The following is a 49603-nucleotide window of genomic DNA, read 5'->3' as shown; positions in this document are numbered from 1 at the left end:
GCGCGTTGCGTAGATGGGCGCGTTGGTGGGGTGGCTTCGTCACGAGTCGTGCCAAGAGCGGGCCACATCAGAGGAGGGGTGTCAAACAGACGAAAAGCGTGTCCGTTTGACACCCCTCCTCTGGTGCAGCAAGTGCTGTGGCACGACTCGTGACGAAGCCACCCCACCCGGACCGTTTGGTAAGTACGGCTCGCCTTCGGCTTCGCGGATGAGTTGCGTGCCCATGACCGTGTGCTGCCATGGCCCGTCCGGGACGCCGAAGGCCCCGGTGGTGTGACACCACCGGGGCCTTCGTCCATACCAACCAGGTCTTGGTGACCTGCGGTCTTAGGCGACCGCGATCTCCACCGCGTGCACGCCGGGGCCCGACGCCGACACGTCGGCCTGGCCGTTGCCGGTGCGGTGCAGGGCGCGGACGGTCCAGCTGCCCGGCGCCGCGAAGAAGCGGAAGTCGCCCTCCGGGGAGGTGACCACCTCCGCGGTGAACTCGCCGGTCGAGTCGAGCAGGCGGACGAAGGCGCCGCCTACCGGGGTGCCGTCGGAGACGACCTTGCCCTCGAGCACGGTTTCGGTGGTGCCCGCGTCGATCGTGCCGCCCTGAGCGGGGGCGCCGCAGCCGTTGGACATGATGATCAGGCCTCCTTGCCGGAACCGAGTTCGATCGGCACGCCGATGAGCGAGCCGTACTCCGTCCAAGAACCGTCGTAGTTCTTGACGTCTTCGTGGCCGAGCAGCTCGCGCAGGGCGAACCAGGTGTGCGAGGAGCGCTCGCCGATGCGGCAGTACGCGATGGTCTTGCGGCTGCCGTCGAAGCCCGCTTCGGCGTAGAGCGCGCGGAGTTCGTCGTCGGACTTGAAGGTGCCGTCCTCGTTGGCCGCCTTGGACCACGGGACGTTCACGGCCGAGGGGATGTGGCCGCCGCGCTGGGCCTGCTCCTGCGGGAGGTGGGCCGGGGCGAGCAGCTTGCCGGAGAACTCGTCGGGGGAGCGCACGTCGACGAGGTTCTTGTTGCCGATGGACTCGACGACCTCGTCGCGGAACGCGCGGATCGAGAGGTCCTGCTCCTGGGCCTTGTAGGAGGTGGCCTCGCGGACGACCTCTTCCTTGTCCAGGGGGCGGCCGTCGAGTTCCCACTTCTTGCGGCCGCCGTCGAGGAGCTTGACGTTGGTGTGGCCGTAGAGCTTGAAGTACCAGTACGCGTAGGCCGCGAACCAGTTGTTGTTGCCGCCGTAGAGGACGACGGTGTCGTCGTTGGAGATCCCCTTGGCCGAGAGCAGCTTCTCGAAGCCCTCGCGGTCGACGAAGTCGCGGCGGACCGGGTCCTGGAGGTCGTTCTTCCAGTCGATCTTCACGGCTCCGGGGATGTGTCCGCCGTCGTACGCGGTGGTGTCCTCGTCGACCTCCGCGAACACGACGCCGGGCGCCTGGAGGTTCTCTTCGGACCAGGCGGCCGAGACCAGCACGTTCTCACGGCTCATGGGAAGTTGCTCCTGTAGTAGTGCGTGTCGTCATTGCGGTCGAGCGAAGGCTGGTACGTACCTGCGCAGCACCAGGTACATCTCGCACCCGAGGCACAGGCCGAGCGCCGCGTTGAGCAGTGCTGCCACCAGGGCCATGCCGGTTGCCACCATGCCGAGCGTGGTGAGGCCCGTGGCGTAACCGAGGGTGCCGATCAGTGCGAAGACGAAGCCGACTCCCTGGGCGAACCGCAGCGGGGCGGCTTCCTCGCGTTCGGTGGTCGGGGTCAGGCGCGGCTGAATCGCGTAGCGGTAGACGTGACCCCACGGGTTCAGCTTCAGCGAGATGAACGCGCATATCGCGAAGAGCACCGTCTGGGCGGCGAGGAGCCGCCACCAGCCGGTGAGCAACACGATCGCGAGGATGACGGCGGTCATCCAGGCGGAGAAGCGCGGTCCGCGCGGGTCTACAGGGGAGTCTTTGGGCACGACGACCTCCGGGCAAACGGACGAGAGGAATCAGTCCGGCAGAGGTAGCTGATGGGCGTCAAGCAGCCCAGTTCAGCTCGTCGTGCGACACAGGCTGCTGCGCGTGCGGCACAGGTCAACCGCGCGTCGCTTCGTGAGCAGCAAGGTCATGCCAGCGAGGGTAGCCCTCAATCCCTCGGTGCGGGAGGTATGTCCATCTGGTGGAACAACGCAGGTTCACCCGACCGGATTAGGGCAAATGCGGTCGCAGCGCCGCCAGCAACGAGTCGCGTTTCGGCACGCCACCGACTCGCAACACCTCGGTGCCGTCCGATGTCAGGGCGAGCGTCGTGGGGGTGCGCATGACGCCGAGCTTGGTCGTGACGTCCGGGAGGTTCGTGACGTCGAGCTCGGCGTGGGTGAGGCCGTCCGTGCGGTCGGCGAGGTCGCGCAGGACCACCTTCGCGTGCCGGCACGGCGCGCAGAACGTCGTGGAGAGCTGGACCAGCGTGACCCCCGGCGCGAGCAGGTCGCGCACGGGGGCGGGCAGGTCGATCGAGTCCTTCGCACGGGAGATGCGGCCCTCGCGGACCTTGAGCAGCACACCGATCGCGCCGGCCGCGGCCAGCGCGCCCAGCAGCGCCCACACACCAGTCATCGCTGGACCAACGGTACATCCGCGATCTCACCGGAGAGCTTGAACGCACCGCTCTCCACCTCGACGGCGGTAGGCGTGGCGCTGAACGGCAACGTGCCGGGGTCGATCTTGATCGCGAGCGCCTGACGCAGCTGCGGGATGATCTGCTTCAGCGAGGCGTCGTCCAGCTCGATGTCGTCGATGTTGATCTGAATGGCACCGCTGACCAGCGCGATCTGCCCGTACGCGGTGAGTGTGATGACCTTGCCGGCGACGTTGGTCTGGCCGGAGAGCTTCACCGCGGCGGTCGTCTTGGGGGCTTTCGGGTCGGCCGGGGTCTGCGTGGCGACGCGGTTGTCCGGCTCGATCGAGAGCTTGTCGAACGGCGTCACCTGGTTGGCCAGCCGGTTCAGGTCCATCGCCTTGATCCGGACGCTGCCCTTGACGGTGTCGATGGTCGCCTTGGAGACGTTGCCCGCGAGCAGGTCCGCGAGTTCCACGCGGGTGTGCAGCAGGTCAGCCTCGACGTCGAGGTCGCGCAGGTCGACGCCCTGCTGCTCGTTGCGGATCGGCACGCCGTAGGCGCGGATCTCGACGTGCTGGTAGTCGCCGCGCAACGCCTGCAGGGTGAACGGGAACCCGTTGATGCGCACCGACGGGTCCTCGTTGAGCTGCAGCTTCTCCCGCATCCGCTGCGCGATCTGGTACTCACCGGCCGCCGCCAGCGCGAAGTCGGCGGCGACGAGCAGCACGCCCAGCACGATCACCGTGATGATGAGGAACTTCCCGCGACGGGACTTCTTCTTTCGCGGCCGTGCGGGGGTCTGCGCAGTCATTCCTCGTCCTCGACGTTAACGGCGATCCATGCCGCCATCCGGTCTACCAGGTCTGGAGTCGCGGCCGATTCGGCGTGCCGCATGCCGGGTTCGATCCACAACTCGGCATGTCCGGAGGACGCGCGGTGCAAGGACCTGGCGTGGTCCACGGAGAAATAGTGGTCCAGGTCACCGTGCACGATCAGCAGTGGGGTCGGTGTGATGCGTCCGACCACCTCGAGCGGACTCTCCGGCGCTTGTACCCAGCTGCCGCCGAGCCGAACCCCGAGCGCGCGTGCCGCGAGCTTGCCGTGCGGCTGCTCCAGCAACCAGTGCACCCGGCGCATGGGAGCGGTCTCGCGCGACCACCACCGGGCGGGGCCGCTCACCGAGACCACGGCGTCCGGTCTGGTCTCCCCCAGCGCCGCGTGCCGCAGGACGATCGAGGCGCCCATCGAGAACCCGACGGTCGCGATCTTCGAGTACCCGAGCTCGCGCGCCTTGAGAACGGCGGCCTCGATGTCGTGGACCTCGTCCGCGCCGACCGTGCAGCGTCCTTCGGAGCGTCCGTGCCCGCGGAAGTCGAACGCCACGACGCCGGCCTTCCTGGCCATCCGGGCGAGCACGCGGGAGACGTACGGCCTGCGCACGTGGTTCGTGAACCCGTGTCCCACAACGAAAGCGAGGTCGCTTTCGCTCTTGTGGTGGACGCCGTGCAGACGCACCCCATCGTGTGACATGGATGTAACAGGCGTGACGCTTGTGGAAACAAGTGTGAGCACGGCTTCTTGACCTGGGACTTTCTCGGGGTGCACCGGTATTGTCTCCGTCATCCGCAGGCAACGGGGCCCGGTCACCGTACGCCGCTGGTCTGGTCATGGTGACCGTCCACGGCCGATTTGGAGGGCGCCGCGATGAGCATCGACGTGCTTCTGCTTACGACAGACCCGGACCCGGAGGCTGTTCTTCCGGCACTGGCTCTGCTTCCCCACGCCGTGCGCCCCTTGCGCCCCGAGGTCTCCGCGCTTCTCGAAGCCGGTCCTCACGACATCGTGCTGATCGACGCCCGCACGGACCTGGTCGGCGCGCGCTCGCTGTGCCGCCTGCTCGACTCGTCCGGTGTGGACGTGCCCGTGGTGGCCGTCGTCACCGAGGGCGGCCTGGTCGCGGTCAACTCCGACTGGTCCGTCGACGAGATCCTGCTGCCGAACTCCGGCCCCGCCGAGGTCGACGCCCGCCTGCGGCTGGTCCGCTCGCGGCGCGGCACCACCGCGCCCGGTGGCGACGGCGCGATCCAGCTCGGCGACCTCGTGATCGACGAGGCCACCTACACCGCCCGCCTCAAGGGCCGCCCGCTCGACCTCACCTACAAGGAGTTCGAGCTGCTCAAGTACCTCGCGCAGCACGCGGGCCGGGTCTTCACCCGCGCTCAGCTGCTGCAGGAGGTCTGGGGCTACGACTTCTTCGGCGGCACCCGCACGGTCGACGTCCACGTGCGACGGCTGCGCGCCAAGCTCGGCCCCGAGCACGAGGCTCTCATCGGCACGGTCCGCAACGTGGGCTACAAGTTCGTCCGCCCGCCGCGTCCCGGCTCGTCGCGCCGTCCGGCCGAGGTGACCGAGATGGAGATCGACGACTCCGCCCACGTCCTGGATGAGCGTTTGATCGCGCGGTAGGTTCGCCTTTGTGGCGCAACTGAGCTGGTTCGAGGAGCTGACGGCCGACCAGGCCGCCGAGGTGACGGGTCTGCTGGAGGCGGCCCAGGGCACCGATGGCGTGGCCCCGGTCGGCGAGGCCGTGCGGCTGCGGATGCGCCCCGGCGCGACAGGCGGCAGGCACCTCCTCGCGCACCTGAACGGCGAGCTCGCCGGGTACGCGCACGTCGACCTGATCGGTGACTCCGGTGGCAACAAGGTCGCCGAGCTCGCCGTGCACCCGAAGCACCGCCATCAGGGCGTGGGCGAGGCACTGGTCAAGGCACTCCCGCAGGAGTCCCTGCGGATCTGGGCGCACGGCGGCCACCCGGACGCCGAGAAGCTCGCGGAGAAGCTCGGCTTCCGCAAGGTGCGCGAGCTGCTGCGGATGCGGCTGCGCGTCGACAACGACCTGCCGGAGCCCAAGCTGCCCGAGGGCGTCAGGATCCGGCCGTTCGTCCCGGGCAAGGACGAGGCCGCGGTCGTCTACGTGAACCACCGCGCGTTCGACTGGCACCCCGAGCAGGGCGCGATGTCCATCGAGGACGTCCGCGCCAAGGAGGACGAGCCCTGGTTCGACCCCGAGGGCTTCCTGCTCGCGTTCGACGCCGACGACAGGCTGGCGGGCTTCCACTGGACGAAGGTCCACACGCCCGAGCTGGGTGAGGTCTACGTCGTGGGCGTCGACCCGGACCGTCAGGGCGGCGGCCTGGGCAAGGCGCTCACCCTCGCGGGGCTGCGTCACCTGCGCGAACAGGGCGTCAAGGAAGTGATGCTCTACGTCGAGTCGGACAACACCGCGGCGGTCAGGGTGTACACGAAGCTCGGCTTCACCCTTTGGGACGCCGACGTCCAGTACGCCCGGTAGTCAACGTACCGTCACAAAACGCATACGCGCTGGTCACGCCGTCACTCTTTTGGCCGTGTGACCCGTCACTTCCCGTTCGGTGTTCACCTCCCGTTCACCCTGACTAGGCGGTCTGTCCATTCTGGCTACCTACCTTCCGTAGCGAGCGGCGGCGTCCGTCGCGAACCGCTAATGCTTTCCGCAAGGTGGAGGACCAAGGTGAAGATCCAGCGGCACGGTGCCGTTCTCGGCCTCGTCGCGGCCAGCGCGCTGCTGCTCAGTGCGTGCGGCAGTGACAACAATGCGCCGACGGGTGGCACGAACCCCTCGTCGAACGCTGCGTCTGTCCCGGTCGAGTGCGGTGGCAAGACCAAGCTCAACGCTGAGGGCTCCTCCGCGCAGAAGAACGCGGTCGACGCGTTCGTGCAGGCCTACCAGGCTGCCTGCCCCGGTGTGGACCTCGCGTACAACCCCTCGGGCTCCGGCGCGGGCGTGAAGAACTTCAACGCCGGTCAGGTCGACTTCGGTGGTTCCGACTCAGCGCTCAAGGAAGGTGCCGAGACCGAGGCCGCCGCCAAGCGCTGCCAGAGCAACCCGGCGTGGAACCTGCCGCTGGTCTTCGGCCCCGTCGCCGTCGGCTACAAGGTCTCCGGTGTGGACAGCCTCGTGCTGGACGCCAAGACCATCGCCGCGATCTTCTCCGGTGAGGTCAAGAAGTGGAACGACCCGGCCATCAAGGCGCTGAACGGCTCCGCGACCCTGCCGGACAAGGACATCTCGGTCATCTACCGCTCGGACGAGTCGGGCACCACCGACAACTTCCAGAAGTACCTCAAGGTCGCCGGTGGCTGGACCAAGGGTGAGGGCAAGCAGTTCAAGGGCGGTGTCGGCGAGGGCAAGGAGAAGTCCGCCGGTGTCGGTCAGGCCGTCGGCTCCATCGACGGTGCGATCACCTACGTCGAGTGGTCCTTCGCCCAGGACAACAAGCTCTCGATCGCCAAGATCGACTCTGGTGCCGGTGCCGTCGAGCTGACCGCCGAGTCGGCCGGCAAGGCCATCGACGGCGCGAAGATCAAGGGCGAGGGCAACGACCTGGTCCTCGACCTCGACTCGATCTACGGCTCCAAGGCCGCCGGTTCGTACCCGCTGCTGCTCGCGACCTACGAGATCGTGTGCTCGAAGGGCTACGACGCCGACACCGCCAAGGCCGTCAAGGCGTTCCTCACGGCTGCCGCCACGACCGGTCAGGCGCAGCTCACCGACGCCGGCTACGTGCCGCTGCCCAAGGCGTTCCAGGACAAGCTCCTGACCGCCGTGAAGGCGATCGCCTGAGGTTGATGCGAGACTTCGGCTGACACACAGACGCGATGAATGATCCCGTCGCGGCCTTGCGCCCCGCCGGCTCCGGTGACACCGGGGCCGAGCGGGGCGTCGCGGCTGCTCCCACCGCCTCGGAGGCTCCGATTCCCCCGACACCGGAAGCTCCAGTAACGACCAAGGCACCTCACGTCCGGCCTGGTGACCGCATCTTCCGCGGCCTGGCGACGGGGTCCGGTGTCTTCATCGTCGTCCTCATCGGCGCGATCGGCCTGTTCCTCATCCTGCAGGCCATCCCGTCGCTCGGGCTGGACAACGTCAACTTCCTGACCAGCCGCGAGTGGAACACCACCGACCCGACGAACCTGCGGTTCGGCATCCTCGACCTGACGCTCGTCACGGTCGTGGTCGCACTGGTCGCCCTGCTGATCGCCATGCCGATCGCGCTGGGCATCGCGCTGTTCCTCACGCAGTACGCGCCGCGCAAACTCGCGCGGCCGTTCGCCTACGTCATCGACCTGCTCGCGGCCGTGCCGTCGATCGTCTTCGGCCTCTGGGGCCTGTTCGTGCTCGGCCCCGTGCTGTTCCCGTTCTCCGAGTGGCTGATCGCGAACCTCGGCTGGATCCCGATCTTCGCCAAGGGCAACGTCAACGTGCAGCTCGGCGGCACCATCTTCACCGCGGGCATCGTCGTCGCCGTGATGATCCTGCCGATCATCACGGCCGTCAGCCGCGAGGTCTTCGAGCGCACGCCCACGATGCACGTCGAGGGCGCCATCGCTCTCGGCGCGACCAAGTGGGAGGTCGTCCGCACGACGGTCCTGCCGTTCGGCAAGGCCGGTTACGTCAGCGCCTCGATGCTCGGCCTCGGCCGCGCGCTGGGTGAGACGATCGCCGTCGCGATCATCCTGAGCACCGCCACCAGCTCGTTCGGCTGGTCTCTCTTCGACGGTGGTTCGACGTTCGCCTCGAAGATCGCGCTGGCCGCGCCGGAGTTCAACGACGCGCGCTCGGCCGGTGCCTACATCGCGGCCGGTCTGGTGCTGTTCGTGCTGACCTTCGTCGTGAACGCCATCGCGCGCTCGATCGTCGCCGGCCACAAGGAGTACGAGTGAGCACCAATCTCGCGGACCCCCAGCGGCTCGCGACGCCCCCGACGTTCCAGTCGGTCAGCGTCAACCGCCGGATCAAGAACGGCATCGCCACCGCTCTCGTGTGGGGCGCGTTCCTGGTCGCGATCATCCCGCTGGTGTGGGTGCTCTACACGGTGATCCAGCGCGGCTTCCCGGTCATCCTCGACGGTGACTGGTGGCAGAAGTCGATGTCGGGCCTCCTGGCCCGCCAGCAGGGCGGCGGCGCGTACCACGCGATCTACGGCACGCTGGTCCAGGGCCTCGTCTGCGCCGTGATCTCCGTGCCGATCGGCATCATGGTCGCCATCTACCTCGTCGAGTACGGCGGCCGCTCCCGGCTGTCGAAGGCGACGACGTTCATGGTCGACATCCTGACCGGTGTCCCGTCGATCGTCGCGGCGCTGTTCGTCTACACGGTCTGGATCACGACCTTCGGCCTGAGCCGCAGTGCCCTGGCCGTGTCGCTCGCGCTGGTGCTGCTGATGGTGCCGGTCATCGTGCGCACGACCGAGGAAATGCTCAAGATCGTCCCGGACGAGCTGCGCGAGGCGTCCTACGCGCTGGGCATCCCGAAGTGGAAGACGATCGCCAAGATCGTCATCCCGACCGCGCTGTCCGGCATCCTGACCGGCATCATGCTGGCGCTCGCCCGCGTCATGGGTGAGACCGCTCCGGTGCTGGTGCTCGCGGCGTACGCCCCGTTCATCAACTACAACCTGTTCGACGGCCCCATGGCCTCGCTGCCGTTGATGATGGTGAACGAGCGCAACAACCCGACGGCGGCGGGCTTCGACCGCATCTGGGGTGCGGCGATCACGCTCGTCGTCCTCATCACCCTGTTCAACCTCCTGGCGACCGTGATCTCGCGGTCGCTGGCGCCGAAGACGAAGTGAGCGGGCGGACATGGCCAAGCGACTCGACATCAAGGACCTGAACCTCTTCTACGGCAAGTTCCACGCCGTGGAGAACGTCTCGCTCGCGGTGCCGCCGAAGAACGTCACCGCGTTCATCGGCCCCTCCGGCTGCGGCAAGTCGACCGTGCTGCGGTCGCTCAACCGCATGCACGAGGTCGCCCCCGGCGCCCGCGTCGAGGGCAAGGTGCTGCTCGACGGCGAGGACATCTACATGTCCACTGTGGACCCGGTCGAGGTGCGCCGCACCATCGGCATGGTGTTCCAGCGCCCGAACCCGTTCCCCACGATGTCCATTCGCGACAACGTGGTGGCCGGCCTCCGCCTCTCGGGCGTGAAGGACAAGAAGAAGCTCGACGAGGTGGCGGAGCGCTCGCTGCGCGGCGCCAACCTCTGGAACGAGGTCAAGGACCGGCTCGACAAGCCGGGCGGCGGCCTCTCCGGTGGTCAGCAGCAGCGTCTGTGCATCGCGCGTGCCATCGCGGTGCAGCCCGACGTGCTGCTCATGGACGAGCCCTGCTCGGCCCTGGACCCGATCTCCACGCTGGCGATCGAGGACCTGATCACGGAGCTGAAGAAGGAGTACACGATCGTCATCGTGACTCACAACATGCAGCAGGCGGCGCGCGTGTCCGACCAGACCGCGTTCTTCAACCTGCTGGGTGTCGGTCAGCCCGGACAGCTGATCGAGGTGGACGACACGGAGAAGATCTTCTCCAACCCCAGCCAGAAGGCGACCGAGGACTACATCTCCGGCCGGTTCGGCTAAATTCGCGGGTTGCACTAAATTGCTGCGGGTGAGCCCGCAGAGCAAGAGCCGCAAGAAGAAGCAAGGCAAGGCACCCGGCCGCAGGCCCGAGCAGCAGTCCCCGTACGGGGCGCTGCTCGAGTCGGCGGCCGCTGTGCGTTCGGAGTCCTGGTTGCTCGCGGACGCCTGGGCGAGCGAGCTCTACGCGACGCTCTGGCTCGCCGGCTCCGGCACCGCTCCGCTGGTCGAGGCGCTGCAGGCGATGGACGACCCCGCGGCGCTCACCGCGTTGCGCGCGCTGGCCGGTGTGGGCTCGGAGGAGAACAGGGCCGCCTCGTTCGCCGCGGCGGAAACCGTTGCGGCACGCGGCATCGCCGAGCCGGACTGGTACGTCCCCGGCACAGTCCCCGACTTCCGCGACGCCTACCTCGTCACGAACCTGCTGGGCGACGTCGAGGTCATCGCGATCACCCAGGAACGCGTCGGCGTCGGCGAGACCGTGCTGTTCATGCGCCAGCCGGTGCTCGGCGTCACCGCGATCGAGCTGTTCTCGACGCCGGACGAGGGCACGGTCGCGCTGCTGGAGGACATGATCGCCTCCACGCCCGACGCGTTCCGCGACGGGATCACCTCCTTGAGCGCCACCGACGTCTACGACCGCGTGTGGCCGGACATCGAGCAGTTCTGGGAGGACGGCCCGGACGAGGAGGCCGAGGAGGGGCTGATGGGCGAGGAGGACGTGCGGCACCCGGTGCAGCTCATCGCCCTCGCTGACGCCCGCGTGAGTGCGTTGGTGCCCGCGGAGTACGAGATCCCAGCCGTTGGTCCTGACAGGACGGACGAGGTCGTCGACGCGTTCCTGGCTTCAGAGCACGGGATCGCCGACGTCGAAGCCGCGCGGGCGTTCGCACGCATCGTCGTTTCCGCTGCGGTGGAACAGAACCGGGATCCCGTCGTCTACGGGCCGGCGTCGCTGACCGCCGTGCTGATCCTCAACGTGGCCGCGAAGCTGCACGTGTCCGACGCGGACCTGGCGCTGCTGCCCGAGATCGTGCGGGCGTGGGCGTACTTCACCGTCGACGCACGGGATCTGCCGCGCGACGAGGCGCGGGCGGTGTGGGACGAAGAACTGCCCACCGTGCTCGCCGAGTTCTCCGAGGCTTACGCCGATCCGGAGCTGGTGGCAGAGCGCGATGGGCAGTTTCGCTGATTTCCGGAAGATCTAGAGGTTGTCGTCGCCACCGTAGCCGGGCATCCGGCCGGTGACGACGAAGACCGTGCGCTTGGCGACCGACACGGCGTGGTCGCCGAAGCGCTCGTAGAAGCGGCCGAGCAGCGTCACGTCGACTGCGGCGGGGACGCCGTGCTGCCACTCCTTGTCCATGATCACGGAGAACAGGTGGCGGTGGATGTCGTCCATCGCGTCGTCCTCGTCCTCGAGGCTGCGCGCACGGTCGACGTCCTTCTCGCGGATGATCGACGCGGCCTCGTTCGCGAGCTTGACCGCGATCTGGCCCATCTCGGTGAAGTAGGGCTGCACGTCCTCCGGCAGCGCCGACGCCGGGTGCCGGCGGCGCGCGGCCTTGGCCACGTGCAGCGCCAGGTCGCCCATGCGCTCGACGCTCTCGGCGGCGTGGATCACCGCGAGCACGGTGCGCAGGTCGGTCGCGACCGGTGCCTGCAGTGCGAGCAGTGCGTACGCCTGCTCCTCGATGCTGGAGCGGACGTCGTCGACCTTCTGGTCGCCGCTGATGACCTGCTCCGCCAGGCCGAGATCGGCCTGCAGCAGGGCTGCGGTCGCGTTCTGCATCGCCTCGGCAACCATGCCGGTCATGTCGGCCAGCTGGTCGGCGAGCTGTTCGAGCTGGTCGTGGTAGGCCTCGCGCATGGCGCTCAGCCTACGTCCCGACCACCGCCGCAGCGACATGCCAGGATGAACCGGAGGTGAACCCCAGACGAATCACTTCGCCGCGCAGGGGTCCTGTGCCGCGTTCACAATGGACAGATCGGTGCCGGGCTGACCTTGCGTTTGTCCCTGCGGAGTGCCCTGCGGGGCCCCCGCCTTCGGTGCCTGGACCTTGTCGTCGAAGTTCTTGCCGATCACCAGCTGGATCGCTCCACCCATCTCGGGCGACTCGACCAGCTCCGCGCTGGGCACCGCGGCCTTGAGCGTCGCGGCCTTGTTCTCGTTGCCCTTCGCGAACTTGATGATCGTCTTCGGCGCCTGCTCCGGCGCGTTGTCGCGCTTGACGACCTTGAAACCCTCTTGCTGCAACGCGTTCGACGTCCTGGCGACAGCGCCGCCGTTCGACGAGTCGCCGTTGAGCACCTGGATGCTGACCTCCTTGGGGTCCACCAGGGTGCCGGGCTGCTGGACAGGAGCGTTGGCGCCGGGATCGGTCACCTTCTCCTGCGGCAAGGGCGTTCCGTCGATGATCGTCTGGAACAGCGCCTTGATGTCGTCGTCCTTGAGGCGCTCGATGTTGTCGTTGTTCGACTTCGTCGGGCCCTCGTCGGTCCAGTGCGGCATCGTCACGAACGACACGCGGCCGGCGTCGAGGCTCTGCAGGGAGTTCGCGAGCTCCAGCAGCGAGGCGACGTCGATGTTGTCGCCGACCGTGGACTTCGTGAGCGCGTTGATGAAGTTGTTGAGCTTGGTCGGGCTCAGCAGCACCTCGTTCGACAGCGCCTGGCGCAGCATCGCCGACAGGAAACCCTGCTGCCGCTTGATCCGGTCGAAGTCGGTACCGCTGTCACCCTGGGCCTGGACCTTGCGGGCGCGCACGTACTGCAGCGCCTGGTCGCCCTTGAGCGTGTGCTTGCCCGGCTTGTCGATCACCACGCCGAGTTCGTCGTCGACGATCTTCGTGGGCGTGCAGATCTCCACACCGCCGATGGCCGTCGACATCTCGCGGAAGCCGATGAAGTCGATGCTCACGAAGTGGTTGATCTTGAGGCCGCTCAGCTGCGTCATCATGTTGGCGACGCACTCGGGTCCGCCGTCGTTGTAGACGGAGTTGGCGAGGACGCCCTTCTCCGGTGCCAGCGGGCCCGCGTACTGCCCGTTGTCCGGGTTCCAGCTGCGGCACGCGGGACGGTCGACCCGCACGTCGCGCGGCAACGACACGATGACCATGCGCTTACGGTCCTTGGGGATGTGCGCAAGCATGATCACGTCCGACCGCGCACCACCCTCCTGGGCCTGCGTGCCGACGTTGTCGCCCGCCTTCGCGCCCGCCCTGGTGTCCGAGCCGACCAGCAGGAAGTTCTCGTCACCGAGCTGCTTCTCGGCCTGTTGCACGGCCTGCGAGTTGCCGCCGAGCGCGTCGATCCGCTGGATCTTGGAGTCGGCCCACTGCATTGCCGCCCAGCCGACGCCCGTCGACGCGAACACCACGGCCGCGGCGGCGATCGCCCCGATCCTGGCGGTGCGCATCAACTTGCGCTGCTGCGGCGTGCGGCCGGTGGGCCGCTGCTCGCCGTTCTCCTCGTCGGGGACGACGGGTTCGGCGAACTGGGTCGCCTCGTCGACGAGGTCTCCCTCTTCGCCGTCCTTGACCCACGGCATGAGCTTGGCGCGCCGCTCCTTGCGCTGGCGCTCCTGCTCAAGTAGTTCGTCGTGCACCGCGGAGAACCGCGCGAGAGTGTGGTCGACCTCGCGACGCTTCTTCACGTCGTCGCCGATGGCCTCCATCTCGGTGGTGAGGCACAACGGGTCCATCTCTTCGCGCTTCTCGACCTTGGCCACACCCGCCGCGGGGGCGATCTGGGTGGCCTCGGGGCCCGGCGCGTCGGCCTGGGGCTCGCCCGCGGGCTCACCGAGCCGGTTGGCGAGGCCGCCGGGAATCGGACGCGGACCGCTCGACTCCGCCCGTGGGGGCATCGGCCGGGGACCGCTCGACTCCGCGCGCGACGGCATCGGCGGCCTGCCCGCCATGTCCCCGTTCGGGGGCATGGGGCGGCGGCCGGTGATCTCCGGCCCCTCGCCGGGGGCGGGAGGACGCGGAATGCCGTTGGACGACGGTGCGTCGCCCGGCAGGAGACGGCGAGGTGCACCGTCCGGTCCTGGCACGGGGGGACGCTTCAGGCCGTTGGGCTGGGAGATCTCGCCGGGAGCAGGCCGCTTCAGGCCGTTCGGCTGCGAGACCTCACCGGGAGCCGGCGGGCGGGGCATGCCGTTCGAGGTGACGTCAGGCGCCGGTGGGCGCGGGATGCCGTTGGACGACGGTGCGTCGCCCGGCAGCAGCCTGCGCGGCGGTGCTCCGCCGGCGTCGGGTGCCGGTCGGCGGACCGCGCCGCCTGCAAGACCTGCCTCAGGCGCACCACCGGGCGCGGGGCGCCGCGGGATGCCGTTCGAGGAAGGCGCGTCGCCGGGAGGCATCCGCCGCGGGTCGCCGGGAGCCGGCGGCCTGGGCATGCCGTTGGAGGTGACGTCGGGTGCCGGTGGGCGCGGGATGCCGTTGGACGACGGGGCATCGCCAGGGGCGAGCCGGCGCGCCGGAGTGCCCGGAGGCATTTCGCCTGGTGCGGGCCGTCGGACGGGACCGCCCGGCTGCTCACCGGGCAACGGACGGCGCTGCATGCCCGTCGCGTCGGGCCTCGGCCGCTGCCCGGTCTGGGCAGGACCCTGGGCCGGGTTCTGGGCAGGCCTCGGCCGCTGGCCGGTCTGCTCACCAGGCACGGGACGCGGGCGCGGACCGGTCTGCTGGACGCCGTTCGGCTCGGCGGGGGCATCGGGCCTGTGCCGCCTGCCGGTCTGGTCGCCGGTGAAGTTCTGCGGGGCGGCCTGCTCCGGCCGCGGGCGCGTGCCCGTCTGCTCACCAGGCCGGTGAGCTGCGGGCGGCTGCTGCCGCGGTGCCGCTGGAGGCTGCTGCGGGAGGGCCGGGGGTTCAGGCAGTGCACGCCTGCCCGTGGCCGCGGGTGGGTCCGGCAGGGCACGCCTGCCTGTAGTGGATGCGTCGGGCGAGCCTGGCGGGACGGGTCGGGGGATGTTCGTCCTGCTGTGCTGCTCGATGAGGTCCGAGACGCTCAGGCCCCCAGAGCCTTCCATCGAGCGACGTCTACGGCCGGTCGGCTGGTCGTGCTGGGGATCCTGATCACCACGGGAAGAGGGGCCGCCACGTCGGGGGTCGTCGGGCACCCAATCTCCCTTCTGGGTCAGAAGCAAAAGCGGTTCGTCATTACGAAGTGACGACGACCGGGACACAAGGGTTGCATCACCGGCGTGTCAGTTGCGCCCGCGATACTACGGATGTAGCCGACTTCTGACGACCACTCCGGGTGATAAGGCTGCGATCTGTACGCGATTACGCGCAGTCCGCTTGCCCTGAACGGGTGAGCCAGCTCACTCAGTAGTAACCGAGAACACGTGTCTCATCGATCGCACGCCTGCCTGAGGCAGCACCCGCGAGGCGAACCCGTCCGTCGGCACGGTACGCCACCGCGTTGCGTCCGGACTGCTTGGCCGTGTACAGGAGGCTGTCGGCGCGCAGCAGTTGCTGCTCGGCGCCGACGGCCGGACGTTCCGGCGCCTCGTCCGCGGCCGGTTCGTAGGCGAGGCCAGCGCTGACGGTCACGCGCAGCCCCGGTGCGACGTCCTGCCACGGGTGACGCTCGACACGTTCGCGGGCCGCCTCGGCGATCTCCACGGCGGTGGCGGCGTCCACGCGGGGCAGCACGAGCACGAACTCCTCGCCGCCGTAGCGGGCGCAGAATGCGCCCTCCGGCAGGCCCTGCTGCAGCAGTTCGACCACCCGCTGCAGCACCCGGTCGCCCAGGAGGTGGCCGAAGGTGTCGTTGACCTGCTTGAACCAGTCCAGGTCGATCAAGGCGATGGCGAGCCCGTGCCGGCACGCTCCGTGCTCGGTCAGCAGGTCCATCAGCCGTTGGTCGAGGTAACGGCGGTTGTAGGAGTCGGTGAGGCTGTCGCGCAGGCTCTGCTCGCGTGCCTCGGCGTGCTCCCGGCGCAGCAGCTCGACCTCGCGGCGCAGCTGCTCCGGAACGTGCGGCTCCTCGACCTGGTCCGCGTGGACGAGGTCGAGCGCGGAACGCAGGTGCTGGTACGCCTGGCGCCACTGGCCGCGGGAGGCGAGCAACGTCGCGATGGACTCGTGCAGCGCCACCAGGCCAGGACCCTGCCTGTCGACTGGGGCGTCGGCCTGCTGGGTCTCTGCGGTTTCGGGTCGCAGTGCGGTCATCGCGGTCACCTCCTTACCTGCCAGGTGTCGTCCCCCGAGGGGCGGCGCTTGAGCTAGAAGGACGTGTGGGGGTGGGATTTCCCCCGTCCGGTTGACCGTCAGCTGCTCCGATCCAGTGAGCTTGGAAGATCAACAACCCGTTCAGCCACCGAGACAGGGCGCGAACCCGTACACCTCGTCGTCGAGGAGCACCACGTGCATCGATCCGATCTGGCTGCCGATCTCCTGGTCTTCCTTGCGCAACGTGATCGTCACAGCGACGACGTAGACGTCACCCCGTGGATGAGCCTTCTCGCCAGGGGGTGCCCAGTCGGCGTCCATCCGAAGCGTCGTCCACGTCGGCTCGACCTTGATCGTCGCGCCGCGCAGGTCGCAGGTCTTCTGCCGGAAGTCCGGGTGCTGCGTGTCCTTGAGCAGCTTCGACTGCTGGGACGCGCCCTCTTCACCCGCCTTGTTGACGCGGGCGTAGTACTCCTTGAACTTGGCGCGGCCGTCGTCGCTGAGCCGCACCGGCCGTGCCGTGCCCGCGACAGGACCGCCGCAGCCCGCCAGCAGCGCGAGCGCGACCAGGAGAACCGCGACGCGTTCAGCCACCGGAGTGCATCACGTCCGCACCGGACGGCACCGTGGCGTCCTCGGGGTCGTCCAGCCAGCCCTCGGGCAGCACGACCTTCGCCGACGAACCCTGCCTGCCGCGCGGTCCCTCGGCGTTCTCGGGGAACGGCACCGTCTTGTCGAGCGTGCCGATGAGGTCGTCCAGCTCCTGCAGGCTCGACACCATCGCGAACGCCCGGCGCGTGTCGCCGCCGACCGGGAAGCCGTGCCAGTACCAGGCCATGTGCTTGCGCAGGTCGCGCAGGCCCTTGTGCTCGCCGTCGTGGGCCGCGAGCAGCTGGGCGTGGCGGCGCAGGACCTCGGCGACCTCACCGAGGTTCGGGCCCCCGGGGATCGGCTCGCCGCGGAACGCCGCCTGCAGGTCGCGGAAGAGCCACGGCCTGCCGAGGCAGCCACGGCCGACGACCACGCCGTCGCAGCCGGTCTCGGCGACCATGTCGAGCGCGTCCTGCGCGCTGAAGATGTCGCCGTTGCCCAGCACAGGAATGCTCGTCACGGCCTCTTTCAGCCGGGCGATGGCCGACCAGTCCGCCTTGCCGGAGTACCGCTGCGACGCCGTGCGCGCGTGCAGTGCCACGGCCTGTGCGCCCTCGTCCTGCGCGATGCGGCCGGCGTCGAGGTACGTCAGGTGGTCCTCGTCGATGCCGATGCGGAACTTGACGGTGACCGGCATGTCCCCGGCGTTGCGGACCGCGGCCCGCACGATCTGCCGGAACAGCTCGCGCTTGTACGGCAGCGCGGCGCCGCCGCCCTTGCGCGTCACCTTGGGCACCGGGCAGCCGAAGTTCATGTCCATGTGGTCGGCGAGGTTCTCGTCCACGATCATCTTCGTGGCCTCGCCGACGTTCTTGGGGTCGACGCCGTAGAGCTGCATCGACCGGGGGCTCTCGCCCTCGTCGAACGTGATCATGTGCATGGTCATCGCGTCGCGCTCGACCAGGGCCCGCGCGGTGATCATCTCGCAGACGTAGAGCCCGGCCCCGTACTGACGGCACAGCTGCCGGAACGCCACGTTGGTGATGCCGGCCATGGGGGCCAGCACAACGGGCGGGTCGACGGCGAACGGGCCGATCTTCAGCGTGGAGGGAACGGACACGCCCTTCAGGTTACGGCACTGACCAGCCGCGATCTCCACCGAGATTCGCGCTGGCAACAGCTCGTTCTTTCGGCGAATGGCAACGATGTTGTCGGTTGCATCCTCACGATCGTGTTCTGGCGTGCAAGTCGTGAGTTCCGCTAAAGCCGCAGTCTCATGTTGCGCCCTGTGGTAGGTAGTTCATATGGCCACGAACGATGAGCTGTATGCGCGCATCATGGAGAGGCTGGGTTCCGAGATGCCGGATTTGGCAACTCAGCTGAAGCAGGAGGTCCGTCATGGACGGGTTGTTTCTGAAAAGGGGCTCAGGCAGGAGGGCCGGTACGAGGAGCGGGCGAGTCGGCTTGCGGTGAGTGACCTTGCACCGCTCGGCAAGACCGACGTTGCAGCAATTCCGTACACGGGCGACGAACGTCTTCGCCTGGTCTGCGCCGCGTTGGTGACTCTCGCAGAGGCCGCGTACTCCTCTCGTCGTGAGCTCCTGCGGATGTCCCAAGAGTTCCAGACGAGGCCTGTGGTCCAGTTCAGCAGCGACGATGATCCCGGCGACACGGCGGTTGTCGACCTGGCTGGGGAGACGGCTGCTGCGGAGCGAACGTTCAACGCTGTGCGCGAGCTCCTGGCGGACTTCGCCGCAGAAGGGGGTCGTCGTGGATAGGGATGATCTTGTCGCTGACATCGAGCGCGCGATCGGGGTTCTAGAAACCACCTATAGAACGTCCGCCGATGAGTCCGACCTGTACGAGATCTCGTTGTTCGTCCTGTGTGTGGATGCGGCCAAGTCGGCCGGTGGGACAGTGATGCTCACGCAGGACGGAAGGAGTCCCGCCTCGGAGCTTCGCTTTCGCCGAAGTCCTGGCAACCTGTGGAGCGTTGGGTTCACGTACGCGCTTGTCAGTTTCCCAGGAACGCAGAAGCAGCTGGAAATCCATGGTGGGGTATATGTTGCATCGGGCACCTCCAGGGTGCCTCACGAGTGTGACGTCGCGATAATTGATCGGCAGGAAGCCGAGCGCAGTCGACTGGGAACTGTCTATCCGAGAAGCCGTGGGCTGGTCGCCGTGATCGAGGCGAAGCACTACGCCACCTCGCCTCCCCTTGGGGTCGGCAGGGGATTCCTGGGGTTGGCTCAGGAGTTTGGTCAGAAGTCCTGCTCTCTGGTGTTTCCTGCGCAGAGCTCTGGCAACCTCGCCGCTCTGATCGCGAAAAGGGCGAGTGAGGCGTACGAGGAGCTGTTGCCAGGCCGGGATGCCGCGGCCAGGTTGCGTTCACGTCTTGACCAGGCGATCCGTAACTGGAAGGCCAGCATGTAGATCGACTGCCACCTGGCGGACAGCATCACATCGGCTGGCCCGTCGTCGGTGGCCGCACTGGCATAGCTACGGCACTGACCAGCCGCGATCATTACCAAGTGTTACGGCGACGGCGTCGAACACGGCCGCCTGGTTGCGATGTTCGTCACGCTCTCCGTTGGTCCACCGGTGTAGCTGCGGGCATTGCCAATCCGGATCGGTGCCGTCGCCGGTGACGAAGCAGCCACCGAGCGCGACCAGGCCCGCGTCCGCCGCCTCGGCCACCTCGCCGACCGGGCGTCCGAACACGAGTGGGATCGCCTTCTCCCCGCAGGTCGGGCACCACTCCACGATCGGCTCGGCCAGGCTTCGGGTGAGCGCGTCGCAGGTCTCCTGGTCGAACGCCACCAGCCGGACCTCGTCGATGATCCGCATCGAGCGGACCGCCAGCGCCGCGATCCGCGCGGCCCGGTCGACGGGAAAGCCGTGGACGCCGGTCGCGATGGCGGGAAACGCGATGCTGTCCGCGCGGAGGTCTTCGGCCAGCAGGATGGACTCGACGTAGCAGCTCAGAAGCACCTCGTCCTCGCCGTGCGCGCCGTCCTCCCAGACCGGCCCCACTGCGTGGATCACGTGCTTGACCGGCGCGAGGCCGAACGCGGGCGTGGCGACGGCCTTGCCGGGTTCGACCGGCGCCAGCCTCGCCCCGGCCTCCGCGAGCCCGGGGCCGGCCGCGCGGTGGATCGCCCCGTCGACCCCGCCGCCACCGAGCAGCGACTCGTTCGCCGCCGTGACGATGATGTCGACTCGCTGTCGGGTGATGTCGCCGAGCACCACTTCGATCGTCCCCATGCTGACCAGCGTGGCAGCGGATTCGTTGCGGTGTCGCGGACTTCACCGAACGCGAACAACCCCGGTGCCCCGATCGGGTGTCAGACCCTTCTGCCAACATGCCCTTGGAGGTGGCGTACCTGTGGGGGCGGTTGAACTGATCAGGTCCGGGTTCGAGCGGTTCTTCGTCGACGGGCCGGTGGGCAAGCCGACCGGCGGAGGCGAACAGCAGGTCATCAGCGTGCGGCAGGTGGGTGAGCTGGCCCTGCCGACAGGCCGGCTCGTGGCGGCCGACCCGTTCGTCGTGTGGCCGGACGACGCCGAGGCGTTCACCGACGTGGTCGAGCCGGGCAAGTACCCGGTGTCGGTCTCGCTGGTGTCGTACATCGACGGCGACGGTCTTCCCGACGAGCGGCAGGGTTACCGCGTCGCGGCAGCCCGGGTGACGGTGAAGGACGAGCCCGCGTACTCGTGGCGGCCGGCCGTGACGCCGGGCGAGCACGTGCCCATGCTGCCGGTGATGCCGGAGTTCGGGTACGAGGTGAAGTCGAGCACCGGCGCGTTCTTCGACCTCGCCGCGGCTTCGGCGCTGGATCGGCTGGCGAGTGACGACGAGGCGGGCAACTGCGATCTGATCGACGCGCTCGGCGCGGTGGGCGGCGGCCGTGGCCCGGCCAACGTGACCGACGCCAGGTCCGGGTTGAACGTCGTGGCCTTCTCGACGGGCTGGGGTGACGGGGTCTACCCGACGTGGGTCGGCCGCAACACCGCGGGCGACCCGGTCGCGTTCGTGACTGATTTCTTCGTGATCAACCGCGTCTGAAGCCGGCGTTCACGCGCCTGGCGTGCCCACTTCTGGCGTTTCAACGCGTCAAAGGCGGGTACGCGGTGAGGGTGAGTGAAGCAGAGGAGTCCGATCAGCGCAGACTCGCCCGCAACCTCAACGAGCTGCTCCAGGAGCTCCGCGTGGCCCAGGCGGGCGTGCAGATCCTGTTCGGCTTCCTGCTCTCCATCGCCTTCACCGAGAAGTACGCCTCCGTCAGCGGCTACATCCGCGTCACGCACCTCGTCACCGTCCTGTGCGCCGCCGTGGCCGTCGCCTTCCTCACCGCCCCCGCGGCGTGGCACCGCGTCCTGTTCCGCCAGGGCCGCCGCGAGGAGGTGGTCCGCTCGGGCAACACGTTCGCCCTGACCGGCCTTGCCTTCCTGGCCCTCGCGATGACCGGCACCGTCCTGCTGCTCGCCGAGGTGATCCTGGGCGGCTGGCCGGCGGTGGCGGTCGGCGCGCTGGCGTTCATCGTCTTCGCCGGCCTCTGGTTCGTGCTGCCCGTCGCCTCAGCCCATGGTGCTGAGGACGGCGAGCGCCCCTAGTCCTATCGCGGCCGGCACCGCGATCAGCACGTTCTTCCGCGTGGGCCGCGGCTGCTCCCGCAGCGCCTGAATCCCCAACGGCACCAACGCAACGCACAGGCCGACCGTGCCGACGACCGACAACATCTCGGTGCCCTTGAGAACCCCGAGAGGCAGCAGTCCCGTTGTCGCCAGTGCCACTGCCCGGACCTTGCCGAGCACGCCACCGCGGTACGTCCCGATCGCCAGCACGAACCAGCCGAACATGATCGTGAACGACAGGAAGCTGAACAGGTGCAGGTCTCCGTACCCGCGCGCCACCAGTTCCGTCGCTCCCTCGACCCCCAGGTGCCTCGTGGCGCTGAACGCCGCCTGGTCGACCCCGGCGTGGAACGTCCGCTCGAAGAGCCCGATCGTCACCAGCACCCCGCCCCAGGCCGCCCACCTGGGACTTCGGGCTCCGATCTCGTGCGCGAGGTACGCCACCGCCGCCCACATCACGACGTTGCCCGCCAGGAACGCGGTGTAGGCCGCCCCCATCAACCCCGGATGCTCGGCCACCGCCCGCAGCTGGTCGGGGAAGAAGAAGTGGAACGGCGACCGCAACAGCGTGCCCGCCAGCATCAGCACCGGCCCGGCGATCAGCGCCGCGCCACCAACCCATCCGTTCGGAAACCTCATGGTCGTAGACGCTGTCACCGTCGTGACGGCTTCTGATCGGCCCGCGGTCCGATTCCGCTCTCGGCCCGTGGTCCTAGTCCCCTAGGTGGCACCCTGCTTTCTCCCTGATTCCCGGAACCGTTTCCCCGCAACGGGTCCGGTGCTCTCTACCGTCAGTGCATGAGAGCCGCCGTGCACACGAGTTTCGGCCCGCCGGACGTCGTCCAGGTGGTGGAGAAGCCACTCCCCACCCTGCGTCCCGGTGACGTCCTGATCAAGGTCCACGCCACGACCGTGACCTCGGCCGAGTGCGCGATGCGCCGCGGCGAACCGTTGTGGGGCCGCGTGATCCTCGGCCTGCGCCGACCGCGTGCGGCGCTGCGCACCCTGGGCCTCGAGGTGGCCGGCGTGGTGGATTCGGTCGGTTCCGCGGTGACGGGCTTCCGGGTGGGCGACGAGGTCTTCGGCTTCACCGGTTTCGCGGTGGGCGCCCACGCCGACTACGTCCGCCTCCCCGCCACCGGCTCACTGGCCCCGAAGCCCGCGAGCCTGACCTTCGTCGAAGCCGCCGCCGCGGTGGACGGCGCCACCACGGCACTGTTCTTCCTGCGCGACAAGGCAAAGGTTCGACCGGGTGACCGAGTCCTGGTCAACGGCGCGTCCGGCAGCATCGGCACCTACGCCGTCCAGCTGGCCAAACACCTCGGCGCCACCGTCACCGCGGTCTGCGGCCCGTCGAACGCCGAGTTGGTGAGGTCGCTGGGCGCCGACGAGGTGATCGACTACACCGCGCACGACTTCACCACCGACGTGGACAGCTACGACGTCGTCTTCGACACGGTGACCAAGTCTTCGTTCCGCGCCTCTCGACGTTCTCTGCGCGCCGGCGGCAAATACCTTCCGACCACCGGCCTCGCCAACAACTTCTGGGCCCTGTGGACCGCATTGCGCGGCGGCAAGCGCGTCGTTGTCGGCATGTCCGTCAACAAACGCGCGGCCTTGCCCGTGATCAGCTCTCTGCTGGACGACGGAAAGCTGCGCGTGATCGTCGACCGCACCTATCCACTGGCTCGGATAGCCGACGCGCACCGCTACGTCGAAGCAGGTCACAAGCGCGGCAACGTCGTGGTCACCGTGGCGGAGTGATCCGGTAGGCCGCCGACCCGTTGTGCAGGAACCGCGCCCGCCCGCTTTCGTCCTCGCCGACCAGCGAGAAAACCTGATAGCCGTCACTCGTGGGGCTCACCGCGATGACCGAGCTGTCGCTGTGCCGCACGACCTCGACGCGTTTCGCCCGGCCGAGTTCGGTGCGCGGCCGGTAGACGAGGACAGTCCGGTCGTCCTCGGTCGTGAGCGTGATGTCGTACAGCTGGTTGCGGTAGGTGCCGTACATCCGATCCGCGATCTCGCCGGGGTTCACCGCAGGCGTTGGCGGCGTGTCAACGTTTTTCAGCACCTCGGTGAAGACCTCGTGCGCCAGCAGTTCGCTGTCCCCGCTGTTGGTCAGCACGGCCACCGCGGTCCCGAAGTCCGGCTCCACGCGAAGAAAAGCCTTGTGCCCCTTCGCAACCCCGGTGTGGCCGACAACGCCGTCCCGGTAGAGCATCCACCCCAGACCCCACCCGAGGACCCCGCCCCCGAAGTCCGGAACGGCCTCGACCTGGGTCTCCCGCAGCACCGCGAGCTTCGGGTCGTCGAGGTGCAGCCGCACGAACCGCAGCAGCTCGCGAGCACTCATCGCGAAGTCCGAAGCCCCAGACGCCGTGCCGTGACCTACTTCGGTGACAACCGTCCGCAACCCCAGCGGCTTCACCAGGCGTTCGCACAGCACGTCGTGAAACGGCTTGCCGCTCAGCACCTCCACCAGCCTGCCGAGCACCACGAACCCGCTGTTGGAGTAGGAGAACACCGTGCCGGGCGGGATGGGGTGCTCCGCCGCCGCGAGTGCGCTGGCGTACCTCGCGAGCGCGTCGTCGCCGCGCCCGATGCCGAAGAAGTGGTTGCTGTCGAGCCCGCCCATGTGCGTGAGGAGATGACGCGCGGTGAGTGACGGCGTGAACCCGGGCAGATACCGGCAGACCGGACGATCAAGATCCAGCAACCCTTCGTCCACCAACCGCTGCGCGAGCGTCGCCGTCCAGATCTTGGTGATCGAACCGACCCTGAACGCGGAGTCGCTCGTGACCTGATCGCCGGTGTCCGACACCCCCGCGGACTCGTCCCGCACCTCCCCGCCCGTGAGCACGGCCACCTGGGCGCCCGGCACGTCGTACTTCGCGATCAGCTCGCCCAACCCCATGTGAAAAAAAGTACGGACGACCATGTCGATTTGAGGTCTGGCCGTTCGACGCACAGGTGGATGGACCGGAAAACCGGGATGAGACCAACGCGGAGATGAGAGAGACTCGGGTGTACCGATGAGTTCCTTCGACGCTGCAGGTCTTCTCCGGTGTCACGAAGAACCTGATGCCAGCAACCTAGTGAGGGCCTGACATGCCTGCTGCGATCCAAGACAAACCCACCGCACAAGCGGGCAAAACACCGCTGGTGGTGCGCCTGCTGGTGCTGGCGACGTTCGTCGTGATCCTCAACGAAACGCTGATGATCAACGCGATTCCGCGCCTGATGGAGTCGCTGCACGTGACCGAACAGGCCGCCCAGTGGGTCTCCACCGCGTTCATGCTCACCATGGCCGCCGTGATCCCCGTCACCGGCTGGTTCCTGCAGCGGGTCACCACCCGCCAGGGCTACGCGATCGCGATGGGCGTCTTCCTGGCAGGCACCGCTCTCTCCGCCGCGGCGCCGACGTTCGCGATCCTGCTCCTGGGCCGCATCGTGCAGGCCGCGGGCACGGCCGTGATGATGCCGCTGCTGATGACCACGCTGATGACCGTCGTCCCGGAACAGGACCGAGGCCGCGTCATGGGCAACGTGACCCTGGCGATCTCGGTGGCCCCGGCCCTGGGCCCGGCAATCTCCGGCCTGATCCTGCAACTGGGCTCCTGGCGCCTGCTCTTCGTCGCCGTCCTCCCGATCGCCGGCGCCGTGACCTACTTCGGCCTCCGCCAGCTCGACAACATCGGCGAACCCCAGGTCAGCACCCTCGACTGGGCATCGGCAGCCATGGCCACCCTCGGCTTCGGCGGCCTGGTCTACGGCCTGAGCCTGTTCGGCGAGGGCGAGTCCAACCTCGGCCCGAGCATCGGCATCGTCATCGCAGGCGCGGCCCTCATCGCGTTCTTCGTCCTCCGCCAGCTCAAGCTGCAGCGAACCGGCGCCCCGCTGATGGACCTCCGCACCCTCAAGCACCGCACCTTCACGCTGTCGCTGGCCCTCATGTGCATCGCGTTCCTGACGATGATGGGCTCGATGATCCTGCTGCCGCTCTACCTGCAGAACCTGCGAGGCCTCACCCCGCTGCAGACGGGCCTGCTCCTCATGCCCGGCGGCCTGGCCATGGGCCTCCTCGGCCCCACGGTGGGACGCCTCTACGACCGCCTCGGCAGCCGCCCGCTGGTCCTCCCGGGCTCGATCGGCATCGTGCTCTCCCTGGCAGGCTTCACCCAGATCTCGATGACCATGCCGTACTGGCAGGTCCTGGCCCTGCACGCCCTCCTGATGGTGAGCCTGGCAGCAACCTTCACCCCGATCTTCACCCTCGGCATGGGCGCCCTGCCGTCGAACATGTACCCGCACGGCAGCTCGATCCTCGGCACCCTCCAACAGGTGGCAGCAGCCCTGGGCACCGCCCTCGTCGTCACCGTCATGTCGGCCCGCGCCACCACTTTGGTCGCCGAAGGAGCCGTCGCGGGCGCGGCACAGCTGAGCGGCATGAAGCTGGCCTTCGTGATCGCGACGGTCCTGGCCGTGGTGACGATCGTCGTCGCGTACCTGCTGCCGAGCCGCACCGCCGCGTCCGGTGACGTGGTGGCCCACTGACTCCTCGGTCATCGCCTGACTGAACATCTCTGGGGGTTCGGCCGTAGGAACCGAAGCAGGCTTGCAGGCCCTGCATGGTTCCTACGGCCTCGCCATGTCGCGATTGGCAAGTAATAGGGCATCGACCAGATGCGAAACCCCCAGGCCTGTGACCTGGGGGTTTGGTGGGCCGCCAGGGACTCGAACCCTGAACCCGAAGAGTAAGAGCCTTCGCTTGGCGTTGTTCGCCGATCTTCCTCGACAGTGCTCACTACCTGCGCGGATGCGGTCTTGATCTGAGCACTGTGGACAATCACTTCGCGACGTTTATCGACGTTTTACGAGACTAAAGCACATCATGATCTTGGTCCTTCTGGGCCGTCCGCACCGCTGCCATCATCCCGAGACTGAGCCTCGAACGCGGCCGGTGGTGCTGGGTCAAGGTACTCGTTCCAGCTTTGACGCGGCGCTGCCGGCCGTTGTCATGCTCGCGGCGTCGGGGTGACTCGGCCTGGCGTTCGTCGGGGCGTTCCCGCTGCTTCGTCTGGTGCCTGATCGGTGGCAAGGCGGCGCAGCCGTCGCGGCAGTCGAGCGCCAGGACCAGCAGTCCGCGGTGACCCTGACGGCGCTCGTAGGGAGCTGCTGGACGACATGGCTCCACGAGAAAGCTCATCGGTTGGGGCAAGGCCGGAGGACGGCGCGCAGCGCCGCCCGGCCGACCGGCGCAGCGAAGCGGATGCCGGGAGCGCCGGGATGGAAGGTGTTCGCCGTACACCGGAGCGTGCCGCCAGCGGCGGCCTTGATCCCGTAGAGCCAGATTCGGCAGTCGCCGCCGTCTTAGGAACAAGTACTGCTAGTAACGAATCTCTAACCGTTTTCGACATGCCTGCAAGCGCGTAGGGGTGCGTTACTGCTAGGGCGTAGCGGGAGGGTGCTTTGAAGGATGGCAGTGAGGTTCCGGCTGCTGCTGAGCGTTTCGGAGACGCTCGGGATGACGTTATGGCGGCTGCGAGTCAGGCTGGGTATGGGACGGAAATTCACCGAGTAAGATCGCCGGATGGCGAAAATCGCCTATTTCTTCGGCTCCAGCTTCCGAATGGGAAAGAGACGCGCTCCATCTTTGTTTTCGAAGATGAAGCCGAGATTTTCAAGGAAATGGACCTGAAGGAGTGGTCTTACCTTGGCGACTATGTTGCGGTTTTGAATCGAGCGACTGGCGGGATCGAGGCTCTTCTTGGCGTGCTTCCAAGAGGAGTGGCGAGCATTAGGTACCTACGAGATCTCCCTGGGGTAGAGGAAGTTCCTGTTGCTGAAAGCGGAGATAGAATTCCTCTAGACAGACAGGACCTCGAAGAGGCTCTTGAGGCTGCTGGGCAGAGCGGAGTGGAGGAGGTAGCGAAAAGTCTGCGTTTGCGCCTGAGCAGCGAATCTTCCTCGATTACGCTGGAGCTTTCTGAGGTCTCTAAGGAGCTCCGAGTTCTTGGGGATCGTGGGACTTCTGATTCTAGGGGGCTCCTTAGCCTGAAGATTTCCGGGTCAATCACGGAGCGCCATGACGAGGCGCTCCAAGTACTTGAGCGCTACGCTCATGCGTTGTTCTTCGATATGGATGTGCGATTTGGTCTCGCATTCAACATTGTTAGGACTCCAATCCGCGGCGACCATCCTAGACTTCGTAGGCCGAGGGGAAGAAGTCAATCTCCAATATTGCTGCCACGCAATCGTTATGCTGAAGAAGCGGCATCGCTGTATTTCTATGGTCGATCTGCTAATGGTATGCCGCTATTGCAGTTTCTGGCATACTATCAAGCGATAGAGTTCTTCTTTCCCTCTTTTTGGCACGCCGAGCAAATTAGGAGACTGAGAAATACGCTACGTGATCCGAGGTTTAGTGCAGAGGATGATGGTGAGCTTCAGCGTCTAATTGGGATTGCTAACGGCGCAGGTAAGGGGACGACTTCTGAACGTCAGCAGTTGAGATCTGCTGTCGATGCGGCGGTCGAAGAGGACGATGTGAGACTTTTTCTGGAATCAACTCCACACCGTTTGGAGTTCTTTACGCAGAAGAATGCTCTCGTTGACGTTCCTCACGTGGTTCTCAAGAATTCGGATTCGCTTCGAGCGCAGATAGCCAATCGGATATATGCCCTTCGTTGTAGGATTGTGCATAGTAAGGAAGATGGTGGCATAGCTGGAGCGAAGGTCCTCCTTCCGTTCGGCCGGGAAGCCGGTCGTCTTTACCACGACGTAGAGTTGGTCAAGTTTGTTGCGCAGAAGGTCATATTGGCGGGTAGTCGAGGGAGGTTGTAAAAAACCTAGCCTTCGTATTCTATGTAAAATACGGGCTTTGACGCGTAAGACCGTGATCTATGCGAAGTTTAATCGAAGGGTGAATATCCAGCTTATCTAGCTCGTTCGAGTCTACCCACCTGACCTCCGTCGACTCACTGCTCGTGCGCGGGGTGCCTCCAATTGGTCGCGCACGAAAGCAGATCGAAAATTCCTGGCGAATCTCGCCATCGCCATATTCGATCACGTGATCAGGATTGGAATATAGGCCAATAATTTCTGTTACCTCAATCTCAATCCCTGTTTCTTCGAGTGCTTCGCGTACCGCAGCCTGGGCTAGCGTCTCGCCTACTTCTTGTTGTCCACCGGGAATCGCATATTTGTTGTTGTCTGTCCGGCGAATCATGAGTAGCTGGCCGGTGTCATTCTGTACGAACGTGCTGACAGCAGGCTTCAGGCTGTTGGCTTTGGGGGCGTTCGGGTCGTGGAAGTAGTCCACGCGGGCCATGTGGCTCCCTCAGAAAGTAGCTGGCTTGGACAGGTTCCAGACGTGCTCGAAGCTCTCAGAGTAGGTCTCGAAGAGATCACCCGCAGCGAGCCGCCGCAGGTGCAGCGCCGGAGCGTGCGCGGCCTGGAAGCCGTAGACGTGCGTGTTGACCACCATCTCGTCGTCAAAGCGGAAGATCGAGTTGTAGAGCGTCGTCTTGTGGAAGCGCATCTCCACGCCGTCCACGCCGACCAGCGGCCGGTAGAACGCCAGCGCGTTGCGGATGCGAGAGCCGAGCGTGCCCTTGCCGAGCTGCTCTTCGTCGCTGCGCTTGGCAACCTCGCGGCTGGCCGGGTCACCAAAGATCAGCCGGATACGCGCTCCGTTCGCGGCCTTGTTGGCTAGGTCGCGCATGAACGTCGGCCGCTCCACCAGGAAGATGCCGGCGTGCACCAGCACTTCCACGTGCCGGGTGGCGTTGGTGATGAGGTGGTCCCACAGGTCTGGAGGGATCGAGTTGCGGTGTGGGTAGAGCTTGACCACCTCGGACTCAGTGATCTCAGCCTTTCGGTCTGGCGCGACCGCGTCTGGCCACAGGTACGTCTCGGTCTCCTTGACCATCGACGCGATGGTGTTGCGGTGACGCGGGTATGGCGCACGGCCCTTCGTGATCCAGCGTTCGACGGTCTTCTGGTCGACGCCCGTGGCCTTGGCTACCTGCTCGTATGTAAGCCCGTTGCGCAGCAACGCATCTCGTAGGCGCTCGTTCGCCATGATCACTCCTATCGGACGTCCTCAGGGACGCTAGGGACGTCTTACCCTAGTAGGGACGTCTCTAGAAGTCCCGCCATGCGGTGCTCACGTCCCGGTTTTCAGCCGAAAGTCGTAAGTGTCGAGAACTCCAGACAACCGGTCTGGACGATACCTACGACAGGAGAGCCACGATGGCGATCACAGGTGGGAGCAGGCTCCCTGCGGGTCACGACTTCGTGTTTCCCAGGGGCGCACTCGTGATGGGCGTTGAGCCCGTGCTCAAGTTCCAGTCCGCCGAAGAGCGGGCGAAGGGTCTGCCGCCTGAGCAGGAGAAGGACAAGGAGACCGGCCTCCTCGTGTGGTCTGTGCTGGTCATCGACCAGGCCGCGGAGCGCAAGACGGACGCGGTAGTCACGGTCAAGATCTCCGCGCCTCACCAGCCGGTACCGCCGGAGGCGATCCCCGGTACGGATGTTCGGCCAGTGGTCTTCGAGGGGCTGACGGTCACGCCGTGGATCGATGACAAGGCGTGCCGTGGGGTGCACGGGGGCGAGCGTCACCGCTGCCGCGCCAAGCTCGGCTACAGCCTGCGGGCCTCCGGTATGAAGCCGGTCGTCGGCAAGCCAGCCGCTAAGGCGGCGTGATGCCTGACCTGGTGCGCGTTCACCTCACCGACGGCGTGCCGATGCGGCCACTCGCGATGCCTTTCGCCGACCGGATCGAGATCCGCTTCGGCAACGCATTCCCCGCAGTGCTCGTCGTTGATCGGGATGTGGTGTCGCAGTTGCGGGACGTCCTCGACCAGGGGTGGCGCGCTCTCCAGGCGTCGGCAGCTCGCCAGGAGGGGCGTCATGCCCTCGCGGAGGAGGCTTCCGATGCCCGCGACTGAGGCCATGCACTGGGGCCTTGCTGAGCAGGCTCGAACGCTGAGCGAAGCACACGATGTGCTGAGCAAGCTCCTGCCCAACCCCAAGGCCGCTCCCGCTGTTCTACGGGACTACTACCTCCGCTCCGCCGCGATCTACGCGCGAGTCGCCGAGAGCGACCGCAGCCACCACCACGAGGCCATGTACTGGGCGAACCGTGAGCGCGAGAAGGGAGAGGCGATCAAGGTCACGAAGACCGCGAAGAGCTAGCAACAGTCCTGATTGGACACAGCGCGTGACTCTGCTGGGTCACGTGGCGATGCCGCACGTCTTGTTGCGGCGCAAAGAGAACGTGAGACGCAGGAGCGGAACCCGGCTACCAACCTCGCCGCTCCTGCGTTGTCCACCCAACTCGGGAGTGAACAAGATGAGCGTAGAGCCTGGGCGCATTCCTGCGCCAGACAGGGCCACAAAGCAACTGCTGTGGGATCGGATGATCTCCAGCAAGCAGACCGTCTCCAGCTACGTCGTGATGCTCGACGGCGGCAGCCTGGAGATGTTGGAACTCACGGCCGCGCAGGCTGAGGGCTTCGAGTGCCTGACCTGCAGGACGCAGCACACCACAGAGTCGGGAGCGTTCCAGCCCGTTGGACGAATCCCGAGCGTTGGCAGCGTCTTTCAGTGCCTCAAGTGCGCTGGCGGTGCGCGATGAAGGGCAACCGTTGGGTCGATCCCGCACCGTTCGAGGGCGCACGTCCGCAGGTCCCGTGGTGGGTATGGCTTCCCGGCTGGATCAAGGTCGTACTCGCGCCGTTCGCACTGATCTGGCTTGCCGGCCGACTGGCGGTGAAGCTCGTCGTGGTGACGGTCCGGTACCCGGTCGCGGTCACGGCCTGCCTCGGCGGCTACATCGGCTATCGCGAGTTCGGGCTGTCGCCACTGGTTCTAGCGCTGCTGTCGCTCGTGTGCGCCTTGACGGTCTGGTATGGCCTCGATCGCGGCTCCTTCCTGCGATACGGCTGGTATCGCGTCCTGACTGAGTGGCGGCGGCTCACGGTCTACGTGCCGCACTGGCGCACCGTGATGCGGCTGGCAGAGCTGGCCAAGGACAACCGAGGCAGGGAGTACCGCCCGAAGCTGCGGCGCGTCCGATCGGAGGGCTGGCGAGACAAGGTCCGGGTTCGAATGATCCCGGCTCAGTCTCCAGAGCAGTGGGAAGCGCGGCGGGACAACCTGGCGCACTCGTTCAACGCGCGGTCCTGTCGTGTGCGGGTGCTGCGGCCGAGTGTGCTTGAGCTCGACTTCATCCACTCCGATCCGCTGTCTCGTCCGGTGGCTGTCCCGCAGCTCGCCACTGTTGGGGACGTCGACCTCAAGCGCGTCGTCGTCGGCCGTACCGAGACCGGTAAGCCCTGGCGGCTGAAGCTGATCGGCTCTCAGGTCCTGGTGGTCGGGGTGCCCGGCGCTGGCAAGGGCTCGGTGCTCTGGTCGATCGTCTGGCAGCTCGCCCCGGCCATCAAAGCGGGCATGGTCCGGCTCGTCGGGATCGACCCTAAGGGTGGCATGGAGCTGGGGCAGTGTCCGGACGCGTTCGAGAAGGTCGTCTACGACAACGGGCCGGAAGCTGTTGCCTTGCTTGAAGAAATCGCCGCAGAGGTCAAGGAGAGGGCGGCGCGGTACCGGGGCATCCGGCGCTTGTGGGCACGTGGCACGGGTGAGCCGTTCACGGTCCTGATCGTGGATGAACTGGCCGACCTGATCGCCTACCAGCCGGACCGGAACCTCCGCGAACGTGCGACGCGAGCCGTACAGACGATCACCTCGCAGGGACGTGCTCCCGGCTACGCCGTGGTCGGCCTGGTCCAGGACCCGCGCAAGGAGGTCGTCTCCTTCCGGCACCTGTTCACCACCCGTGTTGCGCTGCGGCTCGATGAGCCGGTCCAGGTCGACATGGTGCTTGGGGATGGCGTTCGGCAACGTGGCGCGGCTGCTCACGAGATCAGCGAGAACACGCCTGGTGTCGCCTGGCTCAAGGAAGACGGGCAGCGCGAACCGGAGCGGGCGAGGGCCTTCCACGTTACGGACGCGGACTTGGTCGAGCTGGGCGTCTACCTCGCCACGGCCACCGTGCACGAGTTCCCGGAGCTGACAGACGGGAGGGCAGCGGCGTGACCGAGTACCTGACTCGCTCCGAGCGGATGAAGCAGCCGGCCGCGCTCGACATCGCTCGGGCCGTCGCTGAGGAGCACGGTGTCTGTGTCCGGCCGTTGGCCAAGGAGCGGATCGACCTCGACACCGGGCGCGTGGACATCGTGCCTGTGCCGTGCGGCTCGACCGTGGCCAGTGTGTGCCCCACCTGCGCGGAGAAGAACCGGCGTCTGCGGATGGCGCAGTGTCGCGAGGGATGGCACCTCACAGAGGAGCCCGACTTCACGCCGGACGCTCCGAGCGACGATCAGCGGGAGCTGACCGCCTACCGGGCTGACCTCGTGAAAGCCTTCCGCCTGGCCCTCGATGAGGGTGACGAGGTCGGAGCCGAAGAGGTCAGGGAAGAGGTCGCGGAGGTCGACACCGAACTTCGGCAACTCGGAGTCCGCGGTTCACTCCCCTCCCTGGAAGTGCCACTCAAGGCAGCTCGGAAGCGGTCGACCAAGCGGCGGCAGGATGCGCCCAACCTGCCTCGGCGGCCGGTCAGCAAGCGCACGGTCGGCAAGGTCTTCGGAGGCAAGTACCAGCCTTCGACGTTCCTCACGCTGACGCTCGACACCTACGGCAAGGTCCGGAGCGATGGCACGCCCGTTGATCCGGCGACCTACAACTACCGGCGTGCGGCTCGGGATGCGGTGCACTTCGCCGCACTGCTCGACCGGTTCGTCCAGAACCTTCGGAGGTGCGTCGGTTGGGAGGTCCAGTACTTCTCGGCGGTCGAGCCACAGAGGCGGTTGGCTCCGCATTGGCACGCGGCGGTTCGAGGCAGCATCTCCCGTGCTGAGCTGCGGGCTGTCGCTGAGGCCACGTATCACCAGGTCTGGTGGCCCGAGCACGACGAGATCAAGTACAGCGGTGACAACCTGCCGGTCTGGGACGTCCGGGCCAAAGGGTTCGTTGATACGCAGACTCGAAAGGCTTTGCCTACCTGGGAAGACGCCCTCGACCAGGTGGAGCGACCCGCACACGTCGCGCGGTTCGGGGTGCAGGTGCACTCCAAGGGCATCCTCGGCGGAACTGAAGAGGCCGGCCGCCACATCGGCTACCTGACGAAGTACCTGACCAAGAGCATCAACGAGTGCTTTGAGGCGCAGACCGCGCGGCAGGAAGACCACGCCGAACGCCTCTGCGCTGAGCTCGCAGTCACGCCCTGCTCGCCGCAGTGCGCGGTGTGGCTGCTGTACGGCGTCCAGCCTCGCGGGGCTCGACTGTCCACGGTGGCTGGGAAGTGCAAAGGCAAGGCGCACAAGCGAACCACGCTCGGTGTCGCCGGTCGGCGGGTTCTCGTGTCCCGGAAGTGGTCGGGCAAGTCGCTCGCGGACCACAAGCACGACCGGAAGACGTTCGTTCGGCAACTGCTCGCCGATGTCGGGATCAAGCCCGAAGACCAGCCACAACGGCTCGTCTGGAACAACGTCGAGCCCGGTGACCCGAACGTGCCGCCTCGAGCACATCTGCTCTTGAGTGCCGTCGCTGAGCGGCGGAGATGGAAGGCCGAATACACGGCCGCGCTGCTCGCATCTGCCGGACCGCCAGAGAGTTCGGCAACTCTGCACGCTGCTTGATCAAAGGGGGAACATCATGGAGACACGCCAGTTTGAGCCACTGTGGACCGTCAGTGACGTTGCGGCCTACCTGAACGTCCCTGTCCACACGCTCTACGGCTGGAGGACCAAGAACTACGGCCCGCCCGCACGGCGCTTGGGGAAGCACCTGCGGTACCTGCCGTCCGAGGTGCGGAGCTGGTTCGAGCACCTGCTTGAGGAGGCGGCCTGATGGCTCGTCCGCCGCTCGACATCGGTACATACGGCAAGATTCGTTGCAATCAAACGGAAGCAGGCTGGACCGCCGTCGCGAACTACCGCGATTTCGACGGCAAGACGCGGCCGGTGCTTCGCAGGGGGAAGACCAAGCCTGAGGCTGAGCGGAGGCTCAAGAAGGCGCTCTCCGAGCGCAAAGGCCCGACGGGAGACTCATTGACGCCAGACAGCCGGTTCAAGGACGCGCTTGAGGCGTGGCAGGTGAAGTTCCAGAAGCTCGTGGACATGGGCAAGCGGTCGCCGAGCAGCCTCGACACCTATCGGAGCATCCTCGGCCGGCATGTGCTTCCGGGCCTCGGTGAGCTGCGGATTCGTGAGATGACCGTCGCACGGATCGATGCGTTCCTGGGCACGGTCTGGCGGTCGGTTGGTGTCGACAGTGCGAAGACGGCGCGCTCGGTGATCTCGGGTGCCCTGCGGATCGCCGTACGGGACAGGGCGCTCGACACGAACCCCGTCCGGGACACGGACCCGCTGGAGAGCGGGCGTAAGAAGAGTCCGAGGGCGCTCACACGGGAGGAGCGCTTGTTGTGGCTGGAGATGCTGGAGTCAGACCTGGTAGCGGTCCGGAAGGACCTGCCTGACCTGTCGCGCTTCATGATGGCCACGGGCGTGCGGATCGGTGAGGCGCTGGCCGTCTACTGGGACGACGTCGACTTCGTGGCGGGCACGGTCGACGTGAACTACACGGTCATCCGGGCCAGCGGGCTCGGGCTGATCAGGAAGTCGACCAAGACGGAGGCGGGCGAGCGGACGCTACAGCTGCCCAAGTGGGCGCTCGACATGTTGCGGCGGCGACGTGAGGTCACGCTGTTCCCGGACGGGCCGGTCTTCCCCAACAGCCTCGGTGGGCTGCGGGACCCCTCGAACACCCGTCGGGACCTCCGCAAGGCTCGTGGCGGCGATGAGTTCGCGTGGGTCACCTCGCACGTCTTCCGGAAGACGGCGGCCACCATCCTCGATGAGGCGGGGCTCTCTGCACGGGTCGTCGCGGACCAGCTCGGGCACGCCCGGCCGTCGATGACGCAGGACACCTACCTGGCTCGGAAGGTGGTCGACCGGAAGGCTGCTGACGCGCTGGAAGGGGCGCTCGACAGGCCTGAGCAGGACGAACCGGGAGAGGCCGGAAGTTGAGAGTCGCGGAGTAAAGCGCATCAAAGGCGTATCAGTGATCTTGAAGTGCGAAACCCCCAGGCCTGTGACCTGGGGGTTTGGTGGGCCGCCAGGGACTCGAACCCTGAACCCGAAGATTAAAAGTCTCCTGCTCTGCCAATTGAGCTAGCAGCCCTCGCCGGGACAGCCTACCGATCTCCACCTCCGCATGTCCTCCGGGTTCCCAACCTCACGGTTGACGCAAGATCGGGCCCCAGGACAGGGACGCACGCATGGCGCTGGTGTCCTGGAGCCAACTCAAGAACGGCTTCCTGCCGGGGCAAGTAGCGACAAAACGTGCAGGTAAGGGCCTCTGAGCAGGCCAGGCGAGTGAGCGGGTGCGGTGAGGACGAGTTCAAGGTCATCGACGACGTCCGCTACCGGGGTAGAGCCTGCTCCACCCCAAGGACGGAAGCGTGCGTGACTGCGCGGACACCCCCTTGATTGGAAATCTGTCCTCACCACGGCAAGGGGAGGCACAGGATGAAGAAGACGCTGGTAGGCGTGCTGGCAACGGCCATGCTGTTCACCGGGACGGCGATGGCCGCGCCGGCGAGCGATGTCCAGAAGCAGCTCGACGGGCTCACGAAGCAGCACGAGTTCCCGGCGGCGCTCGCGACGATCACCGAGGGCAACGGCCGGACGGCCGCCTACACGTCGGGCACGTCCGAGCTGGGCAAGCGCACGCCTGTCCCGAGGAACGGGCAGGTGCGCGCCGGGTCCAACACCAAGGCGTTCGTCGCCACGGTGGTCATGCAGCTCGTCGGTGAGGGCAAGGTCGAGCTCGACAAGCCGATCAACCACTACCTGCCGGGCGCGGTCAAGGACGACCGGATCACGGTCCGGCAGTTGCTCAACCACACCAGCGGGCTCGCGAACTACACGAACTACCTGGGGCTGGAGAAGTTCGAGGAGGTGCGGCACCGCTACTTGGAGCCGCGCGAGCTGCTCGACGTCGGCAACGCGCATCCCGTCACCAACCAGCCGGGCGAGAAGTTCAAGTACAGCAACACGAACTACGTGCTGCTCGGCCTGTTGATCCAGAAGGTCACCGGGCGGCCGGTCGCGGAGAACGTCGACCAGCGCATCGTGCGGAAGCTGAACCTGAACGACACCTACTGGCCCGGTGTGGGTGAGCAGGGCATTCGCGGCAAGCACCCGCACGGGTACGCCAAGACCGGCAACGGCATCGAGGACGTGACCGAGCTCGATCCGAGCTGGGGCTGGGCGGCCGGGCAGATCATCTCCACGACCAAGGACCTCAACGCCTTCTACCGCGGCCTGCTGAAGGGTGATCTTCTGAAGAAGGCGCAGCTGGACGAGATGAAGAAGACCGTCGACACCGCCGGCGAGATGTGGCCGGGCGTCGAGTACGGGCTCGGCATCGCCAGCGCGCCGCTTTCCTGTGGCGGCCGGTCCTGGGGTCACGGGGGCGACATCCACGGCTACGAGACGCGGGGTGGGGTCACCGACAGCGGTCGCGCGTTCTCCGTTGCGATCACGGCGCTGCCCGGCACCTTCCAGGACACGCCTGAGGAAGCCGACAAGGCCCACGACGCTGTTCTGGCCACTGTGGACGCTGCTTTGTGTGGTGCCAAGTGATTGCGGTGGCCGCGCTCACGGCGCTGACTCTTCTTGTGCCCCAGCAGCTCGACCAGATCGTCCACGAGGGCACGCCCGGTGTCGAGGCCCACGTCAACGGGCGCAACCACGTGGCGGGCAAGGCGCCGCTCAACGGGCAGGTGCGGATCGGCAGCATCACGAAGTCGTTCGTGGCGGTTGCGACCCTCGAGCTCGTCGCGGAGAACAAGGTCGAGCTCGACGGGCCCGTGAACAGGTACGTGCCGCACATCAAGGACGAGCGCATCACCGTGCGCCAGGTCTTGCAGCACACCAGCGGATTGCCGGAGTACGTGCTCGAGATCGGCGTTCCGAAGATCGCCGACATCCGGGATCGCTACTTCGCGCCGCACGACCTGCTGGACGCCGCCCTGCGACTCCCGCCGAGCTTCTCGCCGGGCGAGAAGTACGCGTACAGCAACACGAACTACGTCGTGGCCGGGCTGCTGATCCAGAAGGTGACCGGTCGCCCGATCGGTGAGGCGATCCAGAAGGTCATCACCGAGGCCGGTCTGAAGGACACCTACTGGCCGAGTCAGGGCGAACAGCGCATCCGCGGCCGTCATGCGCAGGCCTACGCGCTGAGCGACCTGCTCGACCCGAAGTCCGCGGTCGTCAACGCGACGGAGATCGAGACGTCCGCGGCCTGGGCGTCCGGCGCGATGGTCTCGACGCCGGCGGACGTCGCCAAGTTCTTCAAGACGCTGCTGAACGGCGGCCTCCTCGCGAAGCCGCAGCTCGACGAGATGCGCAGGACCATCACGGTCGACGAGAAGAGCGCCTACGGGCTCGGCCTGGAGAGCACGAAGCTCAGCTGCGGCGGAGTCTGGTGGGGGCACGGCGGGTCGATCCACGGCTGGGCGTCGCTCGGCGGCGCGACCGACGGTGGCAAGAACGCGGCGGTCACGCTCACCGCGCTGCCCGGCACGTTCGGCGACGACCCGGCGAAGAAGTTCCAGCAGGTGTTCGACGTGATGGACACCGCGTTCTGCAAGAAGTGACGTCAGCGGGCGTACCGGAGCACCCAGAGCATGTCCTGCTCGGTCACCGGTCCGTCCGCGACGCACGCCAGCAGCCAGTCCGTCAGCGCCTCCGGATCGATGCCCGCCCCGATCAGCACCAGCTGCGTCGGGGCGTCGTCGACGGGCTCGAAGGAGACGTAGGCGCCGACGGTGTGCAGCATGAACGTGCCACCGGGGAAGCGCACGAAACCCTTGGCGCGGAACAACCCCTCCGGCCGCGCGCTCAGGAAGTCCATGAACAGCTTGGGGTGCAACGGGTCTGGCGACTCGAACGACACGCTGTCGTACCGGGCGTGCGCGTGGGTGGAGTGGTCGTCCAGGTCATCGAACGACAGCTGCCGCGGCCCCAGGTCGGGTGGCCGCACCTCGAACAGCAGCGCCGGGTCGATCTGCCCGTAGGTCACGGGGAGCACGGGAGCCGAACAAGGCAGCGAAGGCAACGACGAGACCCGGTCGACCTTGTTCAGCACCACCAGATCGGCCAGCGCCAGGTCACGCGAGAGGTGTGGCACGGCGTCGAGCTCGACGGCGTCGACCACGTAGATCAGCCCGCCGTAGGCCACCCCCGGCGCCTGCAACACCATCCGCACCATCGCCGCCGGCTCGGCCAGACCGGACGCCTCGATCACGATGACGTCCAGGTCCGCCGAAGCGAGCTTCGTCAGCATCCCGTCCAGCTCGGTGCCGTCGACCGCGCAGCACAGGCAGCCGTTCGACAGCGACACCATCGAGTCGACCTGGGCCGAGACGGCGAACGCGTCGATGTTGATCCGCCCGAAGTCGTTCACCACGACGCCGATCCGCGTGCCGCCCGACGTGCGCAGCAGGTGGTTGAGCAGGGTGGTCTTGCCGGAGCCGAGGAAGCCGGCGAGCACGACGACGGGGATCACGACGTTCCAGGCTAGCCGGTGAACTCCGCGTTCCTCTCCAGCACCTCGTCCACGGTGCCGTCGAACATCGGCGGGTAGATCACCAGCTCGTCCACGCCGAGGTCCTCGTACTCCCGCACGACCGCGGCCGACAGCGGGACCTGCGCGGACACGCTGATCCGGAAGCCGTCGGGGCGAGCGGGGAACCGGGCGAGGTGGTCGCGGACGTCGTCGGGCGTCCCGATGCCGAACCAGCCCTGCGCACGCGTCACCGCCCGCCGGAACGCCGAAGGGCTGTGCCCGCCGACGACCACACGCACGTTCGACGGACGCGGATGGGCGTCGATGCCGGAGAACGACACGAACTTGCCCGAGAACGAGGGCTCCGGCGCGTGCCAGAGCTGGTCCATCGCGTCCAGGTACTCGTCGGTCCGCGCGCCGCGGTCGTCGAACGACACACCGATCGCGTTCATCTCCTGCGGGATGTAGCCCGCGCCGACACCGAGCGTGAACCGCCCGCCGCTCAGCAGGTCCAGCGACGCCACCTGCTTCGCGAGCACGAGCGGGTTGCGCTGCGGCAGGATCACGATGCCGGTGGCGAGCTCCAGCGTGGACGTGACCGCCGCCACATAACTCAGGTGAGCCAGCGGATCCACGATCACGGCGTCCGGTTCGGACGGTGACGGGTCGACGCGCGGTGACGGCAGCACCACGTGATCGGACGCCCACCATGATCGATAGCCGAGCGACTCGGCCAGTTGGGCGAGCCTCCGCGTTTCGTCCGGCCCTGCCGTGTCACCGATGTTGAGCCCCTGCACCCCGATGTCCATGATCGGGACAACGATCGATTTCCATCGATCATTCCCGAAACTGCAACGGATCAGGCACTTCACGCATCAGAATGGCGAGAAGGGGGGCGATGATGACCGAGTTCCTGGCTGCCGCGCTGGCGTTTCCGACGGTGGTGTTCAGCTTCCTGTTGCTCGTAGTGCTGGCTTACTGGCTCACAGTGGCGTTGGTGGGCCTGGACTTCGACGCCCCGGTGATGCCGATCTCGGTCTCGATGTTCATCGTGATCACGTGGTTCGCCGCACTGGTCGGCACGGTGCTCACACCGGAGGGCTCGCTGCGGTACGCCGTCCTCGCCGGTTCGCTGCTCGTGGCCGCGCTCGTCACGAAGTTCCTTCTCATCCCGGTCAAGAACTGGACGAAACCGGAGAAACCGGCGTCCCGCAACGACTTCGTGGGCCGCACCGCGATCGTCAGGACGTCCACGGTCACCGAGCGGTACGGGCAGGCCGAGGTGACCGCCGACGACGGCGGCACGGCGGTCGTGCAGGTGCGAGCGGCGCAGAGCACCGAACTGAAGGCGGGCCAGACCGCGCTGATCTTCGACTACGACGCAGAGGGCGAGTTCTTCTGGGTCGTGGACATCACCACAGGGGGCTGACAATGGGTGCGATCTCCACAGGGCTGATCGTGATGATCGCCGTGATCGCGGTTGTACTGATCTTGGCGCTGATCACGCTGAGCAGGCTGTTCAAGAAGTGCGAGCAGGGCAAGGCGCTGATCGTCTCGAAGATGCGCAAGGTCGACGTGACCTTCACGGGCACGGTCGTACTACCCGTCCTGCACAGATGCGAGACGATGGACATCTCGGTGAAGACCATCGAGATCCGCAGGGCCGGCAACGAGGGCCTGATCTGCAAGGACAACATCCGCGCCGACATCCGCATCACGTTCTTCGTGCGGGTCAACAAGACCGTCGAGGACGTCATCAAGGTCGCGCAGGCGATCGGCACCGAGCGCGCGAGCCACGAGCAGACGCTGCAGGAGCTGTTCAACGCCAAGTTCTCCGAGGCGCTCAAGACCGTCGGCAAGCAGCTCGACTTCGTCGACCTCTACACCCACCGCGACGAGTTCCGCGACCGGATCGTGCAGGTCATCGGCACCGACCTCAACGGCTACAGCCTCGAGGACGCGGCCATCGACTACCTGGAGCAGACGCCGCTCAAGCAGCTCGACCCGGCGAACATCCTGGACGCGCAGGGCATCCGCAAGATCACCGAGCTGACCGCGATCGAGCACGTCAAGACCAACGAGTTCACCCGCAACGAGGAGAAGGAGATCACGCGCCAGAACGTCAGCGCGCGTGAGGCGATCCTCGAGCTCGAACGGCGCCAGGCCGACGCGGAGATCAAGCAGAAGCGCGCGATCGAGACGGCCCGTGCGGAGCAGGAGGCGGAGACGCAGAAGGTGCAGGCCGAGGAACGCCTCAAGGCCAACACCGCCTTCATCCGCACCGAGGAGCAGCTCGGCATCCAGAACGAGAACAAGGCCCGCGAGATCGCCGTCGCCGAGAAGAACCGCGAGCGCGTGATCGCCGTCGAGACCGAGCGCATCGAGAAGGACCGCATGCTGGAGGTCATCGCCCGCGAACGCGAGACCTCGCTGCGCATGATCGAGAAGGACAAGGAGCTCGAGCACGAGCGCCGCGCGATCGCCGACCTGGTGCGCGAGCGCGTCGCCGTCGAGAAGACGGTGGCCGAGCAGGAGGAGAACATCAAGCGCCTGCGTGCGGTCGAGGAAGCCGAGCGCGACCGCCAGCAGATCATCATCAGGGCCGAGGCCGAGGCGCAGGAGTCGCTGGTCAAGGACATCAAGGCCGCCGAGGCCGCGGAACAGTCCGCGCAGCACAAGGCCAGGGAAGAGGTCGTGCTCGCCGAGGCGCGCAACAAGGCCGCCGAGCTGGACACCCGCTCCAAGATCCGTCTCGCGGAGGGCACCCAGGCAGAGGCCGCGGCCAAGGGCCTGGCGGACGCGCTGGTCAAGGAACGCGACGCCGCCGCGTCCGAGGCGTTCGGTCGCGCCGAGGCCGTGGTCGACCGCGAGAAGGCACTCGCCGACGCCGAGGGCATCAAGGAACGCCTCAAGGGCGAGGCGGAAGGCCTGTCGCACAAGGCGGAGGCGATGGCCGCGCTCGACACCGCGACCCGCGAGCACGAGGAGTACCGGCTCCGTCTCGAGGCGGAGAAGGAGATCCGGCTCAGGGGCATCGACGTGCAGCGCGAGATCGCCGAGGCCCAGGCCATGGTGCTCGCGGCCGGGCTGGAGAAGGCCGACATCGACATCATCGGTGGCGACACGATGTTCTTCGACAGGATCGCCAGCTCGATCACCGCGGGCAAGCAGGTCGACGGCTTCGTCGGCAGCTCCGACGTGGTGCAGGCGCTGGGCTCCAAGTGGATGGACGGGTCGGCGAACTTCCCGGAGGACCTGACCAAGATCCTCAGCTCGTTCACGACGGGTGACGCGCAGAACATCGCCGCGGCGATCGCGCTGACGCAGATGGCCAAGAACAACGGCCAGAACGCATGACCCAACTCGACGCGGGCACCTACGAGGTGCTGCGAGCCCGGCTGGCCGAACAGGCCGGCGGGCTCGCCCGGAGCACGGAAGCGCTGAACGCCCAGCGCGTCGAGACGTTCGGCAGCACGGCCCTCGAACTCCTCGCCACCGAACGCATCCGCACCGAGAACAACTGCGTGCCACGCGACATCGTCGCGCTCGGTGACGTGATGTTGTTCGGCTACAACGTGTTCATGGGTCTCAAGCCCGAGACCAAGGTCGACGACGTCTTCGCGGTGCACGGCAGGGACTTCGCCACGGTCGAGGCGGAGTTCCTGCAGGACCCGAGGTTCCGCAACGACTTCGCCGAGCTGTACCGGTACTACCGCGAAACGCGGCTGCTTCAGCTGCGCACGGTCGAGTCGCGGCTGCTCGCGGTGTTCCAGACCGGCGCGCGGATCGAGGACATCCGCGTGCTGCGCTGGGACATCAAGGTCGACGGCACGGTCGCGTACGTCGACAACCGCGGCGACCGCGACCACGTCTTCCCGCCCTCGCACGACTTCACGTGGGTCGAGACGACCCGCGAGCAGCACGTGCTGGGCCGGCATCCGCACATCGCGATCGCCGACGAGGTCTTCGTCGAGACGGTCGGCGGCACGCTGACCGTCAAGATCGAGAACAACACCGAGTCCGGCCAGGGCGTGTACGAGGAGCCCGTCGACGAGCCGTTGCAGAGCCTCGCGGACGCCGACGTGCACTACGCCCGCGTCGGACCGCTGATCCTGCTGCGCGTCTTGCCGTACAAGGAGACGGTGTGGCGGCACCTCGTCTTCAACACCCGCACCAAGGTGGTGACGCGGCTCGACGGCATCGGTCAGGCCTGCCAGTGCCTGCCGGAGGACCAGGGGATCATCTTCCCCGGCGGCTACTACCTGGTCACGGGCGCGGACAAGACCTTCGACGTCGACACCGACGAGCTGGAGTTCGAGCGGGTCGTCCGGTCGGCGAACGGCGAGGACGTGCTGTTCGTCTTCCACGCCCGCCGCGAGGGCCGCAGCCTCCTGCTGCCCTACAACGTGATCCGCAAGGAGGTCGCGACCCCCATCGTCTGCCACGGCTACTCGCTCTTCGCCGACGGCACGCTGGTGGTCTTCCGCGAGACCAGCCCAGAGGCCGTGCGCGTGCACCCGATGCAGGTGTGGCGCACGCCGTTCGTCCTCGACGAGGTGCTGCCCGACCAGGCGGGCCCGCTCGCCCGCATCGGCAACGCCGAACTCGTCCGCGGCATCTCGGACTGCCTGTCCATCACCAGGATGAGCGCCGAGATGATCCCGAGCGTGCCGGTGTTCGAGGGCCTGATCGCCCTGTGCACCAGGGTGATCGACGGTGTCCACTGGCTCGACGAACTGGGGCTCAAGCAGGACGTCCAGGCCGTGCGCGCCACGGCGGAGCAGGTGCTGGACGAGTTCGAGGCCGTCCGCACGCTCACCGAGCACGCCGCCGAACAACTCCACCAGGCCGCGGAGAAGCTGGCGAGCCTGATCAGGCTCGCCAGGTCGGCCGCGCCGCGCAGCGCCGACGAGTGGGTGCGGCTGCTGGCCGACCTGCGGTCCGCCCAGGGCCGGCTGATCACCCTCAAGGACCTGAAGTACGTCGACGTCGAAGAGATCGACAGGCGCGAAGCCGAACTGGTCGAGGAACTCGGTGCGTCCGCGCGCAGAGCCGTCGCCTTCCTCAGCGGTGAGGGCGCGTTCGCCCAGTACCACGAGGAGATCGACCAGATCGCGGCCGCGGAGCTGACGACCGCCGCCGAGGCGAAGCCGTTGCGCGAACGGCTCGCGCAGCAGCAGGCCGGGCTGGAGGTGCTGACCGAGGTCGTCAGCACCCTCGACGCCGCCGACACCACGACCCGCACGCAGATCCTGGCGAGCATCGGCGAGGTCCTGGCCGCGGTCAACCGCGCACGCGCCACTGTGGACGGTCGCCGCGCCCAGCTCGCCAACGTCGAGGGCCGCGCCGAGTTCGCAGCGGAGTTCGCGCTGCTCGGCCAGGCCATCACCGGCGCGCTGTCGGTCGCGGACACCCCGCAGCGGTGCGACGACCAGCTCGGCAGGCTGTTGCTGCAGCTGGAGAACCTGGAGTCGCGGTTCGGCGAGTTCGACGACTTCCTCGCCCAGGTCGGCGCCAAGCGCACGGACGTCTACGAGGCCTTCTCCGCCCGCAAGCAGACGCTGCTCGACGAACGCGCCCGCAGGGCCGACAGGCTCGTGCAGTCCGCGGAACGGGTGCTGGGCACGATCCGCCGTCGCGTCGGGAAGCTGACCTCGACCGACGAGATCAACACGTACTTCGCCGGCGACCCGATGGTCGCCAAGGTCCGCGCGGTCGCCGAGCAGCTCAGGGGACTCGGCGACGTCAGGGCCGACGAGCTCGACGCGAGTCTGCGCGATGCCCGGCAAGAGGGAGGCCGGGCACTGCGCGACCGGGCCGATCTGTACGACGGCGCGTCGATCGTGCTCGGTCGCCACCGCTTCCCGGTGACGACCGAGCCGATGAACCTCACCCTCGTACCGCGCGACGGCAGGCTGTTCTACGCGGTCACCGGCACCGACTACCGCAGTGAGGTCACCGACCCCGCGTTCGAGGCCACCAGGCCGTTCTGGGACCAGCTGCTCGTCTCGGAGACGCAGCACGTCTACCGCTCCGAGCACCTCGCGGGGAGCCTCCTCGCCGAGGGCCGCACCGACGTCACGAACGCCGCCGCCGAACGCTACGACGAGGGCTACGAGAAGGGCGTCCACGACCACGACGCCGAGAAGATCCTCGCTGTCCTGCAACGGCTTCACGCCGGCGCCGGACTGCTCAGGTATCCGCCGAAGACCCGCGCGGCGGCACAGATCTTCTGGTCCGAGCAGCCAGAGGACCAACGCGCGCTCTGGGCGCGCAAGGCCGAGTCGCTGGCGCGCGCCCGCACGATCTTCGGTGGCACGCACGGGATTCCCGAGCTGTGCAAGCAGTTCGGACTCGAGGAGCTCACCGCCGAGTACCTGTTCGAGGAACTCGCCTGCGAGCCCAAGGGGTTCGTCACCAGCAAGGCCGCCCGCGCGGTGATCGACAGGTTCCGCGCCGTGGTCACCGAGGAACTGCACGACCGCGACCTGATCGAGGCGTGGCTCAGTGCGTTCCTGAAGGACGAGGACTGCCCGGAGTTCCCGGAGGTCGTGGCGATCCTGCTCACCGACCTGCCGCGCTACGACTCCAGCGCGGCGCTGACCGAGACCGTCTCGGGCCTGCTCGGCACGCATCCGCGCGTGCAGAACCAGTCGATGGACCTGCGCCTCGACGAGACCCTGACCAGGCTCAGGGCTTTCCGCACCGGACAGGTGCCGGCCTTCCGCGCGTACCAACGCCGGCGCGACGAGCTGCTGGCCGGGGAACGCCGCAGGCTCAGGCTCGACGACTACCAGCCGGCCGTGCTGAACACGTTCGTGCGCAACAGGTTGCTGAACGAGGTCTACCTGCCGTTGATCGGCGACAACCTCAGCAAGCAGCTGGGCGACGGCACCGGCCTGCTGATGCTGATCTCCCCGCCCGGCTACGGCAAGACGACGCTGATGGAGTACGTCGCGAACCGCCTGGGCATGGTGTTCGTCAAGGTCAACGGCCCGGCGCTGGGCACCGGCGTCACCTCGCTCGACCCGCAGGAGGCACCGAACGCCACCGCGCGGCAGGAGGTCGAGCGGATCAACTTCGCGTTCGCCCTGGGCAGCAACGTCCTGCTGCACCTCGACGACATCCAGCACACCTCACCGGAGCTGCTGCAGAAGTTCATCTCGCTGTGCGACGCCCAACGCCGGGTCGAGGGTGTCTGGGACGGCGAGCCGCGCACGTTCGACCTGCGGGGCAAGCGCTTCGCCGTGTCGATGGCCGGCAACCCGTACACCGAGACCGGCCGGGCGTTCCGGGTGCCCGACATGCTCGCGAACCGCGCGGACGTGTGGAACCTGGGCGACGTGCTGTCCGGTCGCGACGCCCTGTTCGCGTTGAGCTACCTGGAGAACGCCTCGGGCTCGAACCCGGTCCTGGGCGGCGTCGACGTGGAACCGTTGGTGCGCCTGGCGAACGGCGAGAGCATCCGGCACGAGTACGAGACCGTCGAACTCGAACGCATGCTGTCCGTCGTCCGGAAGCTGCAACGGATCCAGCAGGTCGTGCTCAAGGTCAACCAGGCGTACATCGCGTCGGCGGCGAACCCGTCCGAGCGGCCGTTCCTGTTGCAGGGCAGCTATCGCAACATGAACAGGATGGCCGCGCGGATCGTGCCGGCGATGAACGACGACGAGGTCGAGGCGTTGATCGACGACCACTACCTCGGCGAGGCCCAGCTGCTCGGCGCGCTGGCGGAAGCGAACCTGGCCGAGCTCAAGGAGCTCAAGGCCTAGTTGTCGTCGTCACAGCTCAGCTCGAACCGGTCGAAGTGGTCGAACCGGCCACCGTCCGGCCCGCGCAGGTCGATCGGTTCGAGCTGGTGCTCCTCCAGGAACTCGCAGAGCTCCTCGGCGTCCAGCGGCCACTTCAAGCAGTGCTTGAAGTCGTCGCCGAAGAGCTTCGAGTCGCAGCGCAGCAGGTCGTACAGGTCTGGCCGTGGCTTGCCCGGTCGCGGTGGAGGCGGCGGTCTGTGCCCAGGCCGCGGAGGCGGTGGCCGGTCCGCGGCGCCGGGTGGAGGCGGCGGTGGTGGTGGAGGCGGAGGTTGCGGCCGCTCGACTCCGACGGCGGAGACGGTGGTCGTGGCGGTCGCGGTGATGACCTCGGGCGGCAGAGGCGGCGGTGCGACCAGGCGGATGTCGACGGGCTTGTCCGGGGGTGCCGAGAACAGAGCCGCGATCAGGGCAGCGCCCATCACCGCGACCGCGGCCGTGAAGTAGCCGCGGCGTCTGACACCAGTCATCGCTTCCGCTCCCCAGGTTCCGCCTGCCCGGTAGCCGCCGTCCCCGTGGAATCGTTGCGCCCGCTAACGGTGTTACAGGCTCAGCCCGTCTTGTCCGGTCCGGCGGAGCTCAGCGAAATCCGCAGGATCACGCGTTGCTCGCGCTTCATCGCCGCCCGGTACTCGTTCCAGTCGGAGTGCTCGCCGGAGATCGTCCGGTAGTACTGGACCAGCAGGTCCATGGCCTCGGGCAACGGGACGACCGTCGCGGTTCCGTTGAGCTGGATCCAGCGGCCGAAGAAGCTGTCCGGCAGCACGCACAGCGAGACGTGCGGATCGCGCTCGACCTGCTTCGTCTTGTACGCGGTGGCTCGCGTGGAGACGAGCACGTCGCCGTTGTCGTCGAGCGCGACGAGCACCGGCGACATGGCCGGCGTGCCGTCGGACTTCAGTGCGCAGAACACCGCGCGGTGCTGACTGCGGAGCACTTCCCGTGCCTGGTCCAGGTCCATGGTCCTCATCCTGGCGAGGCGGGACGATGTCCGCATGCCCGATCCGAACTCCGTGAGCTGGCAGATGCACGCGGACCCGACGATGTGGATCGCCGGGATCGCGAGCCTCTACCTGCAGGCACTGCACCCCGAGGCGGTCGCGGGTGTCGTGCAGAACTCGAACTTCCAGGCCGATCCGCTCGGCAGGCTCAAGCGCACGGCGGATTTCGTCGACCTCGGCGTCTACGGCACCGACGAGGAGATCGCCACCGCCGCGGCACGGGTGCGGGCCACGCATCGGAACCTGCGCGGCGTCGTCGACGGCCGGACGTTCCGCGTGGACGAGCCCGAACTGCTGCTCTGGGTACATTGCTCGGAGGTTTCGTGCTTCGAAACAGTGCTCGACCGCGCGGGGTACGGACTGTCCGACAGGCAGAAGGACCTCTACTACGCCGAGCAGCGATCCGCAGCAGCTTTGGTCGGATTGCACCCGGATGAAGTACCGGGATCCAGACGGGAAATGGCCGAATACTTCGACCGGATGCGTCCCGTTCTGCACCGAACGACCGATTCCGATGTGATCTACGACTTCTTGCACGGTCCGCCGGTGCAAGGCCGGCTCCGCCACGGGCTGCCCGTGTACCGGGTTCTCGTGGGCCACCTGGCCTATTCGGTACTACCCGACTGGGCTCTCGAACTACACGGCCGAAAGCCGTACGCGCATGCCGATCTCTGGCTGCGAATGATGCGCCGAGCTGCGCTTTTGGTGCCCGGCAAGATCAGGAGACTCGCTCCGCCCGGCCATCTCCGGCGCGCGATCGAACGTCACGGCAGGCATGTGACACCCAGCAAAGCGAGGCTTCCGTAGTTGTCATACATCACAGTCGATCATCGCCACAGGTCCGTAGCATTGCGCACGAATCCACACCACCCCCGGAAGGCCTGTCGTGATCCGTCGTGCCGCGCTACTGACTGCCATTGCGGTGTTCGCCACCGCCTGTGGGAGCGGTGACACCAGCACAGTCATCGGACGTGCCGACTCCGGGAAGCTGACGATCGGCATCCGTTACGACCAGCCCGGCATGAGCCAGCGCCGGCTCGACGGCCGGTACGTCGGCTTCGACGTGGACGTCGCCAAGTACGTGGCGAACGAGCTCGGGGTGGAGGAAGGTGGCATCACCTTCAAGGAGGCCCGAGGCGCCGCCCGCGAGTCGATGCTCGAGAACGGTGAGGCCGACCTGATCATCGCCTCGTACTCGATCACCGACGCCCGCAAGGAGAAGGTCGCCTTCGCCGGCCCGTACTTCGAGACGGGCCAGGGCATGCTGGTGCGCTACACCGAGAACGCCATCCAGGGCCCGGAGACCATGAACGGCCGCAAGCTGTGCTCGGTCAAGGGGTCCACCTCCGCGCAGAAGGTGAAGGCGGACTTCTCCCAGCAGGTGCAGATCGTCGAGTACGGCCAGTACTCCGACTGCGTGATCGCTCTCATGGCGGGCAACGTCGACGCCGTCACGACCGACGAGGTCATCCTCGCCGGGTTCGCCGCGGAGAACCCCGAGCTGCTCAAGCTCGTCGGCAAGACGTTCTCCAAGGAGCGCTACGGCATCGGCGTGCCGAAGGGTGACGCCGAGTCGCGCGACGCCGTGAACAAGGCGATCGAGAAGATGATTTCGAGCGGTGAGTGGAAGCGGGCCCTCGAACGCAACGTCGGTCCGTCGGGTTACGAGATCCCGCAGCCACCCCAGATCACCGAGAAGTC

At 67.2% G+C, this 49603-nt stretch carries 49 protein-coding genes and 1 tRNA gene; 28 read left to right on the top strand and 22 right to left on the bottom strand.

Translation table 11 applies throughout. From position 1 onward, the window contains the following. Positions 1-327: 327 nt before the first annotated feature. The 7 genes from SK571_RS43845 to SK571_RS43820 all read right to left on the bottom strand — a co-directional run bounded on the left by SK571_RS43845 (position 328) and on the right by SK571_RS43820 (position 4117). On the bottom strand, positions 328-627 hold the full coding sequence (locus tag SK571_RS43845; protein ID WP_258946378.1) for a DUF1416 domain-containing protein: 300 nt from the start codon (positions 625-627) through the stop codon (positions 328-330). Positions 628-632: 5 nt separating this feature from the next. Then, complete coding sequence (locus tag SK571_RS43840; protein WP_319990026.1) at positions 633-1478, bottom strand: sulfurtransferase; 846 nt, start codon at positions 1476-1478, stop codon at positions 633-635. 30 nt (positions 1479-1508) lie between these two features. Continuing rightward, positions 1509-1946, bottom strand: a complete 438-nt coding sequence (locus SK571_RS43835) for a DUF4395 domain-containing protein (RefSeq protein ID WP_319990025.1) — start codon at positions 1944-1946, stop codon at positions 1509-1511. Between the two features lie 72 nt (positions 1947-2018). Further along, positions 2019-2096: a putative leader peptide gene (locus tag SK571_RS46535; protein WP_360045477.1), complete on the bottom strand. Its 78-nt coding sequence runs from the start codon at positions 2094-2096 to the stop codon at positions 2019-2021. A gap of 79 nt (positions 2097-2175) precedes the next feature. Further along, positions 2176-2583 (bottom strand): thioredoxin family protein, encoded by a 408-nt coding sequence (locus SK571_RS43830; RefSeq protein ID WP_319990024.1) that lies wholly within the window; start codon positions 2581-2583, stop codon positions 2176-2178. Further along, on the bottom strand, positions 2580-3398 hold the full coding sequence (locus SK571_RS43825; protein ID WP_319990023.1) for an LmeA family phospholipid-binding protein: 819 nt from the start codon (positions 3396-3398) through the stop codon (positions 2580-2582). The genes SK571_RS43830 and SK571_RS43825 overlap by 4 nt, the downstream gene beginning before the upstream one ends. Then, on the bottom strand, positions 3395-4117 hold the full coding sequence (locus tag SK571_RS43820; protein ID WP_319990022.1) for an alpha/beta hydrolase family protein: 723 nt from the start codon (positions 4115-4117) through the stop codon (positions 3395-3397). Before SK571_RS43820 ends, SK571_RS43825 begins: the two co-directional genes overlap by 4 nt. Before the next feature lie 174 nt (positions 4118-4291). Between SK571_RS43820 and SK571_RS43815 the strand changes: the two genes are divergently transcribed. From SK571_RS43815 to SK571_RS43785, 7 genes are all read left to right on the top strand, one after another. Next, positions 4292-5053: a response regulator transcription factor gene (locus tag SK571_RS43815; RefSeq protein WP_319990021.1), complete on the top strand. Its 762-nt coding sequence runs from the start codon at positions 4292-4294 to the stop codon at positions 5051-5053. A gap of 10 nt (positions 5054-5063) precedes the next feature. Further along, complete coding sequence (gene mshD, locus SK571_RS43810; protein ID WP_406602113.1) at positions 5064-5939, top strand: mycothiol synthase; 876 nt, start codon at positions 5064-5066, stop codon at positions 5937-5939. Between the two features lie 198 nt (positions 5940-6137). Beyond that, a complete protein-coding gene (gene pstS, locus SK571_RS43805; RefSeq protein ID WP_319990020.1) occupies positions 6138-7250 on the top strand; it encodes a phosphate ABC transporter substrate-binding protein PstS in 1113 nt (370 codons plus the stop codon). A 35-nt stretch (positions 7251-7285) separates the two neighbouring features. Beyond that, the gene (pstC, locus tag SK571_RS43800; RefSeq protein WP_319990019.1) at positions 7286-8350 is read left to right on the top strand and encodes a phosphate ABC transporter permease subunit PstC; all 1065 of its coding nucleotides are present in this window, start codon (positions 7286-7288) and stop codon (positions 8348-8350) included. After that, complete coding sequence (gene pstA / locus SK571_RS43795; RefSeq protein WP_319990018.1) at positions 8347-9261, top strand: phosphate ABC transporter permease PstA; 915 nt, start codon at positions 8347-8349, stop codon at positions 9259-9261. Before pstC ends, pstA begins: the two co-directional genes overlap by 4 nt. A gap of 10 nt (positions 9262-9271) precedes the next feature. Then, positions 9272-10048 (top strand): phosphate ABC transporter ATP-binding protein PstB, encoded by a 777-nt coding sequence (gene pstB, locus SK571_RS43790; protein WP_266035680.1) that lies wholly within the window; start codon positions 9272-9274, stop codon positions 10046-10048. A gap of 28 nt (positions 10049-10076) precedes the next feature. Continuing rightward, positions 10077-11237 (top strand): hypothetical protein, encoded by a 1161-nt coding sequence (locus SK571_RS43785; RefSeq protein WP_319990017.1) that lies wholly within the window; start codon positions 10077-10079, stop codon positions 11235-11237. 12 nt (positions 11238-11249) lie between these two features. On the opposite strand, the gene phoU is transcribed toward SK571_RS43785, so the two are convergent. The 5 genes from phoU to dusB all read right to left on the bottom strand — a co-directional run bounded on the left by phoU (position 11250) and on the right by dusB (position 17935). Beyond that, positions 11250-11915: a phosphate signaling complex protein PhoU gene (gene phoU, locus SK571_RS43780; RefSeq protein ID WP_319990016.1), complete on the bottom strand. Its 666-nt coding sequence runs from the start codon at positions 11913-11915 to the stop codon at positions 11250-11252. Positions 11916-11987: 72 nt separating this feature from the next. Then, a complete protein-coding gene (locus SK571_RS43775) occupies positions 11988-15077 on the bottom strand; it encodes an LCP family protein (RefSeq protein ID WP_319990015.1) in 3090 nt (1029 codons plus the stop codon). Between the two features lie 298 nt (positions 15078-15375). Next, complete coding sequence (locus SK571_RS43770) at positions 15376-16224, bottom strand: GGDEF domain-containing protein (RefSeq protein ID WP_319990014.1); 849 nt, start codon at positions 16222-16224, stop codon at positions 15376-15378. Between the two features lie 141 nt (positions 16225-16365). Beyond that, complete coding sequence (locus SK571_RS43765) at positions 16366-16818, bottom strand: hypothetical protein (RefSeq protein WP_319990013.1); 453 nt, start codon at positions 16816-16818, stop codon at positions 16366-16368. Beyond that, positions 16811-17935, bottom strand: coding sequence for a tRNA dihydrouridine synthase DusB (gene dusB, locus SK571_RS43760; protein WP_319990012.1), 1125 nt, complete (start codon positions 17933-17935; stop codon positions 16811-16813). The genes SK571_RS43765 and dusB overlap by 8 nt, the downstream gene beginning before the upstream one ends. 184 nt (positions 17936-18119) lie before the next feature. Between dusB and SK571_RS43755 the strand changes: the two genes are divergently transcribed. Together SK571_RS43755 and SK571_RS43750 are read left to right on the top strand one after the other, a co-directional pair. Further along, positions 18120-18593 carry a hypothetical protein gene (locus tag SK571_RS43755; protein ID WP_319990011.1) on the top strand — a complete coding sequence of 158 codons (474 nt, stop codon included), beginning with the start codon at positions 18120-18122 and terminating at the stop codon, positions 18591-18593. Next, the gene (locus tag SK571_RS43750; RefSeq protein WP_319990010.1) at positions 18586-19248 is read left to right on the top strand and encodes a hypothetical protein; all 663 of its coding nucleotides are present in this window, start codon (positions 18586-18588) and stop codon (positions 19246-19248) included. Before SK571_RS43755 ends, SK571_RS43750 begins: the two co-directional genes overlap by 8 nt. A 66-nt stretch (positions 19249-19314) precedes the next feature. On the opposite strand, the gene SK571_RS43745 is transcribed toward SK571_RS43750, so the two are convergent. After that, on the bottom strand, positions 19315-20079 hold the full coding sequence (locus tag SK571_RS43745; protein WP_319990009.1) for a macro domain-containing protein: 765 nt from the start codon (positions 20077-20079) through the stop codon (positions 19315-19317). 121 nt (positions 20080-20200) lie between these two features. On the opposite strand from SK571_RS43745, the gene SK571_RS43740 reads away from it, so the two are divergent. Beyond that, complete coding sequence (locus SK571_RS43740; protein WP_319990008.1) at positions 20201-20881, top strand: DUF4241 domain-containing protein; 681 nt, start codon at positions 20201-20203, stop codon at positions 20879-20881. Between the two features lie 71 nt (positions 20882-20952). After that, positions 20953-21429, top strand: a complete 477-nt coding sequence (locus SK571_RS43735) for a DUF6328 family protein (protein ID WP_319990007.1) — start codon at positions 20953-20955, stop codon at positions 21427-21429. On the opposite strand, the gene SK571_RS43730 is transcribed toward SK571_RS43735, so the two are convergent. After that, the gene (locus SK571_RS43730; RefSeq protein WP_319990006.1) at positions 21394-22089 is read right to left on the bottom strand and encodes a hypothetical protein; all 696 of its coding nucleotides are present in this window, start codon (positions 22087-22089) and stop codon (positions 21394-21396) included. The genes SK571_RS43735 and SK571_RS43730 overlap by 36 nt on opposite strands. Positions 22090-22248: 159 nt before the next feature. Between SK571_RS43730 and SK571_RS43725 the strand changes: the two genes are divergently transcribed. After that, complete coding sequence (locus SK571_RS43725) at positions 22249-23214, top strand: NAD(P)-dependent alcohol dehydrogenase (protein ID WP_319990005.1); 966 nt, start codon at positions 22249-22251, stop codon at positions 23212-23214. Here SK571_RS43725 and SK571_RS43720 read toward each other — a convergent pair. After that, entirely contained in the window at positions 23198-24367 is a 1170-nt protein-coding gene (locus SK571_RS43720; RefSeq protein ID WP_319990004.1) for a serine hydrolase domain-containing protein, read from the bottom strand. The two genes, SK571_RS43725 and SK571_RS43720, sit on opposite strands and share 17 nt — an antisense overlap. Positions 24368-24561: 194 nt before the next feature. Between SK571_RS43720 and SK571_RS43715 the strand changes: the two genes are divergently transcribed. After that, positions 24562-26007: an MDR family MFS transporter gene (locus tag SK571_RS43715; protein ID WP_319990003.1), complete on the top strand. Its 1446-nt coding sequence runs from the start codon at positions 24562-24564 to the stop codon at positions 26005-26007. Between the two features lie 915 nt (positions 26008-26922). Continuing rightward, the gene (locus SK571_RS43710) at positions 26923-28296 is read left to right on the top strand and encodes a hypothetical protein (protein ID WP_319990002.1); all 1374 of its coding nucleotides are present in this window, start codon (positions 26923-26925) and stop codon (positions 28294-28296) included. 19 nt (positions 28297-28315) lie between these two features. Here the strand turns inward: SK571_RS43710 and SK571_RS43705 are convergent, their stop codons facing one another. After that, the gene (locus SK571_RS43705; protein ID WP_319990001.1) at positions 28316-28783 is read right to left on the bottom strand and encodes an NUDIX hydrolase; all 468 of its coding nucleotides are present in this window, start codon (positions 28781-28783) and stop codon (positions 28316-28318) included. Positions 28784-28792: 9 nt separating this feature from the next. Then, a complete protein-coding gene (locus tag SK571_RS43700) occupies positions 28793-29536 on the bottom strand; it encodes a DUF5919 domain-containing protein (RefSeq protein WP_319990000.1) in 744 nt (247 codons plus the stop codon). A 170-nt stretch (positions 29537-29706) separates the two neighbouring features. Between SK571_RS43700 and SK571_RS43695 the strand changes: the two genes are divergently transcribed. From SK571_RS43695 to SK571_RS43665, 7 genes are all read left to right on the top strand, one after another. Continuing rightward, complete coding sequence (locus SK571_RS43695; RefSeq protein WP_319989999.1) at positions 29707-30159, top strand: hypothetical protein; 453 nt, start codon at positions 29707-29709, stop codon at positions 30157-30159. Further along, positions 30159-30404, top strand: coding sequence for a hypothetical protein (locus SK571_RS43690; protein WP_319989998.1), 246 nt, complete (start codon positions 30159-30161; stop codon positions 30402-30404). The genes SK571_RS43695 and SK571_RS43690 overlap by 1 nt, the downstream gene beginning before the upstream one ends. Then, on the top strand, positions 30391-30651 hold the full coding sequence (locus tag SK571_RS43685; RefSeq protein ID WP_245786282.1) for an AMED_5909 family protein: 261 nt from the start codon (positions 30391-30393) through the stop codon (positions 30649-30651). The genes SK571_RS43690 and SK571_RS43685 overlap by 14 nt, the downstream gene beginning before the upstream one ends. Before the next feature lie 438 nt (positions 30652-31089). Then, positions 31090-32553: an FtsK/SpoIIIE domain-containing protein gene (locus SK571_RS43680; protein WP_319989997.1), complete on the top strand. Its 1464-nt coding sequence runs from the start codon at positions 31090-31092 to the stop codon at positions 32551-32553. A gap of 26 nt (positions 32554-32579) precedes the next feature. Next, positions 32580-34154, top strand: coding sequence for a replication initiator (locus SK571_RS43675; protein WP_319990027.1), 1575 nt, complete (start codon positions 32580-32582; stop codon positions 34152-34154). 16 nt (positions 34155-34170) lie between these two features. Further along, positions 34171-34365, top strand: coding sequence for a helix-turn-helix domain-containing protein (locus tag SK571_RS43670; RefSeq protein WP_319989996.1), 195 nt, complete (start codon positions 34171-34173; stop codon positions 34363-34365). A gap of 200 nt (positions 34366-34565) precedes the next feature. Further along, positions 34566-35543, top strand: coding sequence for a site-specific integrase (locus tag SK571_RS43665; protein WP_319989995.1), 978 nt, complete (start codon positions 34566-34568; stop codon positions 35541-35543). A gap of 78 nt (positions 35544-35621) precedes the next feature. On the opposite strand, the gene SK571_RS43660 is transcribed toward SK571_RS43665, so the two are convergent. After that, positions 35622-35697: transfer RNA gene (locus SK571_RS43660), tRNA-Lys, on the bottom strand. 347 nt (positions 35698-36044) lie between these two features. Between SK571_RS43660 and SK571_RS43655 the strand changes: the two genes are divergently transcribed. Beyond that, positions 36045-37163, top strand: coding sequence for a serine hydrolase domain-containing protein (locus SK571_RS43655; protein ID WP_319989994.1), 1119 nt, complete (start codon positions 36045-36047; stop codon positions 37161-37163). 5 nt (positions 37164-37168) lie between these two features. Further along, positions 37169-38182, top strand: coding sequence for a serine hydrolase domain-containing protein (locus SK571_RS43650; RefSeq protein WP_319989993.1), 1014 nt, complete (start codon positions 37169-37171; stop codon positions 38180-38182). A gap of 2 nt (positions 38183-38184) precedes the next feature. Here SK571_RS43650 and SK571_RS43645 read toward each other — a convergent pair whose 3' ends face one another. Both SK571_RS43645 and SK571_RS43640 read right to left on the bottom strand, forming a co-directional pair. Further along, positions 38185-39093 carry a CobW family GTP-binding protein gene (locus SK571_RS43645; RefSeq protein WP_319989992.1) on the bottom strand — a complete coding sequence of 303 codons (909 nt, stop codon included), beginning with the start codon at positions 39091-39093 and terminating at the stop codon, positions 38185-38187. A gap of 11 nt (positions 39094-39104) precedes the next feature. Further along, positions 39105-39902, bottom strand: coding sequence for an LLM class F420-dependent oxidoreductase (locus SK571_RS43640; protein ID WP_319989991.1), 798 nt, complete (start codon positions 39900-39902; stop codon positions 39105-39107). Positions 39903-39994: 92 nt separating this feature from the next. On the opposite strand from SK571_RS43640, the gene SK571_RS43635 reads away from it, so the two are divergent. The 3 genes from SK571_RS43635 to SK571_RS43625 are packed head-to-tail and all read left to right on the top strand — an operon-like array spanning position 39995 to position 46865. After that, positions 39995-40522 (top strand): hypothetical protein, encoded by a 528-nt coding sequence (locus SK571_RS43635; RefSeq protein WP_319989990.1) that lies wholly within the window; start codon positions 39995-39997, stop codon positions 40520-40522. Positions 40523-40524: 2 nt separating this feature from the next. Further along, positions 40525-42450, top strand: coding sequence for a flotillin family protein (locus tag SK571_RS43630; RefSeq protein WP_319989989.1), 1926 nt, complete (start codon positions 40525-40527; stop codon positions 42448-42450). Then, positions 42447-46865, top strand: a complete 4419-nt coding sequence (locus SK571_RS43625; RefSeq protein WP_319989988.1) for a DNA repair ATPase — start codon at positions 42447-42449, stop codon at positions 46863-46865. Before SK571_RS43630 ends, SK571_RS43625 begins: the two co-directional genes overlap by 4 nt. On the opposite strand, the gene SK571_RS43620 is transcribed toward SK571_RS43625, so the two are convergent. Continuing rightward, complete coding sequence (locus tag SK571_RS43620; protein WP_319989987.1) at positions 46862-47371, bottom strand: hypothetical protein; 510 nt, start codon at positions 47369-47371, stop codon at positions 46862-46864. The two genes, SK571_RS43625 and SK571_RS43620, sit on opposite strands and share 4 nt — an antisense overlap. Positions 47372-47451: 80 nt before the next feature. Then, on the bottom strand, positions 47452-47862 hold the full coding sequence (locus tag SK571_RS43615) for a PPOX class F420-dependent oxidoreductase (RefSeq protein ID WP_319989986.1): 411 nt from the start codon (positions 47860-47862) through the stop codon (positions 47452-47454). 34 nt (positions 47863-47896) lie between these two features. Between SK571_RS43615 and SK571_RS43610 the strand changes: the two genes are divergently transcribed. Next, positions 47897-48709 (top strand): oxygenase MpaB family protein, encoded by an 813-nt coding sequence (locus SK571_RS43610; RefSeq protein ID WP_319989985.1) that lies wholly within the window; start codon positions 47897-47899, stop codon positions 48707-48709. 79 nt (positions 48710-48788) lie between these two features. Further along, positions 48789-49603: glutamate ABC transporter substrate-binding protein (locus SK571_RS43605; RefSeq protein WP_319989984.1), on the top strand; the 815-nt coding region annotated here is incomplete at its 3' end.

The organism is Lentzea kristufekii, from assembly GCF_033949925.1.
GTDB lineage: Bacteria > Actinomycetota > Actinomycetes > Mycobacteriales > Pseudonocardiaceae > Lentzea > Lentzea kristufekii.
Note: the sequence above shows the minus strand (reverse complement) of the source record. Positions and strands in the feature narration are given on the sequence as shown.

What these genes read in the sequence shown, in the direction of transcription:
- SK571_RS43845 (WP_258946378.1), bottom strand. Translation starts at nt 627, where the DNA reads ATGTCCAACGGCTGCGGCGCCCCCGCTCAGGGCGGCACGATCGACGCG.
- SK571_RS43840 (WP_319990026.1), bottom strand. Translation starts at nt 1,478, where the DNA reads ATGAGCCGTGAGAACGTGCTGGTCTCGGCCGCCTGGTCCGAAGAGAAC.
- SK571_RS46535 (WP_360045477.1), bottom strand. Translation starts at nt 2,096, where the DNA reads ATGACCTTGCTGCTCACGAAGCGACGCGCGGTTGACCTGTGCCGCACG.
- SK571_RS43830 (WP_319990024.1), bottom strand. Translation starts at nt 2,583, where the DNA reads ATGACTGGTGTGTGGGCGCTGCTGGGCGCGCTGGCCGCGGCCGGCGCG.
- SK571_RS43825 (WP_319990023.1), bottom strand. Translation starts at nt 3,398, where the DNA reads ATGACTGCGCAGACCCCCGCACGGCCGCGAAAGAAGAAGTCCCGTCGC.
- SK571_RS43820 (WP_319990022.1), bottom strand. Translation starts at nt 4,117, where the DNA reads ATGTCACACGATGGGGTGCGTCTGCACGGCGTCCACCACAAGAGCGAA.
- SK571_RS43815 (WP_319990021.1), top strand. Translation starts at nt 4,292, where the DNA reads ATGAGCATCGACGTGCTTCTGCTTACGACAGACCCGGACCCGGAGGCT.
- pstC (WP_319990019.1), top strand. Translation starts at nt 7,286, where the DNA reads ATGAATGATCCCGTCGCGGCCTTGCGCCCCGCCGGCTCCGGTGACACC.
- pstB (WP_266035680.1), top strand. Translation starts at nt 9,272, where the DNA reads ATGGCCAAGCGACTCGACATCAAGGACCTGAACCTCTTCTACGGCAAG.
- phoU (WP_319990016.1), bottom strand. Translation starts at nt 11,915, where the DNA reads ATGCGCGAGGCCTACCACGACCAGCTCGAACAGCTCGCCGACCAGCTG.
- SK571_RS43775 (WP_319990015.1), bottom strand. Translation starts at nt 15,077, where the DNA reads ATGGAAGGCTCTGGGGGCCTGAGCGTCTCGGACCTCATCGAGCAGCAC.
- SK571_RS43770 (WP_319990014.1), bottom strand. Translation starts at nt 16,224, where the DNA reads ATGACCGCACTGCGACCCGAAACCGCAGAGACCCAGCAGGCCGACGCC.
- SK571_RS43755 (WP_319990011.1), top strand. Translation starts at nt 18,120, where the DNA reads ATGGCCACGAACGATGAGCTGTATGCGCGCATCATGGAGAGGCTGGGT.
- SK571_RS43745 (WP_319990009.1), bottom strand. Translation starts at nt 20,079, where the DNA reads ATGGGGACGATCGAAGTGGTGCTCGGCGACATCACCCGACAGCGAGTC.
- SK571_RS43730 (WP_319990006.1), bottom strand. Translation starts at nt 22,089, where the DNA reads ATGAGGTTTCCGAACGGATGGGTTGGTGGCGCGGCGCTGATCGCCGGG.
- SK571_RS43725 (WP_319990005.1), top strand. Translation starts at nt 22,249, where the DNA reads ATGAGAGCCGCCGTGCACACGAGTTTCGGCCCGCCGGACGTCGTCCAG.
- SK571_RS43720 (WP_319990004.1), bottom strand. Translation starts at nt 24,367, where the DNA reads ATGGGGTTGGGCGAGCTGATCGCGAAGTACGACGTGCCGGGCGCCCAG.
- SK571_RS43715 (WP_319990003.1), top strand. Translation starts at nt 24,562, where the DNA reads ATGCCTGCTGCGATCCAAGACAAACCCACCGCACAAGCGGGCAAAACA.
- SK571_RS43705 (WP_319990001.1), bottom strand. Translation starts at nt 28,783, where the DNA reads ATGGCCCGCGTGGACTACTTCCACGACCCGAACGCCCCCAAAGCCAAC.
- SK571_RS43700 (WP_319990000.1), bottom strand. Translation starts at nt 29,536, where the DNA reads ATGGCGAACGAGCGCCTACGAGATGCGTTGCTGCGCAACGGGCTTACA.
- SK571_RS43695 (WP_319989999.1), top strand. Translation starts at nt 29,707, where the DNA reads ATGGCGATCACAGGTGGGAGCAGGCTCCCTGCGGGTCACGACTTCGTG.
- SK571_RS43690 (WP_319989998.1), top strand. Translation starts at nt 30,159, where the DNA reads ATGCCTGACCTGGTGCGCGTTCACCTCACCGACGGCGTGCCGATGCGG.
- SK571_RS43685 (WP_245786282.1), top strand. Translation starts at nt 30,391, where the DNA reads ATGCCCGCGACTGAGGCCATGCACTGGGGCCTTGCTGAGCAGGCTCGA.
- SK571_RS43680 (WP_319989997.1), top strand. Translation starts at nt 31,090, where the DNA reads ATGAAGGGCAACCGTTGGGTCGATCCCGCACCGTTCGAGGGCGCACGT.
- SK571_RS43675 (WP_319990027.1), top strand. Translation starts at nt 32,580, where the DNA reads ATGAAGCAGCCGGCCGCGCTCGACATCGCTCGGGCCGTCGCTGAGGAG.
- SK571_RS43670 (WP_319989996.1), top strand. Translation starts at nt 34,171, where the DNA reads ATGGAGACACGCCAGTTTGAGCCACTGTGGACCGTCAGTGACGTTGCG.
- SK571_RS43655 (WP_319989994.1), top strand. Translation starts at nt 36,045, where the DNA reads ATGAAGAAGACGCTGGTAGGCGTGCTGGCAACGGCCATGCTGTTCACC.
- SK571_RS43640 (WP_319989991.1), bottom strand. Translation starts at nt 39,902, where the DNA reads ATGGACATCGGGGTGCAGGGGCTCAACATCGGTGACACGGCAGGGCCG.
- SK571_RS43635 (WP_319989990.1), top strand. Translation starts at nt 39,995, where the DNA reads ATGACCGAGTTCCTGGCTGCCGCGCTGGCGTTTCCGACGGTGGTGTTC.
- SK571_RS43630 (WP_319989989.1), top strand. Translation starts at nt 40,525, where the DNA reads ATGGGTGCGATCTCCACAGGGCTGATCGTGATGATCGCCGTGATCGCG.
- SK571_RS43625 (WP_319989988.1), top strand. Translation starts at nt 42,447, where the DNA reads ATGACCCAACTCGACGCGGGCACCTACGAGGTGCTGCGAGCCCGGCTG.
- SK571_RS43620 (WP_319989987.1), bottom strand. Translation starts at nt 47,371, where the DNA reads ATGACTGGTGTCAGACGCCGCGGCTACTTCACGGCCGCGGTCGCGGTG.
- SK571_RS43615 (WP_319989986.1), bottom strand. Translation starts at nt 47,862, where the DNA reads ATGGACCTGGACCAGGCACGGGAAGTGCTCCGCAGTCAGCACCGCGCG.
- SK571_RS43610 (WP_319989985.1), top strand. Translation starts at nt 47,897, where the DNA reads ATGCCCGATCCGAACTCCGTGAGCTGGCAGATGCACGCGGACCCGACG.